Raw genomic sequence first — 56,458 nt, 5'->3', positions numbered from 1 at the left:
GGCTCCTTTGAACCGCTTGTTTACATTCCAGAAGGAGGAGCAAGAGTTGTGATAGGCGTCGTAACATCAAAATTTGGTGAATTGGAAGATAAAGAATATATCATTAAACGTATTGAAGAGGCAGCAAAATACGTACCGCTCGATCAAATTTGTCTGAGTCCGCAATGCGGTTTTGCTTCCACGCATCATGGCAACAAACTAACAGAAGAGCAGCAGTGGGATAAGCTGCGCTTTATTGTGGATGTTGCGAATATTGTTTGGGAAGACAAGTAAGGAAGAAAAGACCGTCAATTTTAATTGACGGTCTTTTCATGCATAAGGTCATAGATTGTGCGCAGGAAGCCGTGCCAGTACAGGTATAATTAACGTTCACATTCTTATAAAGATTTCCATGGAAGAAAAGATACAATTATCCTAGTATAATAGTCGGGTTTTGAGAAAGCGGTTGCGAATCGCGCTTAACGGGAGCTAAAATGAGAATTGTTAAGATTATTTGAACTTTTTAAACTAAGAAGGTGACAATGTGCAGAATTGGGTTTTCTGGGACGACGGTGATCATTCGCCTGCCTTTAACATGGCAGCTGATGACATGCTGATGCAATGGCACCGAGAGGGACAGATCGCCCCGGTATTGCGTTTTTATGGATGGAAGCCTGGTGGTTTTTCAATTGGCTATTTTCAAAAGACGAAAAAGAGATTTGATTTGGAAGAAATCCAAAGGCGAGGATTTGAGTTGGTGCGCCGTCCGACTGGCGGACAGGCTGTCCTGCACCATAACGAACTGACGTATAGCATGATTGTTTCAGAAGATTACCCTGGCATGCCATCGACTATTAAAGAGGCATACAAGGTATTATCAGAAGGACTGCTGCTTGGTTTCGCAAATCTTGGTATCAAAGCGGAGTTTGCTATACCGGCTGATTCTAAGCCAAAAGGCACAGCGAATTGTTTCGAGGAAGCTTCTTGGTATGAAATCAATGTCGACGGACGAAAAACGGCCGGCAGTGCTCAGACACGGCAGAGAGGTGTCATCCTCCAGCATGGATCAATTCCCATTTGGCTTAATCTGGAGGATCTATTGGAATTATTTATCTATCCGAATGAACGAGTGAAGGAACGTACGTACAAAAGTTTCGCCAAAAAGGCAGCCAGTTTACAGGAATTTATTCCGCCCGAAACGACCCTTGAAGATATACGCGCTGCGTTCTTAGACGGTTTTCAAAAAGGGCTGGGTGTGACGTTTGAGAGACTGGAGCTGTCAGCAGATCAACTAGAAGCAATTGAACAGCTAGCGAAGGAAAAATACCAGAATCAAGAATTCTTATATGCACGTTAAGGAGGAACGGAAATGGTAAAAAAAACAATGGCAGAGCGGCGGGAAGGCATGCTCCGCAAACCGGAATGGCTGAAGATTGATTTCAATACAAACGAAGATTATATGGATCTAAAGAAAATGATGCGGGAAATGAACTTACATACAGTATGTGAAGAAGCAAAATGCCCGAATATTTATGAATGCTGGTCTGTACGGAAAACGGCGACATTTATGATTCTAGGTTCCATATGTACAAGAGGCTGCCGATTCTGTGCCGTTACATCTGGCAAACCGACAGAGCTTGATTGGGCCGAGCCAGAGCGAGTTGCTGATTCTGTTGCCAAGATGGGACTGCGTCATGCAGTCGTAACAGCTGTTGCGCGTGATGATCTGGAAGATGGAGGATCCGAAGTATTTGCAGAAACAGTACGGGCAATTCACCGTAAAATGCCAAATACAACAGTTGAAGTATTGCCATCTGATATGAAGGGGACATATGAAAGCATTAAAACATTGATGGATAGCAAGCCGGATATCTTTAACCATAATATTGAAACAGTGCGTCGACTTACGCCGTCCGTTCGTCACCGTGCCACATACGATCGTTCACTTGAATTGCTTGACCGCGTAAAAACGATTGCACCTGATGTGCCGACCAAATCCAGCATCATGCTTGGTTTGGGTGAAACAAAGGAAGAGATCATTCAAGCCATGGATGATTTGCGGGAACACCGTGTGGATATTATGACAATTGGTCAATACTTACAGCCATCTTTCAAGCACTTGAAAGTACAGAAATACTATCATCCAGATGAATTCGCGGAACTAAAGGAAATTGCGCTGCAAAAAGGCTTCAGTCATTGCGAAGCAGGCCCTATGGTCCGTTCCTCCTATCACGCAGATGAACAAGTGAATTCAGAAGCGAGACAGCGTCAGTTTGGCGGCTGTGCGCAATAAGATAAAGGAACATGCCTAGTCGGCATGTTCCTTTACTATTGGTACATACGCAATCCCTAAATACAGGGATGTTAGGTATTACAGAATAAATAATCAAGCTAACTAACAAACCAAATATTCCAATCAGAAGTGAGGAGGATTCGTTATGCAGTCGAACCGGGTTGCCATTCTTTTATTCATTTCTATTATTGCCATCTCTTTTGCGGCTATTTTCGTGAAGTGGTCTTATGCGCCCGCCACGATTCTCAGTATGAACCGTATGTACTTGGCCTGCCTTTTTCTTTTGCCCGTTGTATGGATGAATAGGAGAGAATTCAAGAAGATTGACGGAAAAGAAGCGGTGTTTTTCGTCTTGGCAGGTGCTTGTTTAGCGGCACATTTTGCACTTTGGTTCAGTTCTTTAAAGCTGACAACTGTGGCGAGCTCTACCATCATTCTTTCTCTTCAGCCGATTGTCGCAATGGCTGGGGGATTTCTTCTGTATAAAGAGAGAGCATCCAAAACAGTTGTCGTAACAATTTGTATTTCCATTATAGGTGTTGTGATGGTTGGGTGGGGAGACTTTGGTTTACAATCATCAACCGTTTTGATCGGAGATTTGTTATCTTTCTGCAGTGTTATAGCTGTCGTTGCGTATTTGTTAATCGGACAAAATAACGTAAAGAAAGTATCGCACTGGATCTACAGTTTTTGTGTCTTCTTATCAGCAGCTGTATGGCTGAATATCTATAATCTGGCAGCAGGAGTTCCAATTCGCGGTTATAACTTTGATGAATGGAAGATCTTCATCCTATTGGCTATTTTCCCGACAATAGCACATGTCATCTTCAATCTGCTATTAAACTATGTTAATACAACTGTTATCTCCATGAGTGTGCTAGGTGAGCCTGTAGGCGCCACGCTTCTTGCAGTTTGGCTGTTAGGTGAAAAACTGACTTGGCTTCAGCTTACAGGCGGGGCGATTGCTTTAATTGGTGTGCTGCTGTTTTTGATACGGCAGAATAGTGAGTATGATGTGATGAAAGACGAGACAGAGTCGAGGGCCGAATGAGTGACGTGAGGTGAATCAAATGAACATCTCACTTTTGCTGTAAGAGAAAATCCAAACGGTGCTGCTTAAATTACAGCGCCGTTTGGATTTTTATTAAAGATAACTTGATGGTTAAGTGTCTCGGAAAACCCAAGAGATTATGACTTTACAGCATGAACATAATGGATCGTTTCAAAAGCAGACAAATAGTCACTGCGATTCTCAAAAAAACGTTTGTGGATGCAAGCGGGTGATAAATACTCATAGATAAGTAAATTGGACTTCTCCAACATTTGCTCCAATTCATGGTAGGAAAAACAAGATCTCATTGGTTCCCCGCTCGCTGCAGCCATGTTCACCATATTTTTAACTCGATTGGAGTAACCTTTCTCACTAAAAAGGTTTTCGTCAGCATAATCAAAAATAATAGAGCTGCCTGCGGGTGCATAGGCAAATAAATGACTTATAAGATTACCGATCTCTTCTTTCGTCAAGTAATACGTAACGCCTAAGAGGCTAAAAAGTGTTTTCTCATATCTATTTATTCCTGTCTTTGCTAAGAGGGAACCTGAAGGCAACTGCGTGAAATCCATAGGAAAGAAATAAAGGTTAGGTGGCAGCTTTAAATGTACCTCAGTCAGCCGTCTTCTTTTAAATGCTTGTGTAGCAGGGTGGTCAATTTCAAAAATATCTAGTACTTTCTGTAATTCTGGATGTCGAAAACTAAACGTATCCAAGCCTGCTCCCAATATGACGTACTGCTTCACACCTAAATTTAATTCATGAAGGAGTATTTGTTCGCAATAAGCAGCTCGGGCCAATGGAGTAGGAGAAAGCTGAGTCTGTATAATCCATTTAAGAATTTCATCTTCATCATTCTTAAGTTTCTCCGCAATCTCTTTGTTGAAGAATTGAACGCCTTGTATCATGTTTGTTTTTATTGCCTTGTATTCACTAGGAGTTATCAATTCTTTAGCAATGAAATCATTAAAGATTTTCGGTTGATCGTATTGACTGTGGTATGCTCTGCTGAATGAAGCAACTAAGGAAGTAAAACTAGACTTCTCTTTTTTTAACATACTCTTCTCCTTTAAATAAAAAAATAAGACTCCCCTGGCCAGGAGAGTCTTATTATATACACAAGTTATTAATTTGTAAATTTTAGCATAAATAAGTTTTTTTGTCAATCGATTAGGTGTGGTGAAGCAATCATGAAGTGGTTAGACATAGTTTCTGCACTACTGAAGTATCGACTGCAAATAGCAAATTCGAGACGTAATGCTTTATTGGGTTATCAGTAATTCCAATTTATTATAACAATTCCCGCAGACGCCGTATGTCTTTCATTGGAGAAAGACCGAACCTTCGGCTGTATTCTCGGCTGAAATGCGATGGACTCTCATAACCTACCTGGAACGCAGCCTCAGCCGCTTCCAGGTTTTCTGTTAAGAGCAATCGGCGTGCCTCCTGCAGACGGAGTTGTTTCTGGTACTGGACGGGGCTCATGCCTGTAACTTCCTTGAAATGGCTATAAAATGATGATGAGCTCATTCTGGCTTCTCTCGCCAATTCGTCTACCTTTAGGGGCTGTACGAATTCTCGGTTCAGCATTCCAATTACCTTCGCAATTCGCTGCCCCTGACTCCCTGCAAGCGCAAAATGCTTCATGGAATCGTTGTAATCATGCTGCAGAACACGGTATATGATTTCTCGCTTAACACTGGTGCCAAGTACCGGTATATCCTGTGGGTTCTCCAGTAGCTTGATAAGCCGCAATACGGCTTCGATAAGCGAATTGTCTACCTGGTTGATGACTAGACCGCGACTTGGAGGGCGGTCTGGGAGGACTGGATTCGATGATTGAAGGACTTCTAAAACTAGGTCCATATCAAGCTGTAAATTTACACATAAATAAGGATTTTCCGATGAAGCCTTTACTACTTGCCCTGTGATTGGCAAGTGAACGGAGGCAGTCAAATAACTAGCTGAATCGTATGTATAGCTTTCATCCCCTAGCATCACCATTTTCGAGCCTTGGGCCACGACACATAGGGAAGGTTCATAAACAGAGTAAACAGGATCAGAAATCCGAGAAGCACGAACTAGCTGTAAGCCGGGTATTGATGTGTCATGTGTTCCATCCGCTGTTACGCTTCTTTGTATTAACTCTGCTAGTTCCTTAATTCTGTACATGAACAATTCCTCCGTATCTTCCATTTATTGTTTATTTTGCTCTTGTTCTTAATACTATAATTTCTTGGAGGATTAGGCAATAATCATGTAGCTTCCGAATACCCCTCTCTATCCGTAACAGTTCATAATGAAATTGTGGTCAGATACTTCTTACGAGGAAGGATGATTTAGTTTCTGTTACTGGCCTTTGACACACCTAATTCAATTTGGAGTAACATCCTCGATCATGTGAAAGGAGATAGTGAAATGAAAAAAGAACATAGGAATGCTCATCCTTATGTCGGCATGTGGGTAACGGCAGACGGTCATATTCGGCATGAGTTACTTCCGAACGGGCGATACGATGAAGCTCGCGGCAACCGCAAAAGCGCCTATCAAGGCAGTTATACGATGAAGGGCGATCATATCGAATATGTCGATGATACAGGTTTTACTGCTGATGGGGACTTTATCGACGGAGTACTATACCATGCTGGTATGGTGCTCAATCGGGAAGAACACAGGGAAGGGGACCAGAAATAATGTCATTACTTCGTGGGAAAGTGGTTGTGATTACAGGGGCAAGCAGCGGAATTGGTGAAACAGCAGCGCGGCTTCTTGCAAGTCAAGGAGCTCATCTTATAATTGGAGCAAGGCGAGTGGAGAGACTAGAGGCATTGGCTTCAGATATTCGGGCAGAAGGTGGTACTGTAGCAGTTCAACAGCTTGACGTGACAGATTTGGAACAGATGCAGGAGTTTCTTAAAGCAGCACAAAGCCGTTTCGGACGAGTGGACGCTGTTATTAACAATGCTGGCGTGATGCCGCTCTCTCCGCTGGAAGCTTTGAAGATTGAAGAATGGAACCGAATGATTGATGTCAATATTCGCGGAGTACTCCATGGCATTGCTGCAGGTCTTCCTATTATGAAAGAACAAGGATTTGGGCATTTCATAAACATTGCATCTATCGGTGCCTATGAGGTGAGTCCTACGGCTGCTGTTTATTGCGCGACTAAATATGCCGTACGCGCCATATCAGAGGGATTACGGCTAGAGACTGCGGGGCAAGGCATCCGCGTGACGCTCGTATCGCCAGGCGTAACGGAATCAGAACTTGCTGAGAGCATTACAGATAACGAGGCAAGGGAAGTTATGAAGGAATATCGGCGTATTGCACTGCCAGCAACGGCTATTGCCCGCGCTATCATGTATGCGCTTGAACAGCCAGATAATGTTGATGTGAGCGAAATGGTCATTAAACCGGTCATTTAAGAAAACGAAATAGGCAGGATAATAGTCAGCTTCATTTCCTTTTGATTTTGAAATTATAAAAGGTGATAGTATGCTAAGCAAGAACACCTTCTTTCTCACACTCTAGTGAAAGCAAAGTCCATAAAACAAAAAAGCAATAGTCAAAAGGGGTTTTCCCGTAAACTAAAAACACCTTTAAGCTTTTAAACGGATTGTGTTATCCGAAATAAAACTTTGAGGTGTTTTTCAATAGGGACAAGCTAATCCCAAAAAAAGCAATTGGAAGGACCAGGTTAATAGAAAGAACAGTACATAGCTGGCCTATAAATGCCATGTCACATTGTTATACTCATCTCTTGCGTGTTATACCCCATACCTATGTACAATGTACCTATCAAACTTTTCCGACAACGGAAAAAGAAGCAGGGGGAGTCAACATGGCGAAAACAGGTACAGATTTAGTCAAACGAGGAATGGCAGAAATGCAAAAGGGCGGCGTCATTATGGATGTCGTAAATGCTGAGCAAGCGAAAATTGCAGAGGAATCTGGTGCAGTAGCAGTTATGGCGCTGGAGCGTGTTCCTTCTGATATTCGTGCTGCTGGCGGTGTAGCGCGGATGGCGGATCCGACGATTGTAGAAGAAGTATTAAATGCAGTATCTATTCCCGTCATGGCAAAGGCACGTATCGGGCATATCGTAGAAGCGCGTGTATTGGAATCAATGGGTGTGGATTACATAGATGAAAGTGAAGTGCTCACACCGGCGGATGAACAATATCATTTGAACAAGCGTGATTTCACAGTACCATTCGTGTGCGGAAGCCGTGACCTTGGTGAAGCTGCACGCCGTATTGGAGAAGGTGCTGCCATGCTCCGGACAAAAGGAGAGCCGGGAACAGGCAATATTGTGGAAGCTGTTCGTCACATGCGTATGGTGCAGTCGCAAGTTCGCAAGCTGAATTCCATGGACTTGGATGAAGTGATGACATTTGCGAAAGAATTAGGAGCGCCTTACGAAGTATTGCTGCAGATTCGTGAAACTGGAAAACTTCCTGTTGTAAACTTTGCTGCTGGCGGCGTGGCCACTCCTGCTGATGCGGCTTTGATGATGCAGCTTGGAGCAGATGGTGTCTTTGTTGGATCTGGTATTTTCAAATCTGATAACCCATCGAAATTCGCTAAAGCAATCGTAGAAGCAACAACACATTACCAAGATTACAAGCTGATTGCTGAACTTTCCAAAGGACTTGGCACACCGATGAAAGGTATTGATATTGCTAGCTTATCTCCAGAAAACAGAATGCAGGAGCGCGGCTGGTAAGGGAAGGAGATCAAATCATGAAGATCGGTGTTTTAGCACTTCAAGGTGCGGTAGCAGAGCATGCGCGAACAGTAGAAGCTGTTGGTGCCAAAGCGGTTCTAGTGAAACGTGTGGAACAGCTAGCTGATTTGGATGGATTGATTTTGCCTGGCGGCGAAAGTACTGCGATACGCAGACTAATTGATCGGTACGATTTTTTGGAGCCTTTACGCGCCTTTGGAGAATCGGGTAAACCAATCTTCGGGACTTGTGCAGGTATGATTTTATTGGCAAAACGGATTCATAATCAGGAATCCAGCCATCTTGGTCTGATGGATGTGACGGTCGAGCGAAATGCTTTCGGACGACAGGTGGACAGCTTCGAAGCAGACCTTGCCATTAAAGATGTGGCGGAGGATTTTCCTGCAGTATTTATTCGGGCTCCTTATATTCTCGAGGCAGGAGACGGTGTCGAGATATTAAGCGAAGATACAGGACGCATTGTAGCGGCGAGAGATCGTCATTATTTAGCAACTGCCTTCCACCCGGAACTAACGGAAGATACAAGATTAATGGAATACTTTCTAAAAATGGCAGAAGACGCGGCTGGAAAAGCTGTGCATCGTTAAGAAGAAGATCTCTAGTGATCTTCTTTTTTTTTGTTTACACTGTGAATCGTATCTCTTGCAATATGTTATCCAGTGTATTATATTTTTCCTCGGCTAATCATTGAGCTATCAATTAATTATATATTGCAAGATTTGCAAGTTTTACTAGATGTACCTAATTTGCAGAGGAGACTTACCATGGAGAACTATCAAGAGCTTTTAAATAAACAGCGTACTTTCTTCAGAAGCGGAAGAACGAAGGATGTACAATTTCGGATGAAATCCTTACAAATGTTGAAAGAACTTATTCAGGCAAATGAACAAGCCATTCTGGATGCTGTAAAAGCAGATTTGAACAAGTCCGAGATGGAGGCAAAGCGCGCAGAGGTTGGTTTAGTAGTAAGTGAAATCAACTTCACGCTGGATAACTTAGAATCTTGGGCAGAAACAAAAGAGGTCCCAACAGCCGAATCTCATGCGGGCGCAAAAAGCTTTATCCAGCCGGAAGCTTACGGCAGTGCACTTGTCATTGCGCCATGGAATTACCCATTCCAGCTAGCTGTATCACCATTAGTAGGAGCGATTGCTGGCGGAAATACAGCGGTGTTAAAACCTTCGGAACTAACACCAAAAACATCAGCCGTTCTGTCTGGTCTTATTAATGACCATTTCCCGGAAGAATATCTGCATGTTGTAGAGGGAGAAGTGGAGACGAGTACGGCACTGTTAAAAGAAGACTTTGACTATATCTTTTTCACAGGCAGCACAGGTGTCGGCAAAATTGTAGCAGAAGCAGCAGCTAAGCATTTAACACCAGTAACACTTGAACTTGGCGGAAAGAGTCCGACGATTGTTCATGAAGATGCTAACTTGGATGAAGCGGCGCTCCGTATTGCGCGCGGTAAATTTGCTAATGCTGGTCAAACATGTGTTGCACCAGATTATCTATTAGTCCACAGCAATGTGAAAGATACGTTGTTAGCTAAATTGAAAGCTGCTATCACAAGCATGTACGGCGATAACATTGTAGAAAACCCTAACTTTGGACACATTGTCAGTGCAAGACATTTTAACCGTCTCGCAGGCTTCTTGGACAACGGAACATTGGTGACAGGCGGACAAAGTAATCGCGATCAACTAATCATTGAACCAACAATTTTGGATGCTATTTCTTGGGATGATCCGATTATGCAGGATGAAATTTTCGGACCAATTTTGCCAGTGATAGAATACAGCGATACATCTGATATCATCAACCGTATAGCAGAGCGCCCAAAACCACTTGCGCTTTACTTATTTACGGAAAATGAGGCTTTACAAGATGAAATTCTAGCTAACATTTCATTCGGCGGCGGAGCAATTAATGACACACTCAGCCATATGACATCCCATTACTTGCCATTCGGCGGAGTCGGAGCAAGCGGTATGGGAGCATATCACGGGAAAGCAAGCTTTGATACGTTTTCTCATTATAAAAGTATTTTAAAGCGCTCCAATAAGTGAGAAAATGTTAAAAAGTTGAGAGGAAATATATAAAGAATAGATTAATGATAGTCAGACATTTCCGTAGCTCGGAGATGTCTGACTATCTTATTTTATAGCCGAAATACTTTAGAAGCTCGTCAATTAATACAAAAATCAGCGTTAAAGGCAGAACAAAAACTATAAAAATATCAAGAAATGAGTTTATCACAATCACTAATTCAATAAGGAATGCAGCAAGAAGGTGGAAGAATACACTCAAAAAAGCGACGAACTTATTTATTCTTTTACATATAATTTCTATTATAATAGAAAAGAATCCACCTATTATAATACATAATAATAAAATTGGTATGATTAAGTTAAAGCTATCATTATGAAAGAGTGCCTTACCTATAAGTATAATAATAATGAATGTAAATAAACATACCATGGCTTTTCGGGTAAGCATTGTTGACCTCCTTCTAGTTATTTTGGCTATATCCATTTTGGTTAAAAGCTATCCGTTTACAGATAGCTCTTACTAATTAGAAAGTAGGCGAAGAAGTGCTCGATGGCTGCATCGCCTGCATAATCTCACATAGAATCATAACACCGTCTTGCAGCAGTTTTTCATTCGCGTAAGAATAGCTCAGCCGTAACGTGCTGTGTTCGTTTTCAATTGCAAAACAAGCGGAGCCGGTCAGGAAAGAAACGTGACGCTTGTTTGCTTCGTATAATAAAACATTGCTGTCAATCCAAGCCGGAAGCTGGATCCATACATTTAAGCCGCCTTTTGGGATAAAGCATGTCACGCCGCGCGGTGCCTGCTCTTTTAGGACGGCTAAAACGACGTCGCGTCTGCTTTTCAAGGCAGCTCGCAGCCGCTTGAGATGCTGTTCCGTCTTAGCAGAATCTACAAGCGGTACGATCACTTTTTGCGTTAGCAGCGGGCTGCCAAGATCCATGTTTGCCTTGGCAGCATATAGGCGCTTAAATATAGAACCAGAAGCCGCTAACAAGCCGATTCGGCAGCCTGGGGCGATTGTTTTGCTCAAGCCTTTTAAATAAATAACATGCCCGGATTTATCCAAAGATTTAATAGGTAAGGGCGGTTTTCTGTCAAAATAAATATCACTAAAAGGGTCATCCTCCATAATCAAGCAATGATGACTTTCGGCGATATCTAACAGTACTTTCCGCCGCTGAAGGGGCATAATTGTACCCGTAGGATTATGAAAAGTCGGTGTTGTATAAATGAGCTTCGGATTATGTTTTTCACATAAAGCGTGCAGCATGTCGACACGCATGCCATCTTCGTCAATAGGAACTGTCAAGATAGTAGCGCCGCGGCTGCGGAAGACATCAATGGCACCTGGATAAGTCGGTGCCTCCATAATAACAACGTCTCCGGGGCCGACAAAAGTACGGGCAACTAAATCGATACCTTGCTGGGAACCACTGGTAATCAGCAGGTTTTCTGCTGTAGTCTCAATTTTAGATTTTAACAGGTTCTGTGTCATTTTCTCCCGCAAAGCAAGGTCACCCTGAATACCGCCATATTGGGAAAGAATCCGTGGGTTTTGCTTAAAAACTTGTTCAATTAGCTGATCCATGTATTGATTCGGGAACAAAGCTGGATCAATCATAGAAGAAGAGAAATGATAACTCGCATCCGAATCTTGGAAGCGCGCATATTGGGAACGGTGCAAATAATCGGGGATGCTTAATTGCCAGTCAAAATCCTGTCCCGTTTTGCTAGTCTCTGGCTGAAGCTGCATTTTTACATACGTACCTTTGCCTTTGCTCAATTCGATGAATCCGTCTTCTTCCAGCTGTTTATAAGCTTTCATTATTGTAACAAGGCTTACCTCAATATCTTTTGCCAGCTGCCGAACGGTTGGCAGTTTTGATCCGCTTGGCAATAAGCCAGAGCGGATTTTATCTACGAAGGACATATAGATTTGCTTCGAGAGAGGAATAGCTTCGTTTTTATTAATTGTAATCATCTAATCTATCTCCCATGTGTTATAGCTTGTTATAGTGAAAATAGTATAGCATGGTTTTTGTATATAATGTGTTATGTAAAGGAGGGGCAGGTGAAAAAGTGACCCAAAAACATTATCTGGCAGTGAACAAAAGATTGAAACAAGGCATCTATGGAAGAAAGGAAATCCGGCTGCCCGCTGAAGAGGCAGACGATGAGGTACTGAAGAAAGCTTATTTCGCGCAAGTACACGAGATAAATAAGAAGAAGCACTGGCTCATCTGCGAGACAAAAGCAGATGCGGTGGGGATTGCAATTGAACGGCAAAAGGAAATGTATATCCCGCATATTAAAAATAAGTTTATTTACGAACTAGATTGCGCCGATGAAAAGCTCGCGTATAAGATTCTGTTTCGATTTATGGAAGAGAATCTGGATTTCGGCGATAAGCTGGAATTGTATACTTGCCTGGATGGAGAAGAAGAGCAGCCAAGGAATGAAGCATGGGATACAAAAATCTTATTGGAAGAAGGCAGGTTTATCTCTGGAGAAGCTGAACTCTCTTTCAAGCAGGATAATCACATAGAGAGCTTATCGCAAAAATTCCGGTGGCATGATCGGCAGTATGTAGTTATAAGACGTTGAGGGAACTGGGGCGCTCTATGCGACAAAAATAACTAAAAAATACAGGCCGCGTTATTGTAACGAGGCCTGTATTTTTTTAAGATGCAATCGTAAGCTGCACGTTAATATTACCGCGAGTAGCTCGGGAGTATGGACAAGTCTGATGAGCTAATTCTACAAGCTCTTCTGCTTGTTCTCTCGATACACCTTTAAGTGTAATAACAAGCTCGACTTCTAATCCAAATCCGCCATCTTCTTCTTTACCAATGGCTACATGTGCCGTAATTTCTGTATGTTCAGGTTTCACGCGTTTTTGTCTTGCAACAAGTCCCAGAGCACTTTCAAAACATGCTGCATAACCTGCAGCGAAAAGCTGTTCCGGATTGGTACCCGCCTCGCCAGCACCTCCAAGTTCTTTCGGTGTTCGAACATCCAATTTTAATGTGCCATCTTCAGAAGCAACGTGACCGTCCCGTCCTCCTACAGCAGTTACAGCGGTTGTATATAATGGTTTCATTTTACTTATCCCCTTTTTGTAATTGTTTCGTAATACCGTGCAGTTGTGTTAACAGTACATGGTAAGTATCTTCGTTCAAGTTAAGCTCACTCCAAATAGCAGCTACCGAGCAGACAGCGTCATATTTAAGTGCGCTTCCTTTATCTGTGAGTTCGACGTATACGCGGCGTTCATCAGGCTTGTGCCGGCTTCGTATCACCCAGCCAGCTTCTTCAAGCCGCTTAAGCATTGGTGTCAGAGTTCCAGAGTCAAGCTGCAGTTCTTGACCGATTTCTGTGACAGACCGGTAATCTTGGTCCCAAAGTGCTGATAAGATAAGGTACTGTGGATACGTAATACCAAATGGTGCGAGCTTGTCACGGTACGCTTTGGCTACTTCTTTTGAACACGCGTACAAAGCGAAACATAGTTGCTGATTTAATGGCAGTGTCTCTGTCAAGGGATGGCCATCCTTTCTATATTAAATTGTGCACAATCTAATTGTACACAATTTAATATAGATAACAATTTTAATGCTTGCTTTTATTTTAGGCGAATATTTCTTCATCAAATTGTAAGCGTTTACATAAAATGCTGTAATTCAGCTAAGGGGGTACGATGATGAGCAAAGTAAATCAGTTCTTAGAGGGAAAAGTTATGCCTGCCGCAGCAAAGGTAGCACAGCAGCGACATTTAAATGCATTACGTGACGGTCTTATTTTATCGATGCCGCTAATTATTATCGGCTCGTTCTTTTTAATACTTGCGAACTTCCCAATTCAATCTTATATGGATTTCTTAGCAGAAAGGCCGCAGCTGAAAGAAAGTTTGCTGTATCCGTATCGCGGTACATTTGAATTGATGACGCTTATTGCGGTTTTTGGAATCGGGTACCGGCTTGCCGAATCTTACAAAGTTGATCCGCTGGCCGCAGGTGCCATTTCTTTGTCGGCTTACTTTGTCGGTACGCCGTTTGTTACGTACGTAATCGGCAAGACACCAGAAGGAGCAGCTATCACAGAAACGGCGTACCAAACAGCGATGTTTACTAGTAAAGGGCTATTTGTGGGGATGCTCATTGCTTTAATGTGTACAGAAATTTATCGCATGATTGTGCAGCGAAATATCGTCATTAAACTGCCAGATGGCGTCCCCCCAGCAGTAGCTCGTTCCTTCACTGCGCTGATACCGGGATTCTTTGCCATCATGGCCGTTTGGCTGCTAAGACTGTTAGTAGAAAACGTTGGTTCCTTTGAAAGCATTCATAATGTTATTACGGTGCTGCTTCAGAAGCCGCTCACTTCTGTCGGAACGAGTCTTATTGGAACAATGATTATCTTTCTTTTAATTACGCTGCTTTGGAGTACCGGCCTGCATGGAGCAACGATTGTCGGAGCTGTAACGGGTCCGATTTGGCTGACACTGACAGCAGAGAATGCGAAGTCCTTTGAGCTTGGCGAACCAGTTCAGCATATTGTAACAAATGAAATTAATGATATTGTCTTTATCGGCGGATCGGGAACAACGTTGGGCCTTGTGCTGGCCATGCTGCTGTTTGCAAAAAGTCAGCAAATGAAACAGCTGGGCAGGCTCAGTATTGGTCCGGGAATTTTCAATATCAATGAACCGGTACTATTCGGTATGCCGATTGTGATGAATCCACTTTTAATTGTTCCGTTTATTTTTACACCGCTTCTATCTGTCTTGATCACGTATCTCGCAATGGACTGGGGACTTGTCGCCAAGCCAATTGGTATCGTACCCCCTTGGACGATGCCTCCTATATTGCAGGGATATTTAATAACCGGCAGCGTATCAGGGGCGATTTTGCAGTTAATAATTCTAGGATTGTCGTTTTGTATTTATTATCCATTCTTTCGCCTCTGGGACAAACAAAAAGCAGCAGAGGAGGCAGGAGGGGAAGAGCAGTAATTTGCTCTTTCTTCTACATAGAAGCAGCATAATCTGAAGAAGTGTGAAAAGAAAAGGATTGTGGAATGTTATTTAAAGATATCTTTCAATATAGAAAAATTGAAATTCATGCAGGAAAATAAGTCTATTATCGAGAAAGAATAAAAAAAGGCTATAGGAGGGGAATTATGACGACGTCTTATGAAGAATTAGTAGCGGAAATGGAACGTATTTCGACAGTGATTCAAAAGTTCCCGGAGAATCTGCAAGGAAAGGTTTTCGATATTATGGTCAAAAGCTATCTTGGTGATCAAACGTATGAAGCTGCGACGATGGAAGAACCAGAGCCAGAGCCGGTACAGCATATTTCAGTAGTTGACTCCAATCGTGTTCAGCCAATTAAGAAGCGTCCTATTCGCCGTAACAAGGACTCCTATAGCATGGTGAAGGATTTAGACTTACTTGGTAAAAGCGGCGTAGAGCCATTTCGTGATTTCCTTGAGCGCTATGAAGTCAATTCAAATATTAAATTTAATACGGTGGCAGTTTATTACTTGAAGAATGTTCTGCATATAGCGGATGTTACCATAGATCATATTTACACATGTTATAAAAACGGAGAACGAAAAGTACCTGGCAATTTAAGACAGAGTATTACCGACACCTCCAGTTCGAAATACGGCTATATCAATATGAGTGATAATCATATCACACTCAGCGTGCTTGGAGAGAACCTAGTAGAATTCGAGTTAAAGCAAGAAGCTTAAAGTAGTTTAAAGGAAGCGCAAACAAGGAATATACATTTTATAGAACGTTACTGAAACACACAAATGAGTGGAGGGAAGTAACAAATGAAGAAATCAAATATTGGATTAATTGCAGGTGGAACCGTCGCAGTAGCCGCAGCAGCAGGTACCTTTTCTTATTTGAAAAAGAAGAAAGATGAGCCTCAGGTAACTGGGTCAAATCTTCAAGACAAAGAACGCGAAGACAAGATGCCGAGCCCGGAAGCAGATTTTGAGCGAGAGGAAAGAGGCTTAACTGCACTTGATCACGCGTACAAGGAAGAGTGGGTCGCAAACACGCTCACGCCAACAGAAGAAGATATTAAACGAGCAGAAGAAAAAGCGAATAAATGAGAAAATCCCGGCTGATGGCCGGGATTTTTTGTTGCAAAGCCTGAGTGCGAGAGGTTTTGCGGGTTCAGGATTGATTATTCTTCCTTGGTCTATACTTGGCTTTCAATCTATAATGGAATTAACTTACATAAGTTATAAGGAGAACTACATGACTACAGATTCCCTATATACCGCAGCCATGCTGTCGGTTATTGTCCTAGCTTTAATAGGCGCAGTAATTAGTGTTTATTTTGTATTTAAGTTATTCAATCGGAGGAGGCAGCAACAAATGATAACAGAATGGCAAGCAGAGAAGGAGATGCAGAAATGGGAAAGTACCAAATGATACCGATGGCACAGAGTGAGGCGGAACATATTACAGCGGAGTGGAAGTATGATGGTATGTATCATTTCTATAACTTAGATCAAGATGAGGAAGATTTAGCACTATTTCTAGATCCGGAAGCGCGGAAAGATAAGGTATTTGCTGTGAAGGAAGGAGAAGAGCTTGTTGGGTTTGCCGAAGTAATGATGGTAAACAACATAGCAGAAATAGGATTTGGCATGCGGCCTGATCTTACGGGGAAAGGTCTTGGACATGCATTTGTTTCTTTTTTGGTGGAGACCATTCATGACATTTACTGTCCCGATAAAATTACACTCGCAGTAGCGACTTTCAATCAGCGGGCAATCACTTTATATAAGAGAATTGGATTCCAGGAGACAGCGCGTTTTGATCAGGCTACAAACGGCGATGTGTTTCCATTCGTTCAAATGGTATTACATACATAGAAGAGCCTGGGACAAAATAAGATTAGTTCATCCTAAAGTTATAATGCAGTCCTCCGACAGTTGATGCCTCTCCAACAGCTGTTGTTACTGTTGGACAGAACAGCTTTTAAAGTAATACACCGACAAGAAAATCGCTTCTTATTTTCGAGGAGTCTACCTACACTAGTGTAGGTGTCCCATAACATAAATCAGCGTAGGAAATACGCGGAGACTCCCGCAGGAAAGCGGAGTGTATTTCCAAAGCGGTGCTCTCATCTTCGTTTCCAATGCAAAAAGATCCAAACAATGCAGTTAATTGCAGTATTGTTTGGATCTTTTTTATAGCTTAAAACAGTTTTGTCCCACTCTTGCCTTACATAATCTTTTTACCCATTTGTCCCAAAGCATAATGAATACCATGCTGTAATGTTTGGAAACAATCAAAGGCGTCTAGCGAAATGCCGGAGTTGGTAATTTCCATGCCAAGCTCCGGCGAGATGCCGACTAGCAATGTTTTCGTTCCAATCATGGAAGCTGCAGAGCCTACTTTGCTAATTAAGTTTGCCGTATACTTGCTAATATCATTATCAAGTCCTGTTAAATCAAGCAGAAGATAATTGGCTTTGTATGCTGGCAGATTCTCCAGCGTTTTGAATAGCAGCTCTTCAGAGCGGTCTTCATCATATGTCCCGATCAAAGGAACCACAACAACGTGATCAAGTACAGGGATAATCGGTGAGGATAAGTCGCGGACGAGCTTCTTCAGTTCCCGGGTTTTATCTTCGACGATTGCCTCTAGTTCCGTTATTTGGTCTTGCTCTTTTCTCCGGGACAATTGATGGATATTCTCTGTGACAGTAATATCGGAAGGAAAATAATGAATGATTGTGCTTTCGTAACCTTCCAATTGAAACCGTTCCACTTTATACCATATATTAGTTCCGAACATACCGCTGAAAATACCGGCATAATGGGCAGGCAGGAAGGAGCCGCCTTCTGTTTTGCCTTGCGATACATTTAACTTATGTTCCCAGCTATCAATCAGCTCAGCTGTTAATGTGCATGTTTCCGGGTCAAGATCTTTAATGGCTGTTTTGCCCCAGCCAGCAGAAGCATACGTATTCGTAATTAGATCAGCAGCTTCACGCAATCCGACATCCGGCTTGTTCTGGAAGTACTCGCCGACTACAACGCCTTGGCGGTAACCGGTTGTTTCAAAAACAAGATTGGATACCTCTTCGCCGGAAATTTCTTCTATGGTATCAAAAAATGCCCGCATGGCACTGGAGATCCAAAAAAGTACTGCATCTTCGTTCTCGTAAGTGAACCTTCCTTTATCCAGTTCCCAACCGAATTGAAGGCCACCAATGTTCATCTTCTCCAATGGCTCCGAACTCCTTTTTGTACAATGAATTTTAAATGTCCAAGTACTATTATAAATTGTCTATATGTTGAATGCCAGTTTTACCTGACATTAGGTAAATTACTCTGCTATTAAAGCTGCCCACCTGTAGATTGCCTGTAATAAAACAACAAAAGCGCACCAATTAAGAGATAGGTGCGCTTATGCTGTTATTTTGAAATATCCATAAAACCTTCGCCAAATACATCGCGCACATCGTATAACGTGATGAAAGCGGAGGAGTCAATCGTACGAACAATTCGTTTTAAAGGAAGCAATTCTTGTTTATTAATAACAACGTACAAGATTTCTTTTTGATTCTGCGTATAGTAGCCGCGTCCTTCTAGTAAGGTGACGCCGCGGTCAAGCTGTGTTGAAATCGCCTCGGCGATTGTATCTTTTTGATTCGAAATGATAAAGACGGCTTTCTTTGGATTTAAGCCTTCTATAACAAATTCCATTACCTTGGTAGCAATATAAAGCATGATGACGGTAATAAGCAAATTTTCGGTACCAATGATAAACCATGACGCTGCTACGACAATTAGGTCAAAGAACAGCAAAGCAAAGCTTGTGTTCCAATCCAGATATTTATTTGCAAGCCGCGCTAAGATTGCCGTTCCAGCTGTTGTGCCGCCCACTTTGAGTACTAAGCCAATGCCGACTCCGGCAAATAAGCCGCCGAACACAGCATTAACTAGTACTTGGTCAGAAGCAATTCGCCAGCTTTCTGTTAGATGCAAGAAAAATGAATTTAATATAATAACGATAATCGTATAGTAAATGGTCTGTTTATCCAAAAAGCGATACCCTATTATAATGAGGAAACCGTTTATAATGAGATTCACAATACTCGGAGCCCATCCAAGTGCATAGAACAAGATAATTGTTACGCCCGTTACGCCGCCTTCCCCCAGTTCACTAGGAATGGCGAATACGTTTACTGCTAAAGAAAATATGAATGAACCAGCAATGAGGAATACCAGGTCTCGGAGAAATCGCTGTTTTACTTGTTTCATCTGATAACCCCCTTCAAAGTTGTTTTTTCACTGATGAACCACGAGATTATATCATACTAGCAAATGACTTACTATATTACTTGACAAGATTTTTAATAGAATATCTGGAAGCTGAAAAGGGAAAGGTATCAAAGTATCCTATATTGTGCACATAATTTGTATCTGATTAGGAAAAGAACTAGTATGAGTAGCAGGAGGTAATGCAAAATGACAGATACTTTTAAAGCATTAGTAGTAAATAAACAAGCAGATGATGTTTCTGTTCAGGTGAAGAATCTTACAGTGGATGATTTACCAGAAGGCGAAGTGTTAATTAAGGTTCACTATTCTGGAGTTAACTACAAGGATAGTATAGCTTCCATAGCGAATGGCAACATCGTGAAAAATTATCCGATGGTTCCTGGGATTGATATGTCCGGTGAAGTAGTTTCTTCCGAGGATGGACGCTTTCAGCCTGGTGACCATGTTATTGCCACAAGCTATGAAATTGGTGTGAGCCGATATGGCGGATATAGTGAGTTCGCTCGTGTACCAGCCGAATATATTGTAGCGCTTCCTGAAGGGATGACAACAAGAGAAGCGATGATTATTGGTACAGCAGGATTCACTGCAGGACTCTCTGTTCAGCGTCTATTGGAAAATGGATTAGATAAAAATAATGGACCTGTCCTCGTAACAGGTGCAACTGGCGGAGTAGGCAGTTTTGCTGTAGCGATACTGAACAAACTTGGCTTTGAAGTGGAAGCTAGCACAGGCAAGGCGGAAGAAGCAGAATATCTGAAAGAACTTGGTGCTGCGCGTGTGATCTCTCGCGAAGAAGTTTATGATGGAGAGGTGAAGCAGATAGCTAGTCAAAGATGGGCAGCTGCGGTTGATCCTGTTGGCGGAGAGCCGCTTGCGTCCTTGCTGACACAGCTGAAGTATAATGGCTCTGCTGCAGTTAGCGGCTTGACAGCCGGAACAAAGGTGCCGACATCCGTTATGCCGTTCATTTTACGCGGAATCAATTTGCTTGGTATTGACTCAGTCTATTGTCCCAAACCAACTCGCGAAAAGATTTGGCTGCAAATGGCGACAGCTTTTAAACCAGGGGATATGGAAAGCTTTGTACTGAAGGAAGTAACCTTAGAAGAGCTGCCGGAAACACTGCCTAAGTTATTAAAAGGGCAAGCTCGAGGTCGCTATCTTGTACGTATTGCTGATTAAGCTTATGTGACAAAACTGTGTCAATAAGAATATGAACGGTTTGTGAACATCGTCACAAAAGGGTTTCCCTCTCCTTCGCTCTCATGTCATAATCATGACAAATGTTTAGGAGAGGTGCAAATATGATCTACCTATTAGGATTCATTGCAATCGCATGTGTTATTGGCTGTTTCGCAGTTTGGATGAAAATGGTCAAACAGGACGAGCAAAAGTTCTCAAACGAATCAGAAAAACTGACACAATCATATAAACAAGCAAATTAAACGATAGAAGCGCGCTGCATAGACAGCGCGCTTTTTTGTCATAATTTTTATAGTATAAGTTTTACCTGCGAAGGTACAGGGTAAAGGGTTGGTATTCGAATTATGAATAGAGAGAAAGGTACTTATATAATGAAAACAGTTACAGAAATGACAAAGCGGGTCAAGTTATTTCATGATTTTGATGCAGCGGCACAAGGTGTATTGGATATGATAAGTGAATTTGTTAAAATCAATACACTGTTCATCGCCAAAAATGACAATGTCCGCAATCAGATTGTTAAAGTTGTTAATCAGAAGGAAGAGCTTTTGCGAGAAGGAGAAACACTGCCATATAATGAAACGTTATGTAAGCTTAGTGTCGATCATGGTGAAGATATATTGATTATTTCTGACTTGGCGCAGAGTGAACTGACACAATCACTAAGTGCAGCGAAGGATTTAGGAGGCGGCAGCTTTATCGGCATTCCTATTTATTATGAGAATGGCGATAATTACGGTACGATTTGCGGACTGGATAAAAAGTCGTTTCCATTTTCAGAAGAACATGTCCGTTTATTCGAGACAATGGCATCGCTTTTAACTTTTGTACTGGAGCTGGATAGTGCCAACCAGCAAATTAAAAATCTCTCAGCTCCATTTGTTCCGATTACATCTGGAGTAGCTGTTTTACCAGTTATGGGTTTCATTAATGAAGTCCGAGCGGAAAACATTATTCAGCTAGCATTGCAGAAAAGCCAGGATCTAAATCTGGATTATCTGGTTATTGATCTGTCAGGCATTTCGCAAATAGATCACGTTGTCAGCAATTCGCTGCTGAAAATAGCAACTTTACTGAAGCTTGTCGGTGTAACACCTATATTGACTGGCTTCCATCCAGACTTAGCATTAAAAGCCCGATCGCTGCAAATGGAGCTGAAGGATATTATGATAGAAGCGAATCTGGAGCGTGCTTTGAACAAGATAGGCTTAATAGTAGAAAAGCGGGATACGATATAAAACCAGACGAATGTCTGGTTTTTGTTTTGTGTAATTTATCTTTCTGAAGTTAATGGTAAAATTAGGAGGTGAAGAAAATCTGCAGTAAGTAGGGGGAGACAGAAGAGGAGATCAAACAAACGAGCAATGATGAGGTAAGAGATTTCGTCCGCAATAAGGTGATTGCTTACTACATGCACCAGCTGCCAGGAGAAAAAAGAAAACTGCTGAATTCACCATGCGAGATGAGAACGGCGAGATAACAGGCGGACTTACTTGTACCTTCTATTGGCACCATCTTCACATTGATTTTCTTTGGGTGGATGAAACCAAACGGCATAGCGGTGATGGTACAAAGCTTTTAATGAAAGCAGAGGACTTTGCTCGACAAAACGGAGCTAGATTGATAAGGCTGGATAGCTTCAGTTTTCAAGCGCCTCATTTCTATGAAAAGTACGGATATTCTGTTTACGGCAAGCTGGAGGATCACCCTGCTGGTCAAACGCATTACTATCTAGTAAATAGACTTTGAAAACATTTATATGAGGTGCAGAGTATGAAGATTAGGGAGATTGAAGAGAAAGACAACTTGCTGGTAGAGCAGCTAATACGAACATGCTTAAAGGAATTTGGTGCAGACAAACCTGGAACAGCATGGAGTGACCCAGATCTTGGCCGACTTTATTCTCTTTATCAGCAGCCTGGCTCAACATACTGGGTTGCCGAGGAAGAAGGACATATAGTGGCGGGCTGCGGTATCGGACCTGTGGCAACGCATCAAGATGTTTGTGAGCTGCAGAAAATGTATGCCGCAAAAGAGCAGCGAGGAACAGGTATTGCCGAGATGCTGCTTCATACAGCGCTTACCTTTGCGGGCGAGCACTACAAGCAATGCTACTTGGAAACGTTGAGCAATATGCATGCTGCCAATCGCTTTTATCAGAAGCAAGGTTTTCGGCAGATGGACAAACCGCTGAACGAATCGGAGCATTATGCATGTGATGTTTGGTATATAAAGAATTTATAATCAGCAGAAAGAGGGCGGTCGTTTGCATTTTCAGCCGGTTTTGAAGCTGCTGGAGGAGCATGAGGTACCCTATAGCATTGGCGGATCGCTGCTTTTATTTTTAAAAGGACTGCCTGTACAGCCGAATGACGTGGATCTGTTGGTAAAGCCAGAGAACTTTACCCAAGCGAAACAAGTGCTGCAAAAACGAGCTGTTCAAACAGAGGATAAGCCGCCTCAAGGATGTTATTCCACAAAAGCATGTACTACTTTTACCGTGTTAGATGATATACAAGTAGATTTGATGACCGACTTTGCCATTACATATAAAGACAATCTGTTCCGGATGCCATTTACTGCAGTTATGGAGCAAACTGCTGTTGGTATACTGCCGCTTAGCAGCATGGAGGCATGGTATGTGATGTACTGGCTTCTTCCGCGTAAGAAAGAAAAACGGAAACTGATGGAGAACTATTTCCGATTACATGGTCTTCCTAACCGGAAAATTCTAGAGGAAGCGCGCAGGATAGGCATGCCGGCAGAAGCGGACCATGCAATAAGTAAGCTGCTGAGAAAATTGTAATCAAAATGGTGAGTATTCCAATGAAAATCCCTTTGCGAAGGGATTTTTTTGTTTGTTAACAAAGCTGTGACAGTTACGCCACAATTTGTTCACTATTTCACAATCTCGAATAGGAAAGAAGGAGTATACTAAATGTAACAGGACATTGTGACTAATTTCACAAAGTGTCCGATAAAAAATTTCGTATAGAAAGAAGGCGGCAATATGGATGTTGTAGAACTATCTCGGATCCAATTTGCATCAACGACTTTGTTCCACTTCCTATTCGTTCCGTTAAGTATAGGGTTGGTATTCATCATAGCAATCATGGAAACGTTGTATGTTGTTAAAAAAGATGATAAGTACAAAAAAATGGCCAAGTTTTGGGGGCATTTGTTCCTGATTAACTTTGCAGTCGGTGTCGTTACCGGTATCCTGCAGGAATTCCAATTCGGAATGAACTGGTCGGAATATTCCCGATTTGTTGGGGACGTATTCGGTGCGCCGCTTGCAATAGAAGCTTTGCTAGCATTCTTCATGGAATCTACTTTCTTAGGTTTATGGATTTTCGGCTGGGATCGCCTGCCAAAATGGCTGCATGCATTATGTATTTGGTTAGTATCTTTAGGTACCATTTTCTCGGCATTCTTTATTTTGTCAGCGAACTCCTTTATGCAGCATCCGGTGGGAGCAGTGCTTCAAAACGGCAGATTAGAAATGAATGATTTCTTCGCTATCTTGACGAATGGCCAGCTTTGGGTGGAGTTCCCGCACACACTGTTTGGTTCATTTGCGACTGGAGCATTATTCATAACAGGAATCAGCGCCATTGCACTTCTCCGCAAGAAGCATGTAGCCTTTTATAAAGGATCATTTAAGATAGCAATCATTGTTGGTTTAATCAGTGGTATTGGTATCGCGTTGTCCGGTCACGAACAGGCACTTTACCTTGTTGAAACACAGCCCATGAAGATGGCAGCGAGTGAAGGACTTTGGGAAGACAGTGCGGATCCGGCTCCTTGGACAGTAATCGCTAATATCGATACAGAAGCTGGTGAAAACACTGGTGAGCTTAAAATTCCTTACTTGTTAAGCTTCTTATCTTATGGTGATTTCCACGGATCCGTTGAAGGGATCAATACCCTTCAAGAACGTTATGAAAATATGTACGGCCCTGGCGATTATATTCCGCCAGTGAAAACAACATTCTGGAGCTTCCGGATTATGTCCGCCCTTGGTGGTGTAATTGCTGCATTAACTATTTGGGGTGCGTACTTGTATGCACGTAAAAAACTTATAAATAGTAAATGGTATCTGCGTATGATGATTGTTGCAATCAGCTTCCCGTTCATCGGAAGTTCTGCCGGCTGGATTATGACAGAAATCGGTCGTCAGCCATGGGTTGTGTTCGGTTATATGCAAACAGAAGACGCAGTCAGCGCTGGTGTGAGTGCAGGGAAAGTGTTATTCTCGCTCATTACATTCTCTGCTTTGTATTTGATTTTGTTTGCAGTCATGATTACGCTATTCGTCCGTGAGATTAAAAAAGGACCAGAACACGATATCGAGCAGTCTGATTCCATAGAGGATCCATTTATGAAGGAGGGTCAACATGCTTTCTCTTAATGAATTTTGGTTCATCCTTGTTGCGGTGTTATTCGTTGGCTTTTTCTTCTTAGAAGGCTTTGATTTTGGCGTCGGAATTGCAGGCAGATTCGTTGCCAAAGATGATTTGGAAAGACGCGCGTTTATTAACTCGATTGGCCCATTTTGGGATGCGAATGAAGTGTGGCTGATTACAGCTATTGGCGCTATGTTCGCTGCCTTTCCTAGTTGGTATGCGTCGATGCTGAGCGGTTTTTATCTCTGCTTTGCATTTATCCTTTTTGGATTGATTGGTCGCGGGGTGGCTTTCGAGTTCCGCGGAAAAGCAGAGCATCCGACTTGGCGCAAAGTCTGGGACTGGGTTATCCTGATCGGCAGTGTTATTCCGCCGCTTACATTCGGTATTATGTTCACTGCTTTAATCCAAGGTGTACCGATTGACGAAAACATGATTATGCATGCAGGCGTAACTGATGTTATTAATGTCTACACCGTTCTTGGCGGGGTAACATTGACGATGCTGTGTGTATGGCACGGTCTAATCTTCGGGACACTACGCTTAATGGATACACTTCGTGAACGCTGCCGTCGCGCAGCTAAGAACTTGCTGCCAATCAATGCAGTTTTACTCATTGCTTTTCTGGGCATGACTTTCTTTAAAACAGATATGTTCGCAGTTCACGGCAATATATTAGAGTACCTTTTCATGGTCGGTATCTTAGTGTATCTCGCATCCGGCTATTTCATTACACGTAAACGTGATGGCTGGGCGTTCTTGATGTCAGGATTAATTATTATCCTGCTGATTGCATCTGTGTTTATCGGATTATTCCCTCGAGTAATGATCAGTTCTATTAGTGATGCTTACAGTCTGACTGTACAATCAGCTTCATCGGGCGATTATTCATTGAAAATCATGACTTATCTTAGTTTGGCGCTTTTGCCATTCGTGTTAGGTTATCAAATTTGGAGCTACTACGTTTTCCGTAAACGGGTAGATCATAAGGAGCATATGGAGTACTAATGGGCAGAAACTTAATGGCTTACAAAGGAATAAAAACGGTGCTGGTGGTGCTCTCCGCGTTCACGTTGCTGCAGGCTGTGGCCATTATCTTTCAAGCGAAATGGCTGGCGGAGGCCATAACGCACCTGTTCCATGGACAAAGTTTTACATCTCAAATACCACTTATAGGCTGCTTCATAGCAGCCTTTCTTGCTAGACAGCTGCTGCAGCTAGTAATCAAAAAGATTTGCTTCCGCTTTGCACAGGCGACTGTTGAAGACATGCGGAAAGCCTTTTTAGAAAGTGTCTTTAAGCTGGGGCCGCGTTATACCAAGCAAGAAGGTACCGGAAATCTGGTTACGTTCTTGATGGAGAGTGTAGGGAAGCTTCGGGATTATCTCGAACTATTTTTGCCAAAGCTCGTTTCCAATATGATTACGCCATGGCTTGTACTTATTTATATATGGATGCACGATGATATTTCCGGCGTTATCTTACTCGTAACCATTCCTATCTTGATCGCATTTATGATCTTGCTCGGCTTAGCAGCTCAGAAGAAAATGGACAGTCAGTGGAAGGCGTACCGTATGCTTTCCAATCACTTTGTTGATTCCTTGCGGGGCTTGGAAACGCTGAAGTTTCTTGGCCGCAGCAAAGAACATGGCGAAACAATCGAGAAAGTAAGCGGGCAGTATCGCAAATCCACTTTGGGTACGCTCCGAATCGCATTTCTGTCCAGTTTTGCCCTTGATCTGTTCACGCAGCTGGCGATTGCCTTTGTTGCGGTAACGCTTGGGTTGCGTTTAATTGACGGCACACTCTTATTGGAGCCGGCTTTAATGATCTTGCTGCTTGCTCCAGAGTATTTCCTGCCGATTCGAGAAGTAGGGAATGATTATCATGCCACATTAGACGGCAAGGATGCTGGTGACCAGATGCTTGCTGTTATTCGGCTTGCTGAAGGAAAACGTAAAGGTACAGACGCTGGTGAGTGGAAGCAGGACAGCGAGCTGGTTTTGCATAATGTAACAGTTGCGTATGAAGAAAATCAGTCTGCTATAACTGACTTAAGCATTCGCATAAAAGGCAATCAAAAGGTCGGATTGATTGGTGCTAGCGGAGCAGGTAAATCGACTTTTATTGAATTACTTAGCGGTTTTATTGATCCTGCTGGCGGGCAAATGGAATTGGACGGAAAAGCTGTTGACTTTAACGCAGACGCTTGGCAGCAGCAAACGGCTTATATTCCGCAGCATCCATTCATCTTCCAAGGCAGCGTAAAAGATAATGTTCGTTTTTATGCTCCGGAAGCTACCGATGAAGCAGTGGAGAAAGCAATTGAATATGCTGGTTTGCGCGACTTTGTGAATAAGCTGCCTGACGGATCTGATACGTTAATTGGTGAAGGTGCCCGCAGTTTAAGCGGAGGGCAGGCGCAGCGAATTGTGTTGGCTAGAGCATTTCTGAGCAACCGCTCGATTGTCCTTTTGGATGAGCCAACTGCACAGCTTGATATTGAGACAGAATTTGAATTGAAGGAAGTAATCGAGGAATTAGCTGCCGATAAACTGCTGTTTTTTGCTTCCCATCGGCTGCATTGGATGCAGGAAATGGACCTCATTATCGTGATGGAGCATGGCAGAATCGCAGAGTCCGGCACGCACGAAGAATTAGCAGCAAAGCGCGGGCAATATGTCCGCTTGCTGGAAGCGCAAATGGGGGATAATCATGAAGCATCGTGACTGGATCATGCCTTATATTAAACGTTATAAATATCGCATGCTGACCATCATGCTGCTGAGTATGCTGACAGCAGGGTCTGCGGCAGCTTTGATGTTCACATCTGGTTTTTTGATTTCTAAATCTTCATTGCGTCCGGAGAATATCCTGCTCGTTTACGTGCCAATTGTTCTAGTGCGTGCATTTGGACTAGGGCGCTCCGTTTTCCGATATTCCGAACGGCTCGTCAGCCATGATTTCATTCTCCGTGTGCTGGCAAAAATGCGGACACGTTTGTATCATTTGGTGGAGCCAAAAGCAGCAACAAGTAAATCGATGAAAACGGGTGAAGTGTTAGGTATCTTGTCAGAAGACATCGAGAGTTTACAAGATCTGTATTTACGCACAATTTTGCCCACTGCGTCTGCAGTATTATTGTATGTGATTAGTATTTGTTCGCTCGGTTATTTCAGCATAGGGTTTGCTTTACTTATGGCAATTTACTTTTTTGTGCTTGTCGTTGTTATGCCGATTTTCTCCTTGCTGCATATGCGGGCAGTCAATCAGGCATATAAGAAGGATAAAGATCAGCTTTATCAATATGTAACAGATGGCTTCCTCGGAATTCATGATTGGTTGTTAAGCGGGCAGAAAAAACACTTCTTCAGCCGCTTTTTAACACAGCAGCAAACACAGGATACAGCGGATAGACGGTCGAAGAACTGGGCTTATTACAGAGAGTTTATCGGGCAAGTGATTGTTGCCGCGATGCTCGTTACGATGCTTGTGTTCGGAGCGACCCTTTTTGCGGACGGCAGAATTGCTGGTGTATGGATTGCTGCATTTGTACTTGTCATTATTCCATTATCAGAAGCGATTTTACCAGTATCCAATGCTGTAGAAAAGTATCCGCGCTATGAAGAGTCACTGAATCGAGTGACGAAGCTGGAAGAAGACGCAGAAAAAAAGCTCGAATCGATCCCGTATGAAGGCCCGTTGGATACGGCTGCGCTAACAATGAAGCAAGTAAATTTTGGTTACGATGAACAAGAGAATGTCATCAAGGACTTGTCTCTTGAATTGACCCAAGGCAAGAAAATAGCTGTTATTGGGAAGAGCGGGGCCGGCAAGTCGACATTATTGAAACTGTTTCAAGGCATGCTCAAGCCAGACGATGGTTCTGTTCGTATCAATGGCTATGATGCTGCATCAATTCGTCCAGATATGACGAAGCTTGTATCTGTATTAAATCAAAATCCATATCTTTTTTATACAAGTGTGGCCAACAACTTGCTGCTGGCAAATGAAAGTGCGTCGGAAGCACAAGTAAAAGCGGTGATGAAACAAGTGAAATTGCATGACTTAGTCGCCAGTCAGCCAGAAGGATATCAAACGTCCATGCAGGAAACAGGTCAGCGTTTCTCAGGCGGTGAACGCCAGCGAATTGCCTTGGCGCGCGTGCTGCTTCAGGATACACCAATTGTTATGCTGGATGAGCCGACAGTAGGACTTGATCCGATTACAGAACGCGATTTGCTGCATACCATTTTCGATAGTTTAGCTGGGAAATCGCTGCTATGGGTGACACATCATCTTGTAGGGATGGAAAAAATGGACGAAATTATCTTCTTGGAAGAAGGAAAAATCAAAATGCGCGGTACACATGCGCAATTGCTGCAGGAATCACTTCATTATAATAAACTATATGAATTGGATCGTCCTGCCGTATTCCAAACCTCTTAATCCAAAGCATTTGCTTCATTTGCTTTGGATTTTTTTGTGCATAAAAAGATACTAGCGTCATCATACTAGCATTAAAGCATAACTGAAATGGAGTGACGTGATGGATATCTTACTGGCGGTTCTGCCTGCCTTGTTTTGGGGCAGTATCGTTTTATTCAATGTCAAGCTTGGCGGATCCCCTTATCATCAGATCCTTGGTACAACGATTGGTGCCTTGCTTTTATCAGTCGTACTGTATTTCTTTGTTCGGCCGGAATTAACAGGCTTTATCTTTTTAATCGGTTTCCTTTCCGGTGTATTCTGGTCGCTTGGCCAGACTTTCCAGCTGAAAAGTATCCATGCAATTGGCGTTTCCCGAACAATGCCTATTTCAACGGGAGCACAGCTCGTATCTACGTCTTTGTTTGGCGTTATTGTGTTTGGAGAATGGAATACATCCAGATCCGTTATACTCGGAATTCTGGCATTATTGCTTATTATTGGGGGAGCAATTCTTACTTCCAAACGTGCCAAAGGGGAAGAAGAGGATGAGGCGAGTCGGGGAGCTTTCCGAAAAGGTTTGGTCTTCCTGGCTATTTCTACAGTAGGTTACTTAGTTTATGTTGTTATTGCCAGATTGTTTGGTGTCGATGGCTGGACTGCTTTATTCCCGCAAGCTGTTGGAATGGTGGCTGGCGGGCTAATCTTAACTGTGAAATACAAACCGTATGATATGTATACAATAAAAAATATTATCCCCGGTGTTATATGGGCAACAGGTAATATGTTTTTGTTCATCTCGCAGCCTCGAGTTGGTGTGGCAACAAGTTTTTCTTTGTCTCAAATGGGAATTGTCATTTCCACACTCGGCGGTATTTTCATATTAGGTGAAAAGAAAACGAAGGGGCAGCTGGTTAGTGTCGGTATTGGTATCGTGCTAATCGTTATCGCAGGTTTTCTCTTAGGTTATACAAAATCATAAAGCAGCGAAGGAGTATTCAATATGTATCCAAGTTTAAAGGATAAAGTAGTCGTTATCACGGGTTCTTCTACAGGACTAGGCAGAGCTATGGCATTACGTTTTGCTCAAGAAGGCGCTAAAATAGTTATCAATTATTATAAAAACCAAGAAGAGGGCGAAGCAGTTGTCCGAGCCATCAAAGATAGCGGCAGTGATGCAGTAGCAGTACAAGGTAATGTCATGAAGGAAGAAGATGTGCAAAAGCTTGTCCAGACTGCCATTGATTCTTTCGGCAAGCTTGATATTATGATTAACAATGCAGGCGTAGAGAATCCTGTTCCTTCTCATGAATTAACGCTGAAAGATTGGGATCGTGTAATTGGTACGAACTTAACTGGTGCGTTTCTAGGTTCCAGAGAAGCATTGAAATACTTCGTTGATAACAACATTAAAGGAAATATCATCAACATGTCCAGTGTGCATGAAGTCATTCCATGGCCGTTATTTGCACATTATGCAGCGAGTAAAGGCGGCGTTAAACTGTTGACAGAAACACTAGCGCTTGAATATGCGCCGAAAGGTATCCGTGTGAACAATATCGGACCAGGTGCCATCAATACACCGATTAATGCGGAGAAATTTGCCGATCCGAAGCAAAAGGCAGATGTGGAAAGCATGATTCCAATGGGCTATATTGGAAAACCAGAAGAAATTGCGGCAGTTGCAGTGTGGCTTGCATCCGAAGAGTCCAGCTATGTTACTGGTATTACACTGTTCGCAGATGGCGGTATGACAAAGTATCCGAGCTTCCAAGCCGGAAGAGGCTAAACAAAAATAGACAATGCCCGCGGGCATTGTCTATTTTAATGTGCATAAATCATTTTGCGTGTCATACCGCCATCGATAACTAAGTTTTCACCATTGATAAAGTTATTTTCTGCAGTTGTCAGGAACAAACAAGCTCTGGCAATGTCAGATGGAGTGCCGACTCGTTTGGAAGGATGCTGATCGTGATCAACTGGTCGCAATGCATCATAATCCTCTGTTTCAATCCAGCCAGGACTAATGCAATTGACAGTAATATAGTCATTTTGTAAGGAAACTGACAATGCATGGGTAAGTGCGGTGATGCCGCCTTTTGTGGCAGCGTAAGCCTCCGTATCCGGTTCGGACATAGAGGCGCGAGTGGAAGCGATGTTTACGATGGCGCCGCCTTTTCCGCTATGTTTCATGTAGCCGGCTGCTTCGCGGCTAGCCAAGAAGGTGCCGCGCAAGTTTGTATTGATAATACTATCCCATTCTTCCACGGCTAATTCGAACATGTTTTTAAACGCGCTAACACCGGCGTTATTAATTAAAATATCAATTTGCCCAAAGTGCTCGTATGCCAGTTTCATGAAATTGGTTACTTCTTTATGAAGACGCATATCGGCTTGCAAGGCGAGTCCTTCACCTTTCATTTCTTGAATAGTCTGTTCGGCAGCTGATTTATCCAAATCTACTGCTGCAACTTTAGCGCCAGCAGCTGCATAATGCAAAGCCACAGCCTTACCAATTCCGTTTCCTGCTCCAGTCACAACAACTACTTTGCTTGTAAAATCCATTTTCTTCATCCTTTCTTATCCCTGTAATAAATATGCTTTAATGTCCATGTGCCATCTTCTTCAACAACTAATTCGCCAAAAGAAAACTGCTTCTGACGCCGCTTATCCGTTGGTGATCCTGGATTAAAGAGAACCATCTCTTCTTCTGTCTTTTGTTCAGGTATATGGGAATGCCCGTAAATGAGCAAATCCAGCGATTCTTCTGCAAAAGCTGCTCGTGCTCGCTGCTCTGTCGTTTTTCCTTTTCCATGGCCGTGTGTAATACCCACCGTAACACCATGAAAGGAGACAACCTGTTTACTTGGTAAGATTTCCGTTACATCCGGATCGTCTGTATTACCGTAAACAGCGGTTACCGGTGCAAAAGATTGGAGTGAGGCAAGCACTCGCCGGTCATTGAAATCGCCAGCATGCACAATATGGTCGGCACTTTCCAAATAAGGAAGCAGAGCAGGAGGCCATATCTTTGCCATACGAGGCATATGTGTATCAGCTAAAATGATAATGTGCATTCGTTTTCCTCCCGTCAGTGACATAGTACCCAAATGTTTCTTTAAGCAATCATAAAAAACGCTCTCCTGCCAAGAGGAGAGCGTTCTAATTAATGTTGTGTTTGATGTGCAGGCTGATGTAACGTAATGTCGGCACCTAACTGTGTGAACAGACCAACAATATCTTCATAGCCTCGTTGGATATGTTTAATATCAGTAATCTTCGTAACACCATCAGCTGCAAGACCTGCAAGAATCAAGGACGTGCCAGCTCGTACGTCATGCGCTTTTACTGTTGCGCCCATAAGCTTGGAAACGCCGTTAATCATAATTTGATGATCTACTACATTGATGTCTGCACCGAGCTTCTTCAGTTCAGCTACGTGCCCAGTACGATTTGGATATACTTTATCCGTGATGGAGCTGGAGCCAGCAGCAAGTACGAGCAATGTCGTGAGCGGCTGCTGCAAGTCAGTAGCTAATTCAGGGTACATACCCGTCTGGATTCGTGCACCATGTAAAGCTGAACCGGAAGCAGTCATAGAATCATCTTCTTCGGTAATTGTCATACCTAACTCAATCAACTTGTTTGTACAGCTTGCCAAATGTTCTGGAATAACGTTTTTCACTGTGATGCGGCCATTTGTTACACCAGCAGCCATTAAAAATGCTCCAGCAATCAAGCGGTCTGGAATAACAGTATGTTCAATTCCGCCATGCAGCGATGCAACGCCGTCAATGGTAATTCTATCTGTTCCGGCACCTTTAATTTTCGCTCCCATTAAGTTAAGCAAGTTGCCTAGATCAACGACTTCCGGATCCTTTGCAGCATTATGCAGTACAGTACGGCCTTCTGCTTTAACTGCCGCCAGCATAGCATTAATAGTGGCGCCAGATGTAATGACATCAAAGGTAATATCCGCTCCTGTAAGCTTGTCACAAGATACTTCGTAATATTTTTGCTTGAAGTCAAATGTCGCCCCAAGTGCCGAAAGAGCTTTAACGTGCTGATCAATTGGGCGGGAGCCAAAGTCATCTCCGCCTGGATAGCCAATTTGGACGGTCTTCACTTTCGCAAGTAAAGCCCCGACAAAATAATAGGAAGCACGAAAATCCGATGTTTTTGCCACATCTAATTTACCGGAAGTGATATGCCTTCCGGTAAGCTCATAGGTGTTTTTCTCTTTTTCTTCCATATACAAGCCAATATCTTCAGCGATTTCTTTTATTAATAAAATATCCCGGATAGCGGGTATATCATGAATCGTGATTGTTTCATCTGTCAAACAGCCTGCTGCGACCAGTGCAAGGGCACTGTTCTTGGCGCCGGGAATCGTGACTTCTCCGTTTAGCGGGCCGCTATTTCTAACTTCAAACCATGCATTGTTCACTCTATTACGCTCCTTGTCTAATTCCAGCTCGGAAGGCAAGAAAATCAAGAGGCGAAGAACGGTTTCTTTAAGTTGCTTCGCTTTCCTGCATTTTTAAACGGCCTTCTGCGCTTTTCATCTTCTCTCATATGCACATAAACTCCATTTTACCATTAAACACGCTAGAAGTAGATAGGGAATAAGTATTCCTGTATGTAGATTTTTCCTAAAGCCCGAACATCTGTACGAAAGCTTCATAAACTATCGGTAACGAACTTTTGTGCTACAATGGAAAGGACTGGACTATACCACTGGAAAGGCAGGCATATCATGAATGGAAGCAAAGTTATCAAGGGCACGGTTATCGGGCTGCTTGTACTTTTTCTGATTTGGTTTGTCCGGGAACATATGAAACTGCCACCTGAGGAAATCCAAAAGTGGATTATATCATTTGGAATTGTTTCCCCCTTAATTTATATTGGAATCTATACAGTGAAACCTATCATCTTTTTCCCTTCTTCAGCACTATCGATTGCAGGGGGGCTGGCTTTTGGCTTTATAAAAGGAACAATCTTTATTCTGATAGGCGCAGCTGGTGCAGCCGTTGTCGCATACTTCTTGGCAAGCATATTCTCTGAACGATTTGGGGATAAGGATTTTGGTGAACGGGCAGAAAAAATTAAACAAAAATTGCATGATGCAGGTTTTCTATACGTTCTCGTCATGCGGGTGCTGCCGGTTTTCAACTATGATTTGGTTAGTTATGTTTCCGGTCTGACACGTGTTAAATTTAAGCATTATATGGTGGCAAGCATTGTAGGTGTGCTGCCAGGAACGATGACATACGCCCTTCTTGGTGCAAGTATCGTATCCTTCAATTATATGTATCTCGCTACTATTATAGTAGTTATATTGATTTGTGTTCTGATTGGTTTTTGGAAAAGAGATAAGATAAAGGAAATACTAACTTAAGACAGCTTAGACTGTCTCTTTTTGTTTTAATATTCAAGGAGATAAAGAAGCAGATGAAAACCGATAGACAAGGTGTCTATCGGTTTTTAATTATATAAATGCTGTCTCTTGTATTTCGCTAACTTTCTCATAAGCAAGCTGTAACTTACGTGTAATCACACCGGGCTTACCGTTACGAATACAATTTCCGTCCACTTCTATAACAGGCATGACTTCACTTGTTGTACTCGTGATAAACACTTCATCTGCAGCTAAAAGCTGCTGTGTGGAGAAGGTTGTTTCTTGTATTTCCAGTGCTGATTCGGCTGCGAGATTTAATACGCGATTTCGGACACAGCCATGCAAAATGTTTTGTGCTGCTGGATGCGTGTAAAGCACATTGTCTTTCACAATAAATACGTTGGACGAAGAGCCTTCTGTCACTTGACCGTTTTTATGAAAAATAGCTTCATATGCGCCTTTTTCCTTGGCTGTTTGCTTTGCTAGTATATTAGGCAGTAAATTTAAGCTTTTGATGTAACATAAATCCCATCGAATATCTTCTGTTAATATTGTTCGCACGCCTTGTTGAAGCTGTGCGGCTGGCCGTGCACTTTGCTCGATATAGGCGTATAGATTGCTCGGCACATTCGGAAAAGTATGTTCACGCGGCGCAGAGCCGCGGGTAATCTGTAAATAGAGCTTTGCATCCGTCTCCACAGCGTTTTTCTCTGCTAACTTTTGCAGAGAGGCGATAAGTGTTTCCTTATTGAAAGGTACTTGCAAACGTATTGCTTCTGCCGAACGATAAAGCCGATCGATATGGGCTTCAAGTAAATCATAGTTTCCTTGATAGATACGAATAACTTCATAGATGCCGTCTCCAAACTGTAATCCTCTTTCCTCGAACGGATAGAAAAGAGAATCTTTCGCTATTATGCCATTCTGCGTCCATACGTAATTGTACAAGCTCATCCTAATACCTCCATTTCGTTAAAATTAAGTATAGCAGAAGAGGAAAAGCGGGAAAGTGAAAAAAATGTCGAATTTTGCTTTGAATGTTGCACGTGTGTAAAAACCTTGTTATACTACTTAACATACTATTTATAAACCGGGGTATTCATTTCGCGCATCATGAACTTGTACATTACCCTTGAGCCAACGCAGTGTCTCGTTTTAAACGTAACGAGGCATTGCGTTTTTACTATGCCTAATATGGAAATAATACTAGAAATAATAATAAAAAAGGGAGGCGGCATAATGGATACGGAAAAGTTAAAACAAGAGCTGATTGCTTACAGTAAGGAAATCGGTGTTGATAAAATCAGATTCACTACAGCGGATGTCTTCCAAGAGTTAAAGGAAAGACTAAAGCAGCAGCAAGAAAAAAATTATCAATCTGGTTTTGAAAAAGGAACAATTGAAGAACGAACTGAGCCGAAAAAACTCATGCCATCAGCCCAATCCATTATTGCCATTGCGCTTGCGTATCCTTCCCGACTGCCTAATGCTCCAAAGAGTACAAAAGAAGAACCGCGCGGGCTGTTTTGTCGTGCCTCCTGGGGGATGGATTACCATGAGGTGCTGCGCGACCGATTGAATAAGCTGTCTGCTTTTCTCGCAGAAAGAGTAGAAGGGTTCGCTTATCGTTCTATGGTCGATACGGGAGAATTATCCGACCGTGCTGTGGCGGAACGAGCAGGAATTGGCTTTAGCGCTAAAAACAGCTTTGTCATTACGCCTGAGTTTGGTTCATATGTCTATCTTGGTGAAATGATTACGAATGTACCTTTCCAGCCGGATGAGGCAGTTGAAGATAGTTGTGGCAGCTGTACAAAATGCATCGACTCTTGCCCAACAGGAGCGCTTGTTCAAGGCGGGCAGCTGAACGCTCAGCGCTGCATCGCTTATTTGACACAAACAAAGGATTTCCTTCCTGATGAATTTCGGACGAAGATCGGCAATCGTATTTACGGCTGTGATACGTGCCAGCTTGTTTGTCCAAAGAACAAAGGAATGAACTTCCACCTTCATGAAGAGATGGAGCCTGATCCGGAGATTGTGAAGCCGTTATTAAAACCATTGCTGAAAATGTCCAATAAAGAATTCAAAACAAAGTTTGGTGTGATCTCTGGTTCCTGGCGCGGTAAGAAACCGATTCAGCGCAATGCTATTTTGACGATGGCCCATTATAAAACGACGACAGCTGTTCCAGATTTAATCGAGCTCATGGAAAAAGACCCGCGTCCTGTTATCCGCGGAACTGCTGCCTGGGCAATCGGTAAGATTGGGCTGCCAGAAGGTTTTGAAGCTATTAAACGTGCAGTGGAGGAAGAGGAAGACGCACAAGTACGAGAAGAAATGGAAAAGGGATTGCAGTTTGAAAAAGAATACGCGAAAGCACACTAAAAAAAAGGAGCTCATGCTCCTTTTTTTAGTTTTGATGCATGGAAAGACATTATATTAGCTGATGCTGTTTTCAGTCAGCCGTATAGACAGAGCTAACTTTTAGATTGAGTTAATGTTGCGCCCAGCCTTTTTGCTTAATAAAGTCTTTCATGTAAGCTCGTCGGGGTACTCGCAGTTTATCGGTAGTCTGCTGTGTCCAGCTGGCGTTACGCGTGTTTTCCGTTCGATTTACGTAATAAGACTGGATAGTGCGATCGTATTCTTCGAGATGTGCATTGAGTGTGCCTTTATCTACATTATAATGATTTTCGTGATATACGCTGGCAAATGGGAGGCGTGGTTTTTTTTCATGCACTGTTTCGGGATAGCCGACGGCAATTCCGAAAAGCGGCAGTACATGAGCAGGAATACCGAGGCTGGCTGAGACACCTGCCAGGTTATTGCGAAGACCGCCGATGTAGCAGATTCCTAATCCCATTGATTCAGCTGCAATCGCCAGGTTCTGCGCGGCAAGAGAGGCATCAATTGTTCCAATCAGCAATGCTTCTGTTCCTTGAATGGATTCAGAAATATCTGCCCGCAGGTTTTGAGCCATTTCTTTATGACGGTAAAAATCGGCGCAAAAAACAAAGAAGTGACCGTTCTTCACAACATAATCCTGGCTTCCTGCATACGTACTGAGCTCTTTTTTCACTAACGGGTCACTAACCCCGATGATGGAATAAGCTTGAAGGAAGCTCGACGTGGATGCTGATTGGGCAGCCGTGACGAGTTCCTGTACCTGTTTCTTTGAAAGCGGATCAGCTGAGAAAGATCTTACTGATTTGTGGTTAAGGATAGTTTGCATAACATCTGACATCGTATTCTCCCCCTTTCTTATAAGGATACACAAAATGGACACATTTGTAACTAAAAAATGTTTACGCTTTCATTGTGTATTTCGGTCAAGCTGATAAAGCATATACTGTCATGATTCTACATACATACAAATGAGGTGGCAGTATGGAAACGTTCATGACAATAGTATCTGTTTTTGTTGTTGGAGGATTGCTTCTTTTACGAGGCTTTGCAATGTCTTATCGCAGAAAGAACAGGAGGGATAGAGATGGGGAAGAATGAACAGTTGGTCAATTTTTGGCTGCAGGAGGTCGAAGAGCAGAAAGAAGGAAATTGGCTTGTTGAACGCATAGCCGCTCATGAAAAAGAAGGTGCAAAAGTAGCTCAAATTAAAGGAGAAGGCACAATACTGAGGGAAGAGCATGACAGCGAGGAAGATATTATCACGTACAGCTTGTGCGCTACTTTTCTCGTCCATAAGCAGCATGGAACGTATCATGAGGAAGAAGTACATACGCATACCGCTTATATGCGTAATGGTCAAATTGTACGCCATGAACAAAAGGAAGAAGCAGTGCAGCCGCATGTGCATGGACTTGTTGGATATGAAAGCAATGATGAAAACTTTGATCGGCAATTTAACTATGACAGACGGGCTGCTGTACAATATGCCGAGCGTTGGTGGAACGACTATAATCCGGCATACAAAAAGTTTGAGGTCGATTGCACGAATTATATCTCCCAATGCTTACATGCTGGGGGAGCGCCAATGCGAGGAGAGCCAGACCGAAGTTCAGGCTGGTGGTATAACGGAGATAGCTGGAGCTATAGTTTCACAGTAGCGAACGCACTGCGGTGGTATTTGAGCGGGTCTAAACAAGGGTTGCAAGGAAAAGAAGTTGCGGATGCACGATTGCTTCGTCCTGGAGATGTAATTTGCTATGACTTCGAAGGGGATGGAAACTTTAATCATAATACAATTGTAGTAGCTCGGGACCCACAAGGAGAACCATTAGTCAATGCACACACAGCCAATAGCAGAATGCGGAATTGGGCGTATCGCGATTCTCCTGCGTATACAGAGAATGTTGTCTATAAATTTTTCCAGATTGGGGTCTGACCTCTGCTGTGCTATACTAGTAAGGTTGAAAGTTAAAAGCAGAGGTGAAAGTTAATGCCAAGACATATCGTACTATACCAGCCAGAAATTCCAGCAAACACAGGGAACATTGCCCGTACCTGTCTCGCTACCGATACTACTTTGCATCTTATCCGCCCACTTGGGTTTTCGACGGATGACAAGATGCTAAGACGGTCAGGGCTGGATTATTGGCATGATGTGGATATCCGCTACTATGATAGTATTGAAGAACTATATGAGCAATTCCCCGAAGGAGCCTATTATTATATAGAGAATTTTGGTACGAAACATTATTCGGACTATGATTTCAGTGATACGGACCAAGATATCTTCTTCGTATTTGGACGGGAATCGACTGGTATTCCAAAAGATTTGCTTGTCGGAAAAGAAGAGCAATGTCTGCGCATTCATATGACGGATAAAGTGCGTTCCCTAAATTTATCTAATACGGCAGCGATCATCATTTATGAAGCTCTTCGGCAGCAGAAGTTTGATGGATTATCCTGAACTGCACCTTGTGTGCGGTTTATTTTTTTCTAGTTAATTAGGCTTATTTTTCCTGTGTGTTAATCCACTGTATATCCAAGTGAATTAGTACTATTTTACTGATGTCTTTTATACAGTGGACTTACGAAAATGAGGCGCTATAATGAAATGCGTGAATAGTAGAGGAATTGTACGCTATAGGCTCGGTAGATACATTTCGCTTTTGTGAAAATCGCAGTTGCTTAACTAGAAAAACTGCTGTATTCCAGGTTTTGAACAATCAAATAAGGAAACGGAAGTTCCGAATTATTTGAGGGTGAAGGAGTGGATCTCAATGCCAGCCAGTTCCAAGAATAAGTTGTTAGGCTGCTGGATTTAAGGCGGCTTTTTTGATGGAAAAGGAGAATGGAATTGATATTAAAACGCAAACGCATCCAAGATATACTTCTGGGTGATGTGATTGGGAATGACATCATCTTAGCAGACCAGACCATAGTAAAAAAAGGGACCGTAATCAGCCAAGTTGTGCTTGAACAACTGAAGCAGAACAATGTGCCTTCTGTCGTTGTTGAGACAACAGAAGAAGCGGCTGCCGATTTATTTAACAAGTCAGACCGGCTGCAGCAGACGATTCAGCAGCTCTTAGAAAAGGAAACAGATCACCAAGCAACTTACAAGCGCAGCATGGAAAAGCACTTTTATACGAATCTATCTTATATTGCATTTGAGTATCGTTATGGAAAACTGCTTTATGGAGAAGAGAGCATTCGGTTCCTAAAAGACTTATATGTTAAAAGTCTGAAAACAATGGGGCGCAGCAGCCTGTGGCATATGCTGGAACAGCGAGATCCTTATGCTTTTATTCATTCATTGGATGTATTTGTCATTGGTACGATGCTTGCTTACCATATGAATGTTGTTCAATTGGATTTTTGCGCTACAGGTTACTTGTTTCATGATGTCGGCAAGCTGGAAATCCCGCGTGAGATTCTCGATAAGACGACAGCATTAACAAAAGAGGAATATGAGATTGTCCAGACACATACAGTCAAAGGAGAAATGCTTCTGCAGCAAGCTGGCGATCCCTTGATGGGACGCTATGCGCGGAGCCATCATGAACGTTTAAATAAAAAAGGATATCCTGACGGCGCGTATTTACCAGAGCTCGGCATTGATATTCAAATATTAGCGGTTGTGGATACGTTTTCGGCATTAACACTATCCCGAACATACCGAGAAGTACTTCCAGCAGAAGAAGCGATTCAGCTATTGCTGGAGATGTCGGACGCCTATCCGAAAAAGATTGTCAAAAAGCTGGCGCAGCTTATGCATGTTTACCCAAATGAAAAAGATATGCTGGAAATGGATGATGTTTTGTTTAGTGCTTATACCGACGAGGCAACGCTTGAAATTGGCTGGAAACGAAAGCCGTAACCAGCTGGAATATGGATTTGCTGGCATGACACCCTTGCCTCAGGCATACATTAAGGTAATCGCCTTTTGTCTAACAATGCCTGGGAGGTTAACGAATAATGAATATATTGGATAAGGTACAGCAGTATCGCCAAGAACAAGAGAAGCTTCATTGGGAAGGAACACTTGCTGATTATTTGAACTTGTTAAAGGACCGTCCTTATCTTGCTCAATCTGCACATTCTCGTGTATATAATATGATTAAGCATAAAGGCATTGACGAGGTGGATGGTGTCAAACATTATCATTTCTTTAAAGATGCCTTGTTCGGTTTGGAAGAACCGTTGGAAAAGTTAGTCGAAGAGTATTTTCATCCGGCAGCAAGAAGACTGGATGTGAAAAAACGGATTCTTTTGCTTATGGGGCCAGTGAGCGGGGGGAAATCTACGCTTGTCAGTCTGCTTAAACGAGGACTGGAAGAGTACACGTTCACGGATGAAGGAGCAGTCTATGCCATTAAAGGCTGTCCAATGCACGAAGACCCACTTCACTTAATTCCCGTCCATTTGCGCAAAGACTTTGAAAAAGAATATGGCATTCGAATTGATGGAAATCTATCTCCGCTGAATTTGATGAGATTAGAAGAAGAATATGATAATAGAATTGAAGATGTTATTGTTGAACGAATTTTCTTCTCGGAAGATAAACGATCCGGAATCGGTACATTCAGTCCTTCAGATCCCAAATCACAGGATATTGCCGACCTGACAGGGTCCATTGATTTCTCGACAATTGCGGAGTATGGGTCCGAATCAGATCCCCGAGCTTATCGCTTTGATGGCGAATTAAACAAAGCGAACAGAGGCTTGATGGAATTTCAAGAGATGCTGAAATGCGATGAAAAGTTTCTTTGGCATTTGTTATCTCTTACACAGGAAGGCAACTTTAAAGCAGGTCGATTTGCGCTCATAAGTGCTGATGAATTAGTCGTAACCTCATGGTATCAAAAGACCGTATCTATATTTAAACGGTCTTTTGCGCCAGAAAACTTAGTTTCAAGTAAGGTGTTAGTTTAAGCTTGGCCGGGCGTCTTCCTCGGCCTTTCTCTAATATTTCTATGTCCACGTGATCAAATATAGAACGAAGAATTGCGTTTTTATCTGACTTGTGGTCTGTAACCTTGTACGTTTCTAATATAGATTTTATATTCTGTTTGGCTGCTTCTATATCTATATCCTCTGTTGTCTCAACGCCAGGCACTTCTACATGTAAATTCTTAAGTCCGTCTTTCTCTTTTTCAATTTCCGCTTTACGTTCGAGGAACATTTCATCTGTATATATGCCAGCTTCATATTTCTCGAAGATAAACTTCATTCTACGCTCAAGTTCTCCTTTTCGCATATCGATGCTCTTCTGGATATCAGCTTGACTTATTGTGCCTTTGCTTTCTTTCTTCACAGCTAACATATCCATTTGTGCTTTAAATGACTTATTGTCCAATTCTCCAAGTATACGAAGCGTTTCTAGTAAATCTTCCTCGACGTTTCTATATTTTACAAATGTGCATCCATTGATAGTGCACCATAGAAACTCTTTATGATAAATACTCTTAGAGCCATCAGCTTTTTGGTAATGCTGGGTACTGTATTGCCTAATCATTTTTTTTCCGCACTTTACACATCGGCACAAGCTAGCTAATTCTGACACATTAAAATCCAGTTTGTTATGCGGAACAGATTCACGCTTATTCATGCGATCTTGCACTTTATCCCACATATCTTGATCTATAATTGCTTCATGTGCATCTTTAACCACTACATGTTCATTCTCAGGTCGAGGAACTCTTTGCCCATCAGCTGTTGTCATTTTCGTGTTAAAACGAAGTGTTCCAGTATAAAGATCATTAAGCAATATTCTTTGCACCGCAATATACGACCAATCCTTTCCTGCAGGGCTTTTAATTCCAAGACGATTCAAATAGGTACTCAACGCTTTAAACTGCACAAGTTTACGTTTTCCGTTGTCTTGAATAATACCATTTAGATAAAAATCATAAACACTACGAATCACTTCAGCCTGCTTCTCATTAATAACAAGGTGTTTAGTATTGGAATCGTAGTCATAGCCAAACGGGCTACGTCCAGCAACCCACTTACCTTCAAGGGCAGCATTGTATCTTCCGCCAGTCAAACGCTCTCTGGTTGTCTCAAACTCTTCACGAGACATAAACAACTCAAATCGAATCTGCCGCAAGTCTGTGTTATTTGTTGGATCATACACTTTCCAAGGAGTGATAATGAACAGACGCTTGTCCTGTATTAAATCATATATGATTCCCATATCGGTATAAGAACCACGACCCATACGAGAAATTTCTTTCACGGCGATCGCATCATACTTCTCCATCTTGATGTCCTCAATTACTTGCTGGAATACCGGGCGAGTAGCTATCTTATCTCCAGATCCAATCTCTGGTCGTTGTTCGTATGGAATACCGTAATCAGCTAACACACGATCCATCAGCTTCTTTTGCTCATGTAGCGTGTCTTCTCCAGTTTTTCGTTCTCTATCTTCATCCTGTCGAGACTTACGTAGATAGTTAACAACATTCTTGATTTCGTACTCTTTTATTAGGTTTTTCAATGATGCCATGTGTTCACCTCTTTTGGTTTATTATTTTTGGTTGGGTATACAATATATATCATAACCTTGAGATGTTTAGAATTTCCATAAGAAAATTATAGTTATTTTTTCTATAAGCCTTAAACCGTTTCATGTAATCCACGTTATATTAGTACTATCAGAGTCGGCCAAGAGATACTTGGCTGGCTTTTTTTATGGAGGAAGACATGAACTGTACCAGATGCAAGTCCAGTTACCGGATAATGATTCGGTATTATGACGATATCATCTGCACCGATTGTTATTTGAAGCTTCCATTTGAGCAGAGAAAACAAGCTTATTGGGATATGGAACGGCGCGTTATATCAGCGTCCAAGTGAGGCACTGTCCTCTACGTAGTGGACACATTTACTGTCCTCTATATAGGGGACACCACTGTCCTCTACGTAGTGGACACCACTGTCCTCTATATAGAGGACACCTAAAATAGTTTCTTCATATAATGCAAAACAGCTAAAGAAAACTTTAAAGAAATATATAAAGAAATACCTAGCAAACATCATTTGCTAGTCAGGATTACTAGATTTAAAAGAGAAGGTGATGGGATGAGATGAAGAATAAAAAGGCTGCACCTGCTGTTAAGAAAGTAGACAAGCCGATGACCGATAAGGATTGGAAAGAATTGATGGGAATGAAGCGCGATACTTACAAGCGTGGTAAGGGTGGAGCATTACGGAATACAAGGAGGAGTTAAGATGACAAATCATCCTGGTTCAACAAGGTATGAGTGTTTAAATTGCAAATCAACAAGATCAGCTATTAAAGAGAAATATGGAGAAGTAATAGTATGTGAGTTATGTAATGGAGCAATGGTGGATCAGTTCTATATTTACAAATATAAAGCAGCTGCAGAAACTAAAACGAACAACGATATGCAGATTAAAGTCGAAGTCGATACATCAGAGATGGATGTAGCAATCGAGAAGGCTAAGCAGCTGAATGAACTCACGAAGGAATACGAGGATAGAACAAAGCACAAGGATGATGCACTGGTTCCAATCGCTAATGCAATCGCCGCAATACAACATATCCAATCACAGTATCGTCCTGATAAGAAAGAGAAGCTGCTTGTGATTGAGATTGATGATATTCACAGTGTGCCGCGTATTATTCATAAAGGTGAAAGGATAAACATGATAACGACTGCGCACTTCGAATGGAATACAGACAACGAGTATCCGCAACCTAAATCATATCATATTGAACACTACGATGAGGAAGAGCGATGCTTCAAAAACATCGGAAGCAGCAAGTGACTGAATACAAGACCAGGCAGCAGAAGCAAAGGTTCTATAAATCTGGACCATGGCGCAAGCTCAGGCTCGTTGCATTAGAGCGAGACAACTATGAATGCCAGCAGTGTAAGAAGAAAGGGAAGTTCAGCAAGGGACAGAACGTTCACCACATCAAGGAGATCTATCATCATTCTAAACTTGCTCTTGAGTTGGATAACCTTGAGACACTATGCATCAACTGTCACAATGAGGAACACAAGAGAACGTTCAATAACATTGGGACTAAGAAGGGCAGGAAGGTGTGGAGAGATGAGAGGTGGTAAGATGCCAAACATTATTATGGCATTGCTGATGTCATTCATAGCTTTAACCGTGGCGAACTTTCTTTATGTATTAACGCGAGGAGAGCAACTCATCTTATCTACTGTCACAATGCTTTTGTGCTTATATCTCTTGGATACTAGGTTCAAATAAAACTAAAGGAGGACAATAGAATGACAGACATTCAGAAGGCAGCTAAAGAAAGAGTGAACGAGATCATGAAGGATTATGATGTTGCTTACATTGATTACAGTGCTTTTGATGATGAATATGTAATTAGATTAGAGAAGCCGGAAGAAAAAGAAGAAAAATAAATACACAAGACACCCCCCGCCTAAAGATTTGGGCGTTTTTTTATGCCCGGGGAACCGGGGCAGGGGGTCTGCTGTCCAAAAAAATCGCGAAATTACACTGTTATATTAGGGGGTGTAAAAATAGAGGGGGGTTTTGAGTGAGTAGCATAGTCAAAATTACCGATTTAGAAAAGCAACTATTGCTGCGAATAAATCAAGACGACTTAATCGAAGTAGATAAGGTGAAACGCTACATTGCTATAGTAAAGCAGATTCGTAAACTTCAATCAGCAATTAATAAAGATGGTGTTATGACAACAACAGTAAATGCTAGCCAGGAATTCACAAAAGCAAATCCAGCTTTGAATGAATTAAATAAGCTCACAAAAACCCTAATTTCTCTCGAAAACTCTATTAAATTCGAGATGTTCAATCAAGATGCAGTGATTGAGGACGAAAACGAAAAGGATAATGACGAACCGAATGTCAGTGATCTTTATTGATTCATCAGAAGTATGTGGATGCATATATTGAAGCCTGGAAAAAAGGACTCATTATTTTCAATCAGGAACGAATCGACCTAGTAAAGCAATTAGAATCAGAGGTACTAGTTAGAGATGACATCTATTTTGATGAGATCCAGATTGACCAGTGTATTAATTACATCGAGAAATGGTATTTCAAACTGGAGCTATTCCAGAAATTCATAATTGCTTTCATTTTTCTTAAGTACAAAAAAAGAAACAAACTCTTTTACAAAGACATTGTAATTGTCATCGCCAGGGGTAACGGAAAGAACGGACTAATTTCCGGTCTATCAGATTACTTCATAAGTCCAGGGCATGGCATCGATGGATACAATGTAGACGTTGTGGCCAACAGTGAAGACCAGGCACAAACCTCAGTAAAAGAAGTCTACAACATGAAAGAAAAAAATAAGCCATTCATGAAAAAGTTCTTCTCATGGACCAGAACAAAAATCACTGGTAAATCTACCATGGCCGAGTTTATGTTTCGTACATCGAATGCTGACACTAAAGATGGAGGGCGACCCGGCTGCTTGATTTTTGATGAGTGGCATATTTACGAAGATACAAAATTGATAAATACACTCAGCTCCGGCTTAGGTAAAGTCATGCATAGGAGACGAATTTATATTTCCACTAACGGCCATGTCCGTGGAGGGTTTTTTGATAAGTTCATTGAACAGTGCTTGGAAATCTTACAAGGCGGCAGCAAGCGACAGAATCGGTTTGTGTTCATCTGCAAGATGGATGACAAGGATGAGATTCATAACCCAGAACTATGGGAGAAAGCAAACCCCATGTTTAGTAAGCCGAGGAGTCCTTATGCTGAAGAACTATTTGACACTATCATGGACGAATATTTGGACTTAGAAGAAGATCCGTCAGGTCGGCCAGAGTTCATGGCAAAGAGAATGAACTTGCCTCAAGAGGATAACACGGTGAAAATCGCTTCTTGGAAGGATATACAAGCCACCAATAGACCTATCCCATATGAGCGCTTAAAGAACAAAACCTGTGTCGGTGCTATAGACTTTTCTTTTATCAAAGACTTTACGGCCTGTGGAGTCCTGTTTAAAGATGGTGAAGACTATGTATGGGACAGTCACCAGTTTGCTAGACGTGATTTTGTCAAAGAAGCAAATCTCAAACCACCGATATTCGAGTGGGAAGAAGAGGGTTTGCTCACGCTGCTGGATGAACCAGTAATTGATATCAAATATATGGTTGATTACTTCTGTGATATGAGAGAAAAATATGGGCTTGATACTATTGTGGGCGATACGTTTCGACTGGATATTGTTAAGCAAGCCTTGGAAGAGGCAGGGTTTAGAGTCCTTTATATTAGAAACCCTCACGCTATTTATGGAAAATTAGCTCCAAGGATTGAGACTTTATTTGCGCAAAAGAGAATTGTATTTGGTGACAATCCTTTAATGAGATGGAACACCAATAACATCGTCGTGAAAGTAAAGAACGATGGCAACAAGGACTTTGTAAAGAAAGATGAAGTTAAGAGGAAAACAGATGGGTTTGTCGCCTTTGTTTACGCGCTTTGGCAAGCAGATGAGTTACTGCAAGATGATGGGGAATTTTTATTGGATGCAATTGATTTCTAATCAGAAGGGGGTGAGAGATTGGGAGTATTAGACCTATTCGGGCTGCTAAAAAGAAATCGAGAAACAGAAGTGATGCTTGATCTTGATTTGTTTGAAGATGCAGCAAGCAAAACACATTTAAAGCGCATGGCTATAGAGACTTGTATCGGGCTAATCAGTCGGACTATCAGTCAATCGGAGTTCCGTGTTAGAAAAGATAAAAAGACAATCAAGGATGAGATGTATTACAAGCTCAATCTTCGACCGAATAAAAATATGTCTGCATCATATTTCTGGCAGAAGGTTGTAAGAAAGCTGATTTACGATAACGATTGTTTAATTATCCAAAGTGATACGGGTGACTTACTTATCGCTGATTCGTTTATCAAAAATGAGTATGCTGTGATGGAAGATGTGTTCAAGAATGTCATTGTAAAGGATTACGAATTCAAGCGTAATTTCCTTATGAGTGAAGTTATCTATATACAATACTCAAACGAAAAGCTCTCGAAATTAATCGATGAGCTTTTTTACGATTACGGCGAATTGTTTGGCCGGTTGGTAGAGTTCCAGAAGCGAAAGAACCAAATCAGAGCAACTGTAGATATTGAATCAGTAGCCGGAAATGATGAAGAAAAAAGAAATAAGATTCAAAAGTTTATTGATCGAACATATGCAGCTATTCGTGACAAAGTCGTAGCTATCATCCCGCAACAAAAGGGCTTTACTTATCGAGAGCATCAGAAGGATAACGCAGTAGGACCAAGCGTGGAGGAAATCAACAAAGTCACTGAAGGCTTTATGTCTCAGGTGGCGGCAGCGTTAGGGATTCCGATTGTTTTACTTAAGGGTGATACAAAAGATTTGGAAAAGCCTACGCGAAATTACATGGTGTTTTGTATAAAGCCATTAGTTAAGAAAATAAGCGACGCACTTAATTACACCATGGTTGATCGTTCGGATTATTTAAATGGGCAGCACTTAGAAATCAGAACACCGACTTACAGCGAAATCTTCGACCTTGCGAACAGTATTGACAAACTTATAGCTTCCGGTGGGTGGAATCGAAACGAATTACGCGACAAGGTGGGTGATGAAATGGTGGATGATCCGAAGATGGATGAGTACGTAATGACCAAAAACTATGAATCCATCGATAAGACTGGTACTGAACATGAAGGAGGTGATACAGAAGATGAGTAAAGAGCTCAAGCAACAATTAATGAACATGATGACCAAAAAGTCAGATGTTCGATTTGAAGCAAGTGCAGACAGCAAGGAAGCACAGTTGTATATCTATGGTCCAATTAGCAGCTGGTCTTGGAGTGGTACAAGTGCAAAAAGCATGCAGGAGAAACTAGCCACTACCAAAGCTGAAACAATTCATGTCCATATCAACTCACCTGGCGGATCTGCCTTTGATGGAGTTGCCATAGGTAATCTCCTGAAAAATCACAAGGCGAAAATCGTTATTCATGTCGACGGCTTTGCTGCATCTGCGGCTTCGGTTATCGCGATGGCAGGCGATGAAATCATTATGCCGGAGAACACAATGCTTATGATTCATAGAGCATCTACGATTGAATGGGGAAATGCAGCTGCATTCGAGAAGACTGCGAGAGACCTACGTAAGATTGATACAGCATTAGCAGCTTCCTATAAGAAACGTTTCATCGGAGAAGATGGTGAACTGGAGCAGCTGCTGGATGACGAAACTTGGCTAACTGCTTCAGAAGCTGTGGCTTTCGGTTTAGCTGATACTGTCAGTGATGAAATTGAAATCCCTGAGCTTGAAGACGAAGCTGATATCCCAGATGAGCAACCAGAGGAGTATGAAAACAGTAAGGAAAAGCTACTCGCTAAATATGGAGTAGCTGCACAAACAAATAAAAATAAATCGAAAGAGACTGATCCTGACCCCGCGGAAAATATTTCAGTGCAGAACGTGGCTAGTCTCTTTTTGAAATTGAAATTATAGGAGGGCAAAACATGCCTAATATTAAATTTGTAAACTTTGAAGATAAAAAAACAGCTTTTGCGGAAGCTGTACAAAACGGTGATCAGGAGGCGCAGGCGTCTGCATTAAGCGAAATGATTGAGGCACTTTCAAGTGATGTTCGTGCTGATATTTTCAATCAGGTGCAAAGCAATATGCAGGATCAATCAGTTTTGCAGGCACGTGGCACCAACATGATTACTAGCGAAGAAAGAGAATTTTTCAATGCCGTTATCCAGGAAGGTGGATTTAAAGACAAGGACACTCTTCCTAAAACAACGCAGGAACGAGTATTCCAAGACCTTGTTGAGTCACATCCGTTGCTGCAAGCTATTGGTATTCAAAACCTTGGTGCAGTAACAGAGTTTATCTATTCTGATCCGGAAGGTGCCGCTGTATGGGGTGAACTGTTCGGAGATATTAAGGGGCAGCTTAATGCAACATTCCGTAAAGAGAAAATTACTCAACTTAAATTGACTGCATTCATTCCGATCGCGAACGACATGCTGCAGTTGGGACCAGTATGGGTTGAGCGTTATGTTCGTACAATGATTGCTGAGGCTATGTCTGTCGGTTTAGAACGCGGATATGTTGCTGGTGATGGTCAATCGAAGCCAATCGGACTTTTGTACAAAAAAGAGGAAAACGGTGCTGTCACTCTAAAAGAGTCTGCCGGCACACTTACTTTCCGTCCTGGACGTACGACTATTAACGAACTTAAAGGTGTAGTTGAAAAGCTTTCCATTAGACCTGTTGGTAAAGATGGAGAAGAAAAAGTGCGTAATATCGCGGGCAAGGTTGTCATGGTTGTTAACCCATTTGATAGTTTCGGAATTCAAGCGAACTCCACTATCCAAAACTCTGCCGGCGCTTATGTACAAAGCTTGCCATTCAATCCAACAGTAACAACGTCATCGTTCGTTCCAAAAGATAAAGTGCTGTTCTTTGTCCGTGATCAGTACATCGCTGCAATTGGTGGGGCTATGACAGTAAATAAGTTCACTGAAACAATGGCCATGGAAGATGCTACATTGTACATTGCCAAGCAATTCGCAACAGGCAAGCCGGTTGATAACTATGCCGCACAGGTCTATGACTTGAATTTAGCAATTGAAGAAGATACAGCAACACCAACAACACCAGAGGAGCCAGCCGGCGTCTAATCTAGGAGGCGGCATAGATGGCTGATGTCACAGAAGAATTGCTGCAGGAATTTAAAGATCGCCTTCATATATCTCATAAAAGCGAGGACAGTCACCTGAAGAGGTTGCTGTCCTATTCTTTTGCGGATATATCGGGTATATGTGGACCCTTCTCTTTGGAAACCGATAATCCGGGTAAAGAGTTGGTACTTGAACGTTCGCGTTTCGCTTACAACGATGCACTTGAATTCTTTGAAGATAGTTTCCTGTCAAAAATTAATAGCTTCGCTCTTAGCAATCTCTCGGACGAGGAGGAGAGCGATGAGACAGTTCAAGTATAAAGAGCCTCGTAAGCACTCAGGAGAGCTGAGAACGGCTGTTACGTTCTATGAATACGAAGATAATCCTGGACCATATCCGGGCGAGCGTGCAAAAAGTACTTTATTCGAGTGCTGGGCAGCTGTTGATCAAGTGTGGCTCCGGGATATGGAGCAAGCGAAAGCCAATGGTACGTTGTCAGACTTAACCATTACTATTCGTGATCCAGGAGAGGATTACAGGCCGAAGAACAAGCATTATGTGCAGGTGCACGAGCCGGAATACGAGCATTTACGATACAATATCCGGACAGCTCAACCTAACCTGAAAGACCGGCGCTTTATCGATATTGTGGCGGAGGTGGTAACAGGATGAGTGTAGAAGTAACGGGGCTTAATAAGTTACTTAAAGAAATAGAAGACCGTTATGGAAAAGATAATGTGCAGCGTGTAAGTGACCGCGCATTGGAAAAAGGTGCCGAAGTCTTTGTTAGAGAGTTAAAAAGTCAATTTGAATCCTTCAAAGACACTGGCGCTTCTCTACGAGAGATCACGGTTTCTAAACCAATGACTATTGGCAAGGAAAGAGCAATTAAAGTCCACTGGAAAGGGCCGGATAACCGGTACCGTATTATTCACTTGAATGAATTCGGTACTGTTAAAAATCCGAATCCCAAAGGTAAAGGTGCAATTGCTCGCGCTATGCGTAATGCAGAAAATGCGTATCATGCTGCAATCGTTGAGGCTGTTAGGAGAGGGCTATAATGCTGGATAAAATTTATCAAGCTATGATGGCCGATGCATTTATAGTGACGCATGCCGGCAGCCGAATTAAGTATTATGAGTATCCAGAAGCAGCGAACATGGAAGAATCTCATATTGTTATAGATCCCCTGGATGCTCCTAAGCCGGGTGACTATGGTGACAATGAAATCCTCACTGATGATTTTCTTTATCAAGTGGATGTTTGGTCAAAGGACATAAGCATTCGGGATGAGCTGGCTAAAAGGATACGCAAGGTTCTAAAGGAGATAGGCCTAGTTCAATATGGCGGTGGCGCTGATGAATATGACGGTGACTATGGCATTTATCGCGATGCCCGCAGATACCGCGGAAAAGAATACACAACTGATTTTGACACCTGAGAAGGTGTCTTTTTTATACCCAAAAATAGGAGTGATAAAGAATGACTGAAGAAAAAAATTACCGAGCTTCCACTGGTATTGACGAATTTTACTATGGTGTGCTTGACGAAGTTACAAACACAACCGCTGCTGTAGAACGGGTGAAATTCTTGCAAACTATTACAGTAGAAATGCCTCAAGAGCCAGTTCGTGCATATGGGGATAACATCACTGCGGAATTAGCTGTATCTAGCGGAAACACGTCTGTTACTTCTGGTTTTCATAAAGTACCTGAGCAGGATAAAAAGGTCTTGTTCGGTTTGGAAGAGAATGAAGGTTTGATTGCATATGGATCCGAAGACACTCCTCCATATGTGGCAGTCGTTTTTGCTAAGACGTATGAGGACGGTTCAAAAGAATGGGTTGGCTTGCCTAAAGGAATGTTCATGCGTTCGAACATCACCGGGCAGACAAAAGGAGATGGTGTAGAGTTTAGCAGCGAAGAAGTAACAGCTGAATTCATGGATCGTACTGTAAAAGGATTCGAAAACGAAAAGTCAGCTATATTTGGTCGTGATGCTAAGGGTCAGACTACAAATCGAGATGCGCTGTTCCAAGCCATTTTCGGACAGGCACATCCTTCAGTTGTAGAAGGCGGAACCGAAACTACCCCGGAAGGAGTGTAATGTATGGCTAAGAAAGAAGAATTGAAAGACGAGTTGAAAGAAGAAACTGGCGGCGAAGTAACTGCAGCGGCTGCAAAGGAACCGGTGAAAACAGAAGAAGACCAAAATCCTACTGAGGACTCAACGCCTAAGTTGAAAAAACGAAAATTTGTTGCGGTACAAGATTTCAAGGATTTGAAGGACAACGGGAAAGTTTATCATAAAGGTGACTCTTTCCCTAAGCCAGCTAATAAAAACGTGAGCGATGAACGATTGCAAGAGCTCCTTACTGCGAGCAACAATCAAAAACGATCTGTCATTAAAGAAGTGGAATAAGACCGAGGATGAGCTATGGCTCGTCCTTTTATTTATGCGCATAAATAAAAACGAAAAAACAAATAGAGGAGAATTACAATGAGCGAAAATCTAAAAAGACATGCAATCGAACTGGTCAAAGATGTTAAAGAAGGAGAAATCGTCAAGGAAACTTATTTAACTCCTGCTTTCTTGCCAATGAAGGTAGTTTACGAAGCGATTGAAGTATACGCAGAAATCGAAAAGAACGAAACGAGTGAAGGCACTAATCCTAAGAAAGAGATTGAACTTTATACACGTGTGATGAACTTTGTTGCGAATGAAGTGTACGGCAAGCAGTTCACTCCAGATGATATTTTCAATGGGCTGCATGCACCAGATGTAAACAGAGTACTTTTTGACCAAGTGCTATTTGTTGCGCGCGGGGTGCAGAATGATTTCACAAAAAAGTACCTGGCGAAGAAACGCTAACTGACGAAGATTTTACTTTCGAGAAGCAGAAAGAGTACTTGAATAATCTAATCAGAAAAATGATGAAAAGTGGAAAGGACATAAACGAAATATTGAATATGCCTTATCACTTTGTATTGGATCTGTTAGCAGAAGAAGCAAAGCCAAAAGAAGAAAAGTCCTTAATTGCCACGTTTGGCGGTTAGGGGCTTTTTAAATTTTCGAGGAAAGGAGGAACTAAATGGAACGCATAGAGGGTTTATCGATTGGGCTTAACTTGGACGCCACAGCATTAGAGCGAGGCATTCCGGGATTAAAAAGTAAGCTTGTCGGATTAAACAGCGAAATGAAAGCCAACATGTCTGCCTTCGATAAGAGTGAACAGTCCGTCGAAAGATATGAAACAAGTCTTCGTGGACTTGATAAAAAGATCACTATTCAAAAACGCTTGGTCAGCGAATATAAAGCCGAGTATGAAAAGATGGTCAAAGAGTACGGAGAAGGTTCCAAGCAAGCAGACAAAGCGGCAAAAGCTTATAACAACCAGGTCGCAGCTCTCAACAATACGGAAAGATATACAAAAAACCTGCGAGAAGAAATGAATAAGCTCAAGAAGTCGCAGCAAGAAGCAGATTCCGGTTGGAGTAAGATGAGTAGCAGTATGAAGACTGCTGGCGGCCATATGAAAACTATGGGCGATGGTATCAAAAGTCTCGGTTCTTCCATGACAGCATTTGTTACAACATCAGCAGTTGGTCTTGGTACTGCTATGGGATTGGCTGCATCTAGCTATGAGGATTCTACTGTCCGGATGAAGAACTCTTTAGGTCTAACCACTGGAGAAGCTAAGAATCTAACAGAAGCCTCGCGTAACATCTACAAAAAAGGATTCAGTGAATCCACCCAAGAAATAGACACTGCGCTTATTCAAACGCGTCAAAATATAAAGAATTTAAACGAAGCTGATTTGGAACGCATTACGAACAAAGCGCTTGTATTGGCTGATACCTTCGAGGCTGACGTAAACGAGGTCACACGAGCCGGAAACAATGTCATGAAGGCATTTGGTCTTGAAGCAGACGAAGCGTTCGACCTGATGGCGCATGGAGCTCAAAAAGGTCTCAACTTCTCTAATGAAATGTTCGACAACCTTTCCGAGTACGCGCCTTTATTCGGTAAGATGGGTTATTCGGCAGAAGAATATTTTGAGTTGCTTATCAATGGGGCAGAAGCCGGTGTTTACAATCTTGATTATATAAACGACGTAATGAAAGAGAATCAGCTTCGCTTAAAGGATGGTTCAAAAACAACATCGGAGGCTATGGAGAAGCTTTCCTCTTCTACTCAAAATGTATGGAAAGAATTTCTTAAAGGCGATAAGACAGTCAAGGATGTGTCCAACGCAGTTCTTGCGGAATTAGAAGGTATGGATGACCAAGTAGCTGCTAACCAGATTGGTGTAGATTTATACGGTACCAAGTGGGAAGATCTCGAAGCGGATGCTATGTATTCACTAGGCGGTATCGATGGTGGATTAAAAGATGTTGATGGCACGATGGATGAGATGATTAATAATGCCGAGCAATCATTATCCCAACAATGGAAGTCAACATGGCGTGAAGCAAAGGATGCGCTTGTACCATTAGGCGAAACGCTTATAGAATTTGCTCGAGACGTGATGCCGGAAGTAAAAGAAGGTATTGCTGGCGTTACCGATTGGCTAGGGAATTTGGACGATTCCACAAAGACAAACATTCTTAAATTCGGTGCTTTCGTAGCTGCAGCTGGACCTGTTCTCATGACACTTGGCAGTCTTGTGTCCAGCGTAGCGGGTGTGGTAACAATCGCCGGATCACTATCCGGTATGATTGCCGGAGCTGGCGGACTAGGTGCTGCATTAGCAACCTTTGCAACTGGTCCTGTTGGAATAACTATCGGAGCTTTGGCTGCATTAACTGCTGGCGGCATCGCGCTATATAACCACTTGAAACAGGATGCTATTCCGGAAGTGGATCTATTTGGTGATGAAGTTTCCAGTTCTACCGAGCAAGCTGTCGGTGGATTCATGAAGCTAAATGACGAAGCGACTGTTCAACTTAACGAGCTAGCGTGGAGCGGAAAAGCTGTAAGCGAGGATATGCGTGATAGTTTGGTAGCTACGTTCGATGAGATGGGAACGCAGATTGTAGAGGGTTTGAAAGAAAAGAAAGATGAAAGCTTGCAAGCATTGTATGAATTCTTCGCTGAAGCAGAAGGGATATCCGATGAGGATCAGCAAAATCTCATTCAAAAAGTGGAAGAAGGATATAAAAAACGTGAAGAGAAGGTTCGAGAGGGTCAAGAACGCATCGATGAAATAACAAGAAAGGCTCACGAAGAGAACCGTGAAACAACTACCGCTGAGAATGAAGAAATGAACAAAATCAAGCAGTCATTTCAGGATCAAATGTTAGTAGCATTGACCAAAAATCAAGAAGAACAAAAAGCAATCTTAAGGAACATGCAAAGTCAGTCATCAGAAATATCAGCTAGACAAGCAGCGGACACTGTTAAGAACTCTGCAGAAGCAAGAGACAAAGTTATTGCAGATGCTGAACAACAATACAGCGATACTGTAGCTACTTGGGAAATGATGCGCGATGAGACA

62 protein-coding genes and 2 pseudogenes (2 of these 64 cut by a window edge) are annotated in these 56,458 nt (G+C 42.3%); 51 read left to right on the top strand and 13 right to left on the bottom strand.

Translation table 11 applies throughout. The features are described from left to right. The 4 genes from CRO17_RS12300 to CRO17_RS12285 form a co-directional block, all read left to right on the top strand. Nucleotides 1–273 carry the final stretch of a 5-methyltetrahydropteroyltriglutamate--homocysteine S-methyltransferase gene (locus tag CRO17_RS12300; protein ID WP_097042638.1) on the top strand. 834 nt of this gene lie to the left of the window's left edge, so 273 of the gene's 1,107 nt are visible here — the last part of the coding sequence; its start codon lies beyond the left edge, outside the window; it ends in the stop codon at nt 271–273. Nucleotides 274–574: 301 nt separating this feature from the next. Then, nucleotides 575–1,336, top strand: coding sequence for a lipoate--protein ligase family protein (locus tag CRO17_RS12295; protein WP_097042728.1), 762 nt, complete (start codon nt 575–577; stop codon nt 1,334–1,336). Nucleotides 1,337–1,348: 12 nt separating this feature from the next. Next, nucleotides 1,349–2,272: a lipoyl synthase gene (gene lipA, locus CRO17_RS12290; RefSeq protein WP_281253823.1), complete on the top strand. Its 924-nt coding sequence runs from the start codon at nt 1,349–1,351 to the stop codon at nt 2,270–2,272. A gap of 145 nt (nt 2,273–2,417) precedes the next feature. Beyond that, entirely contained in the window at nt 2,418–3,323 is a 906-nt protein-coding gene (locus CRO17_RS12285; protein ID WP_097042636.1) for a DMT family transporter, read from the top strand. 137 nt (nt 3,324–3,460) lie between these two features. On the opposite strand, the gene CRO17_RS12280 is transcribed toward CRO17_RS12285, so the two are convergent. Both CRO17_RS12280 and CRO17_RS12275 read right to left on the bottom strand, forming a co-directional pair. Continuing rightward, complete coding sequence (locus CRO17_RS12280; protein ID WP_097042635.1) at nt 3,461–4,381, bottom strand: class I SAM-dependent methyltransferase; 921 nt, start codon at nt 4,379–4,381, stop codon at nt 3,461–3,463. Nucleotides 4,382–4,613: 232 nt separating this feature from the next. Next, a complete protein-coding gene (locus CRO17_RS12275; RefSeq protein WP_097042633.1) occupies nt 4,614–5,495 on the bottom strand; it encodes an AraC family transcriptional regulator in 882 nt (293 codons plus the stop codon). A 246-nt stretch (nt 5,496–5,741) separates the two neighbouring features. On the opposite strand from CRO17_RS12275, the gene CRO17_RS12270 reads away from it, so the two are divergent. The 5 genes from CRO17_RS12270 (at nt 5,742) to CRO17_RS12250 (ending at nt 10,139) form a co-directional block, all read left to right on the top strand. Continuing rightward, nucleotides 5,742–6,017, top strand: a complete 276-nt coding sequence (locus CRO17_RS12270) for an Atu4866 domain-containing protein (RefSeq protein WP_097042631.1) — start codon at nt 5,742–5,744, stop codon at nt 6,015–6,017. After that, nucleotides 6,017–6,748 carry an SDR family oxidoreductase gene (locus CRO17_RS12265; RefSeq protein ID WP_097042629.1) on the top strand — a complete coding sequence of 244 codons (732 nt, stop codon included), beginning with the start codon at nt 6,017–6,019 and terminating at the stop codon, nt 6,746–6,748. Before CRO17_RS12270 ends, CRO17_RS12265 begins: the two co-directional genes overlap by 1 nt. Before the next feature lie 416 nt (nt 6,749–7,164). Beyond that, nucleotides 7,165–8,049 carry a pyridoxal 5'-phosphate synthase lyase subunit PdxS gene (gene pdxS / locus CRO17_RS12260; protein ID WP_097042627.1) on the top strand — a complete coding sequence of 295 codons (885 nt, stop codon included), beginning with the start codon at nt 7,165–7,167 and terminating at the stop codon, nt 8,047–8,049. 17 nt (nt 8,050–8,066) lie between these two features. Continuing rightward, entirely contained in the window at nt 8,067–8,657 is a 591-nt protein-coding gene (gene pdxT / locus CRO17_RS12255) for a pyridoxal 5'-phosphate synthase glutaminase subunit PdxT (RefSeq protein ID WP_281253822.1), read from the top strand. Between the two features lie 177 nt (nt 8,658–8,834). Continuing rightward, nucleotides 8,835–10,139 (top strand): aldehyde dehydrogenase, encoded by a 1,305-nt coding sequence (locus CRO17_RS12250; protein ID WP_097042624.1) that lies wholly within the window; start codon nt 8,835–8,837, stop codon nt 10,137–10,139. Nucleotides 10,140–10,645: 506 nt separating this feature from the next. Here the strand turns inward: CRO17_RS12250 and pdxR are convergent. Next, on the bottom strand, nt 10,646–12,106 hold the full coding sequence (pdxR, locus tag CRO17_RS12240) for a MocR-like pyridoxine biosynthesis transcription factor PdxR (protein WP_097042619.1): 1,461 nt from the start codon (nt 12,104–12,106) through the stop codon (nt 10,646–10,648). A 98-nt stretch (nt 12,107–12,204) separates the two neighbouring features. Here pdxR and CRO17_RS12235 point away from each other — a divergent pair, with 98 nt between their 5' ends. After that, nucleotides 12,205–12,729 (top strand): hypothetical protein, encoded by a 525-nt coding sequence (locus tag CRO17_RS12235; protein ID WP_097042616.1) that lies wholly within the window; start codon nt 12,205–12,207, stop codon nt 12,727–12,729. Between the two features lie 76 nt (nt 12,730–12,805). Here CRO17_RS12235 and CRO17_RS12230 read toward each other — a convergent pair whose 3' ends face one another. Beyond that, complete coding sequence (locus tag CRO17_RS12230; protein ID WP_097042615.1) at nt 12,806–13,225, bottom strand: organic hydroperoxide resistance protein; 420 nt, start codon at nt 13,223–13,225, stop codon at nt 12,806–12,808. Between the two features lies 1 nt (nt 13,226). Next, nucleotides 13,227–13,664, bottom strand: a complete 438-nt coding sequence (locus tag CRO17_RS12225) for a MarR family winged helix-turn-helix transcriptional regulator (RefSeq protein ID WP_097042613.1) — start codon at nt 13,662–13,664, stop codon at nt 13,227–13,229. A 161-nt stretch (nt 13,665–13,825) separates the two neighbouring features. Between CRO17_RS12225 and celB the strand changes: the two genes are divergently transcribed. From celB to CRO17_RS12205, 5 genes are all read left to right on the top strand, one after another. Then, a complete protein-coding gene (gene celB, locus CRO17_RS12220) occupies nt 13,826–15,136 on the top strand; it encodes a PTS cellobiose transporter subunit IIC (protein ID WP_097042612.1) in 1,311 nt (436 codons plus the stop codon). Between the two features lie 167 nt (nt 15,137–15,303). Continuing rightward, nucleotides 15,304–15,882 (top strand): hypothetical protein, encoded by a 579-nt coding sequence (locus CRO17_RS12215; protein WP_097042610.1) that lies wholly within the window; start codon nt 15,304–15,306, stop codon nt 15,880–15,882. Between the two features lie 84 nt (nt 15,883–15,966). Beyond that, complete coding sequence (locus CRO17_RS12210; RefSeq protein WP_097042608.1) at nt 15,967–16,254, top strand: hypothetical protein; 288 nt, start codon at nt 15,967–15,969, stop codon at nt 16,252–16,254. A gap of 148 nt (nt 16,255–16,402) precedes the next feature. Beyond that, nucleotides 16,403–16,579, top strand: a complete 177-nt coding sequence (locus tag CRO17_RS17590; RefSeq protein ID WP_179637028.1) for a hypothetical protein — start codon at nt 16,403–16,405, stop codon at nt 16,577–16,579. Further along, nucleotides 16,561–17,025: a GNAT family N-acetyltransferase gene (locus tag CRO17_RS12205; RefSeq protein WP_245864783.1), complete on the top strand. Its 465-nt coding sequence runs from the start codon at nt 16,561–16,563 to the stop codon at nt 17,023–17,025. Before CRO17_RS17590 ends, CRO17_RS12205 begins: the two co-directional genes overlap by 19 nt. 352 nt (nt 17,026–17,377) lie before the next feature. Here CRO17_RS12205 and CRO17_RS12200 read toward each other — a convergent pair whose 3' ends face one another. Both CRO17_RS12200 and CRO17_RS12195 read right to left on the bottom strand, forming a co-directional pair. Beyond that, a complete protein-coding gene (locus CRO17_RS12200; protein ID WP_097042722.1) occupies nt 17,378–18,379 on the bottom strand; it encodes an STAS domain-containing protein in 1,002 nt (333 codons plus the stop codon). Between the two features lie 197 nt (nt 18,380–18,576). Next, entirely contained in the window at nt 18,577–19,425 is an 849-nt protein-coding gene (locus CRO17_RS12195; RefSeq protein WP_097042606.1) for a YitT family protein, read from the bottom strand. 207 nt (nt 19,426–19,632) lie between these two features. On the opposite strand from CRO17_RS12195, the gene CRO17_RS12190 reads away from it, so the two are divergent. The 12 genes and pseudogenes from CRO17_RS12190 to CRO17_RS12140 all read left to right on the top strand — a co-directional run bounded on the left by CRO17_RS12190 (nt 19,633) and on the right by CRO17_RS12140 (nt 31,275). Further along, entirely contained in the window at nt 19,633–20,631 is a 999-nt protein-coding gene (locus tag CRO17_RS12190; RefSeq protein WP_097042604.1) for an acrylyl-CoA reductase family protein, read from the top strand. Between the two features lie 122 nt (nt 20,632–20,753). Continuing rightward, on the top strand, nt 20,754–20,894 hold the full coding sequence (locus tag CRO17_RS17585; RefSeq protein WP_179637026.1) for a hypothetical protein: 141 nt from the start codon (nt 20,754–20,756) through the stop codon (nt 20,892–20,894). Between the two features lie 129 nt (nt 20,895–21,023). Then, nucleotides 21,024–21,890, top strand: a complete 867-nt coding sequence (locus CRO17_RS12185) for a GAF domain-containing protein (RefSeq protein ID WP_097042603.1) — start codon at nt 21,024–21,026, stop codon at nt 21,888–21,890. Between the two features lie 110 nt (nt 21,891–22,000). After that, nucleotides 22,001–22,401, top strand: a pseudogene (locus CRO17_RS12180) (GNAT family N-acetyltransferase). A gap of 24 nt (nt 22,402–22,425) precedes the next feature. Then, on the top strand, nt 22,426–22,896 hold the full coding sequence (locus CRO17_RS12175; RefSeq protein ID WP_097042601.1) for a GNAT family N-acetyltransferase: 471 nt from the start codon (nt 22,426–22,428) through the stop codon (nt 22,894–22,896). Nucleotides 22,897–22,918: 22 nt separating this feature from the next. Then, nucleotides 22,919–23,458 (top strand): nucleotidyltransferase family protein, encoded by a 540-nt coding sequence (locus CRO17_RS12170; protein WP_097042599.1) that lies wholly within the window; start codon nt 22,919–22,921, stop codon nt 23,456–23,458. Nucleotides 23,459–23,662: 204 nt separating this feature from the next. Beyond that, the gene (locus tag CRO17_RS12165) at nt 23,663–25,063 is read left to right on the top strand and encodes a cytochrome ubiquinol oxidase subunit I (protein WP_097042597.1); all 1,401 of its coding nucleotides are present in this window, start codon (nt 23,663–23,665) and stop codon (nt 25,061–25,063) included. Then, nucleotides 25,050–26,066 carry a cytochrome d ubiquinol oxidase subunit II gene (gene cydB, locus CRO17_RS12160; protein WP_097042595.1) on the top strand — a complete coding sequence of 339 codons (1,017 nt, stop codon included), beginning with the start codon at nt 25,050–25,052 and terminating at the stop codon, nt 26,064–26,066. Before CRO17_RS12165 ends, cydB begins: the two co-directional genes overlap by 14 nt. Further along, nucleotides 26,066–27,787 (top strand): thiol reductant ABC exporter subunit CydD, encoded by a 1,722-nt coding sequence (gene cydD / locus CRO17_RS12155; protein ID WP_097042594.1) that lies wholly within the window; start codon nt 26,066–26,068, stop codon nt 27,785–27,787. Before cydB ends, cydD begins: the two co-directional genes overlap by 1 nt. After that, nucleotides 27,774–29,507 carry a thiol reductant ABC exporter subunit CydC gene (gene cydC, locus CRO17_RS12150; protein WP_097042592.1) on the top strand — a complete coding sequence of 578 codons (1,734 nt, stop codon included), beginning with the start codon at nt 27,774–27,776 and terminating at the stop codon, nt 29,505–29,507. Before cydD ends, cydC begins: the two co-directional genes overlap by 14 nt. Before the next feature lie 100 nt (nt 29,508–29,607). Beyond that, nucleotides 29,608–30,468 (top strand): GRP family sugar transporter, encoded by an 861-nt coding sequence (locus CRO17_RS12145; RefSeq protein ID WP_097042590.1) that lies wholly within the window; start codon nt 29,608–29,610, stop codon nt 30,466–30,468. Between the two features lie 21 nt (nt 30,469–30,489). Then, nucleotides 30,490–31,275, top strand: a complete 786-nt coding sequence (locus CRO17_RS12140; RefSeq protein WP_097042588.1) for a glucose 1-dehydrogenase — start codon at nt 30,490–30,492, stop codon at nt 31,273–31,275. Between the two features lie 35 nt (nt 31,276–31,310). On the opposite strand, the gene CRO17_RS12135 is transcribed toward CRO17_RS12140, so the two are convergent. From CRO17_RS12135 to murA, 3 genes are all read right to left on the bottom strand, one after another. Then, nucleotides 31,311–32,051, bottom strand: a complete 741-nt coding sequence (locus CRO17_RS12135) for an SDR family oxidoreductase (RefSeq protein WP_097042720.1) — start codon at nt 32,049–32,051, stop codon at nt 31,311–31,313. 5 nt (nt 32,052–32,056) lie between these two features. Then, on the bottom strand, nt 32,057–32,563 hold the full coding sequence (locus CRO17_RS12130; protein ID WP_097042586.1) for a metallophosphoesterase family protein: 507 nt from the start codon (nt 32,561–32,563) through the stop codon (nt 32,057–32,059). 89 nt (nt 32,564–32,652) lie between these two features. Beyond that, nucleotides 32,653–33,933 (bottom strand): UDP-N-acetylglucosamine 1-carboxyvinyltransferase, encoded by a 1,281-nt coding sequence (gene murA / locus CRO17_RS12125; RefSeq protein ID WP_097042585.1) that lies wholly within the window; start codon nt 33,931–33,933, stop codon nt 32,653–32,655. 309 nt (nt 33,934–34,242) lie between these two features. Here murA and CRO17_RS12120 point away from each other — a divergent pair, with 309 nt between their 5' ends. Continuing rightward, nucleotides 34,243–34,884 (top strand): TVP38/TMEM64 family protein, encoded by a 642-nt coding sequence (locus CRO17_RS12120; protein WP_179637024.1) that lies wholly within the window; start codon nt 34,243–34,245, stop codon nt 34,882–34,884. Nucleotides 34,885–34,974: 90 nt separating this feature from the next. Here the strand turns inward: CRO17_RS12120 and dat are convergent, their stop codons facing one another. Continuing rightward, complete coding sequence (gene dat, locus CRO17_RS12115; RefSeq protein WP_097042581.1) at nt 34,975–35,838, bottom strand: D-amino-acid transaminase; 864 nt, start codon at nt 35,836–35,838, stop codon at nt 34,975–34,977. Nucleotides 35,839–36,123: 285 nt separating this feature from the next. Here dat and queG point away from each other — a divergent pair, with 285 nt between their 5' ends. Continuing rightward, the gene (gene queG / locus CRO17_RS12110; RefSeq protein ID WP_097042579.1) at nt 36,124–37,272 is read left to right on the top strand and encodes a tRNA epoxyqueuosine(34) reductase QueG; all 1,149 of its coding nucleotides are present in this window, start codon (nt 36,124–36,126) and stop codon (nt 37,270–37,272) included. A gap of 109 nt (nt 37,273–37,381) precedes the next feature. Here the strand turns inward: queG and nfsA are convergent, their stop codons facing one another. Continuing rightward, a complete protein-coding gene (gene nfsA, locus CRO17_RS12105) occupies nt 37,382–38,131 on the bottom strand; it encodes an oxygen-insensitive NADPH nitroreductase (protein WP_097042577.1) in 750 nt (249 codons plus the stop codon). 246 nt (nt 38,132–38,377) lie between these two features. Here nfsA and CRO17_RS12100 point away from each other — a divergent pair, with 246 nt between their 5' ends. From CRO17_RS12100 to CRO17_RS12085, 4 genes and pseudogenes are all read left to right on the top strand, one after another. Continuing rightward, nucleotides 38,378–39,229, top strand: coding sequence for an amidase domain-containing protein (locus CRO17_RS12100; RefSeq protein ID WP_097042576.1), 852 nt, complete (start codon nt 38,378–38,380; stop codon nt 39,227–39,229). 54 nt (nt 39,230–39,283) lie between these two features. After that, nucleotides 39,284–39,757 carry a tRNA (uridine(34)/cytosine(34)/5-carboxymethylaminomethyluridine(34)-2'-O)-methyltransferase TrmL gene (trmL, locus tag CRO17_RS12095; RefSeq protein WP_097042574.1) on the top strand — a complete coding sequence of 158 codons (474 nt, stop codon included), beginning with the start codon at nt 39,284–39,286 and terminating at the stop codon, nt 39,755–39,757. A 390-nt stretch (nt 39,758–40,147) separates the two neighbouring features. Beyond that, the gene (locus tag CRO17_RS12090; protein WP_179637022.1) at nt 40,148–41,170 is read left to right on the top strand and encodes an HD-GYP domain-containing protein; all 1,023 of its coding nucleotides are present in this window, start codon (nt 40,148–40,150) and stop codon (nt 41,168–41,170) included. Nucleotides 41,171–41,268: 98 nt separating this feature from the next. Beyond that, nucleotides 41,269–42,141: pseudogene (locus CRO17_RS12085) on the top strand (protein prkA); the annotation flags it as partial. A 31-nt stretch (nt 42,142–42,172) separates the two neighbouring features. Here CRO17_RS12085 and CRO17_RS12080 read toward each other — a convergent pair. Further along, a complete protein-coding gene (locus CRO17_RS12080) occupies nt 42,173–43,801 on the bottom strand; it encodes a recombinase family protein (RefSeq protein ID WP_097042570.1) in 1,629 nt (542 codons plus the stop codon). Between the two features lie 580 nt (nt 43,802–44,381). On the opposite strand from CRO17_RS12080, the gene CRO17_RS17580 reads away from it, so the two are divergent. From CRO17_RS17580 to CRO17_RS12000, 18 genes are all read left to right on the top strand, one after another. Then, nucleotides 44,382–44,525, top strand: coding sequence for a hypothetical protein (locus CRO17_RS17580; RefSeq protein ID WP_097042568.1), 144 nt, complete (start codon nt 44,382–44,384; stop codon nt 44,523–44,525). A 1-nt stretch (nt 44,526) separates the two neighbouring features. Beyond that, entirely contained in the window at nt 44,527–45,087 is a 561-nt protein-coding gene (locus CRO17_RS12070; RefSeq protein WP_097042566.1) for a hypothetical protein, read from the top strand. Further along, a complete protein-coding gene (locus CRO17_RS12065) occupies nt 45,084–45,389 on the top strand; it encodes an HNH endonuclease (RefSeq protein WP_097042718.1) in 306 nt (101 codons plus the stop codon). The genes CRO17_RS12070 and CRO17_RS12065 overlap by 4 nt, the downstream gene beginning before the upstream one ends. A 171-nt stretch (nt 45,390–45,560) precedes the next feature. Then, complete coding sequence (locus tag CRO17_RS17575) at nt 45,561–45,701, top strand: hypothetical protein (RefSeq protein ID WP_179637020.1); 141 nt, start codon at nt 45,561–45,563, stop codon at nt 45,699–45,701. A 137-nt stretch (nt 45,702–45,838) separates the two neighbouring features. Next, nucleotides 45,839–46,183 carry a P27 family phage terminase small subunit gene (locus CRO17_RS12060; protein WP_097042564.1) on the top strand — a complete coding sequence of 115 codons (345 nt, stop codon included), beginning with the start codon at nt 45,839–45,841 and terminating at the stop codon, nt 46,181–46,183. After that, a complete protein-coding gene (locus CRO17_RS12055) occupies nt 46,180–47,823 on the top strand; it encodes a terminase TerL endonuclease subunit (protein ID WP_097042562.1) in 1,644 nt (547 codons plus the stop codon). Before CRO17_RS12060 ends, CRO17_RS12055 begins: the two co-directional genes overlap by 4 nt. Nucleotides 47,824–47,895: 72 nt before the next feature. Beyond that, the gene (locus CRO17_RS12050) at nt 47,896–49,005 is read left to right on the top strand and encodes a phage portal protein (RefSeq protein ID WP_097042717.1); all 1,110 of its coding nucleotides are present in this window, start codon (nt 47,896–47,898) and stop codon (nt 49,003–49,005) included. Further along, complete coding sequence (locus tag CRO17_RS12045; RefSeq protein WP_097042560.1) at nt 48,998–49,780, top strand: head maturation protease, ClpP-related; 783 nt, start codon at nt 48,998–49,000, stop codon at nt 49,778–49,780. Before CRO17_RS12050 ends, CRO17_RS12045 begins: the two co-directional genes overlap by 8 nt. 11 nt (nt 49,781–49,791) lie before the next feature. Beyond that, complete coding sequence (locus tag CRO17_RS12040) at nt 49,792–50,961, top strand: phage major capsid protein (RefSeq protein WP_097042559.1); 1,170 nt, start codon at nt 49,792–49,794, stop codon at nt 50,959–50,961. A gap of 17 nt (nt 50,962–50,978) precedes the next feature. Beyond that, entirely contained in the window at nt 50,979–51,281 is a 303-nt protein-coding gene (locus tag CRO17_RS12035) for a hypothetical protein (protein ID WP_097042557.1), read from the top strand. Continuing rightward, nucleotides 51,262–51,633, top strand: a complete 372-nt coding sequence (locus CRO17_RS12030) for a phage head completion protein (protein ID WP_097042556.1) — start codon at nt 51,262–51,264, stop codon at nt 51,631–51,633. The genes CRO17_RS12035 and CRO17_RS12030 overlap by 20 nt, the downstream gene beginning before the upstream one ends. After that, nucleotides 51,630–52,022: an HK97-gp10 family putative phage morphogenesis protein gene (locus CRO17_RS12025; protein ID WP_097042554.1), complete on the top strand. Its 393-nt coding sequence runs from the start codon at nt 51,630–51,632 to the stop codon at nt 52,020–52,022. Before CRO17_RS12030 ends, CRO17_RS12025 begins: the two co-directional genes overlap by 4 nt. Beyond that, a complete protein-coding gene (locus tag CRO17_RS12020) occupies nt 52,022–52,402 on the top strand; it encodes a hypothetical protein (protein ID WP_097042553.1) in 381 nt (126 codons plus the stop codon). The genes CRO17_RS12025 and CRO17_RS12020 overlap by 1 nt, the downstream gene beginning before the upstream one ends. A gap of 41 nt (nt 52,403–52,443) precedes the next feature. Beyond that, on the top strand, nt 52,444–53,067 hold the full coding sequence (locus CRO17_RS12015; RefSeq protein ID WP_097042551.1) for a major tail protein: 624 nt from the start codon (nt 52,444–52,446) through the stop codon (nt 53,065–53,067). Nucleotides 53,068–53,070: 3 nt separating this feature from the next. After that, nucleotides 53,071–53,382: a hypothetical protein gene (locus tag CRO17_RS17755; protein ID WP_245864781.1), complete on the top strand. Its 312-nt coding sequence runs from the start codon at nt 53,071–53,073 to the stop codon at nt 53,380–53,382. A 78-nt stretch (nt 53,383–53,460) separates the two neighbouring features. Then, on the top strand, nt 53,461–53,832 hold the full coding sequence (gpG, locus tag CRO17_RS12005; RefSeq protein WP_097042549.1) for a phage tail assembly chaperone G: 372 nt from the start codon (nt 53,461–53,463) through the stop codon (nt 53,830–53,832). Nucleotides 53,833–53,870: 38 nt separating this feature from the next. Then, a complete protein-coding gene (gene gpGT, locus CRO17_RS17570) occupies nt 53,871–54,017 on the top strand; it encodes a phage tail assembly chaperone GT (protein ID WP_179637018.1) in 147 nt (48 codons plus the stop codon). 35 nt (nt 54,018–54,052) lie between these two features. Continuing rightward, nucleotides 54,053–56,458: the 5' portion of a phage tail tape measure protein gene (locus CRO17_RS12000; RefSeq protein WP_097042547.1), read on the top strand. 2,010 nt of this gene lie beyond the right edge of the window; only the first 2,406 of its 4,416 coding nucleotides appear in the window; the start codon lies at nt 54,053–54,055; its stop codon lies off the right edge, out of view.

This window comes from Terribacillus aidingensis (assembly GCF_900215625.1).
GTDB classification, from domain to species: Bacteria; Bacillota; Bacilli; order Bacillales; family Amphibacillaceae; genus Terribacillus; species Terribacillus aidingensis.
The sequence above is the reverse complement of the archived record's forward strand: the minus strand, read 5'-3'. Positions and strand labels throughout refer to the sequence as shown.

Bases quoted from the DNA above. Each gene is read 5' to 3' on its own strand.
- CRO17_RS12025 (WP_097042554.1), top strand. From the start codon at position 51,630: ATGAGTGTAGAAGTAACGGGGCTTAATAAGTTACTTAAAGAAATAGAA.
- CRO17_RS12045 (WP_097042560.1), top strand. From the start codon at position 48,998: ATGAGTAAAGAGCTCAAGCAACAATTAATGAACATGATGACCAAAAAG.
- nfsA (WP_097042577.1), bottom strand. From the start codon at position 38,131: ATGTCAGATGTTATGCAAACTATCCTTAACCACAAATCAGTAAGATCT.
- CRO17_RS17755 (WP_245864781.1), top strand. From the start codon at position 53,071: ATGGCTAAGAAAGAAGAATTGAAAGACGAGTTGAAAGAAGAAACTGGC.
- cydB (WP_097042595.1), top strand. From the start codon at position 25,050: ATGCTTTCTCTTAATGAATTTTGGTTCATCCTTGTTGCGGTGTTATTC.
- CRO17_RS12165 (WP_097042597.1), top strand. From the start codon at position 23,663: ATGGATGTTGTAGAACTATCTCGGATCCAATTTGCATCAACGACTTTG.
- CRO17_RS12050 (WP_097042717.1), top strand. From the start codon at position 47,896: ATGCTTGATCTTGATTTGTTTGAAGATGCAGCAAGCAAAACACATTTA.
- CRO17_RS12175 (WP_097042601.1), top strand. From the start codon at position 22,426: ATGAAGATTAGGGAGATTGAAGAGAAAGACAACTTGCTGGTAGAGCAG.
- CRO17_RS12285 (WP_097042636.1), top strand. From the start codon at position 2,418: ATGCAGTCGAACCGGGTTGCCATTCTTTTATTCATTTCTATTATTGCC.
- CRO17_RS12185 (WP_097042603.1), top strand. From the start codon at position 21,024: ATGAAAACAGTTACAGAAATGACAAAGCGGGTCAAGTTATTTCATGAT.
- CRO17_RS12275 (WP_097042633.1), bottom strand. From the start codon at position 5,495: ATGTACAGAATTAAGGAACTAGCAGAGTTAATACAAAGAAGCGTAACA.
- CRO17_RS17585 (WP_179637026.1), top strand. From the start codon at position 20,754: ATGATCTACCTATTAGGATTCATTGCAATCGCATGTGTTATTGGCTGT.
- CRO17_RS12190 (WP_097042604.1), top strand. From the start codon at position 19,633: ATGACAGATACTTTTAAAGCATTAGTAGTAAATAAACAAGCAGATGAT.
- CRO17_RS12230 (WP_097042615.1), bottom strand. From the start codon at position 13,225: ATGAAACCATTATATACAACCGCTGTAACTGCTGTAGGAGGACGGGAC.
- CRO17_RS12030 (WP_097042556.1), top strand. From the start codon at position 51,262: ATGAGACAGTTCAAGTATAAAGAGCCTCGTAAGCACTCAGGAGAGCTG.
- gpG (WP_097042549.1), top strand. From the start codon at position 53,461: ATGAGCGAAAATCTAAAAAGACATGCAATCGAACTGGTCAAAGATGTT.
- CRO17_RS12015 (WP_097042551.1), top strand. From the start codon at position 52,444: ATGACTGAAGAAAAAAATTACCGAGCTTCCACTGGTATTGACGAATTT.
- CRO17_RS12205 (WP_245864783.1), top strand. From the start codon at position 16,561: ATGGGAAAGTACCAAATGATACCGATGGCACAGAGTGAGGCGGAACAT.
- pdxR (WP_097042619.1), bottom strand. From the start codon at position 12,106: ATGATTACAATTAATAAAAACGAAGCTATTCCTCTCTCGAAGCAAATC.
- CRO17_RS12100 (WP_097042576.1), top strand. From the start codon at position 38,378: ATGGGGAAGAATGAACAGTTGGTCAATTTTTGGCTGCAGGAGGTCGAA.
- CRO17_RS12195 (WP_097042606.1), bottom strand. From the start codon at position 19,425: ATGAAACAAGTAAAACAGCGATTTCTCCGAGACCTGGTATTCCTCATT.
- CRO17_RS17590 (WP_179637028.1), top strand. From the start codon at position 16,403: ATGACTACAGATTCCCTATATACCGCAGCCATGCTGTCGGTTATTGTC.
- queG (WP_097042579.1), top strand. From the start codon at position 36,124: ATGGATACGGAAAAGTTAAAACAAGAGCTGATTGCTTACAGTAAGGAA.
- CRO17_RS12070 (WP_097042566.1), top strand. From the start codon at position 44,527: ATGACAAATCATCCTGGTTCAACAAGGTATGAGTGTTTAAATTGCAAA.
- CRO17_RS17580 (WP_097042568.1), top strand. From the start codon at position 44,382: ATGAAGAATAAAAAGGCTGCACCTGCTGTTAAGAAAGTAGACAAGCCG.
- celB (WP_097042612.1), top strand. From the start codon at position 13,826: ATGAGCAAAGTAAATCAGTTCTTAGAGGGAAAAGTTATGCCTGCCGCA.
- CRO17_RS12130 (WP_097042586.1), bottom strand. From the start codon at position 32,563: ATGCACATTATCATTTTAGCTGATACACATATGCCTCGTATGGCAAAG.
- cydC (WP_097042592.1), top strand. From the start codon at position 27,774: ATGAAGCATCGTGACTGGATCATGCCTTATATTAAACGTTATAAATAT.
- CRO17_RS12270 (WP_097042631.1), top strand. From the start codon at position 5,742: ATGAAAAAAGAACATAGGAATGCTCATCCTTATGTCGGCATGTGGGTA.
- trmL (WP_097042574.1), top strand. From the start codon at position 39,284: ATGCCAAGACATATCGTACTATACCAGCCAGAAATTCCAGCAAACACA.
- CRO17_RS12210 (WP_097042608.1), top strand. From the start codon at position 15,967: ATGAAGAAATCAAATATTGGATTAATTGCAGGTGGAACCGTCGCAGTA.
- CRO17_RS12080 (WP_097042570.1), bottom strand. From the start codon at position 43,801: ATGGCATCATTGAAAAACCTAATAAAAGAGTACGAAATCAAGAATGTT.
- CRO17_RS12200 (WP_097042722.1), bottom strand. From the start codon at position 18,379: ATGAACATTGGTGGCCTTCAATTCGGTTGGGAACTGGATAAAGGAAGG.
- CRO17_RS12035 (WP_097042557.1), top strand. From the start codon at position 50,979: ATGGCTGATGTCACAGAAGAATTGCTGCAGGAATTTAAAGATCGCCTT.
- CRO17_RS12140 (WP_097042588.1), top strand. From the start codon at position 30,490: ATGTATCCAAGTTTAAAGGATAAAGTAGTCGTTATCACGGGTTCTTCT.
- CRO17_RS12040 (WP_097042559.1), top strand. From the start codon at position 49,792: ATGCCTAATATTAAATTTGTAAACTTTGAAGATAAAAAAACAGCTTTT.
- CRO17_RS12280 (WP_097042635.1), bottom strand. From the start codon at position 4,381: ATGTTAAAAAAAGAGAAGTCTAGTTTTACTTCCTTAGTTGCTTCATTC.
- CRO17_RS17575 (WP_179637020.1), top strand. From the start codon at position 45,561: ATGACAGACATTCAGAAGGCAGCTAAAGAAAGAGTGAACGAGATCATG.
- CRO17_RS12020 (WP_097042553.1), top strand. From the start codon at position 52,022: ATGCTGGATAAAATTTATCAAGCTATGATGGCCGATGCATTTATAGTG.
- CRO17_RS12215 (WP_097042610.1), top strand. From the start codon at position 15,304: ATGACGACGTCTTATGAAGAATTAGTAGCGGAAATGGAACGTATTTCG.
- dat (WP_097042581.1), bottom strand. From the start codon at position 35,838: ATGAGCTTGTACAATTACGTATGGACGCAGAATGGCATAATAGCGAAA.
- CRO17_RS12250 (WP_097042624.1), top strand. From the start codon at position 8,835: ATGGAGAACTATCAAGAGCTTTTAAATAAACAGCGTACTTTCTTCAGA.
- cydD (WP_097042594.1), top strand. From the start codon at position 26,066: ATGGGCAGAAACTTAATGGCTTACAAAGGAATAAAAACGGTGCTGGTG.
- pdxT (WP_281253822.1), top strand. From the start codon at position 8,067: ATGAAGATCGGTGTTTTAGCACTTCAAGGTGCGGTAGCAGAGCATGCG.
- CRO17_RS12145 (WP_097042590.1), top strand. From the start codon at position 29,608: ATGGATATCTTACTGGCGGTTCTGCCTGCCTTGTTTTGGGGCAGTATC.
- CRO17_RS12265 (WP_097042629.1), top strand. From the start codon at position 6,017: ATGTCATTACTTCGTGGGAAAGTGGTTGTGATTACAGGGGCAAGCAGC.
- CRO17_RS12120 (WP_179637024.1), top strand. From the start codon at position 34,243: ATGAATGGAAGCAAAGTTATCAAGGGCACGGTTATCGGGCTGCTTGTA.
- CRO17_RS12295 (WP_097042728.1), top strand. From the start codon at position 575: ATGGCAGCTGATGACATGCTGATGCAATGGCACCGAGAGGGACAGATC.
- CRO17_RS12135 (WP_097042720.1), bottom strand. From the start codon at position 32,051: ATGGATTTTACAAGCAAAGTAGTTGTTGTGACTGGAGCAGGAAACGGA.
- pdxS (WP_097042627.1), top strand. From the start codon at position 7,165: ATGGCGAAAACAGGTACAGATTTAGTCAAACGAGGAATGGCAGAAATG.
- lipA (WP_281253823.1), top strand. From the start codon at position 1,349: ATGGTAAAAAAAACAATGGCAGAGCGGCGGGAAGGCATGCTCCGCAAA.